55 protein-coding genes are annotated in these 56,920 nt (G+C 36.1%); 2 read left to right on the forward strand and 53 right to left on the reverse strand.

Features of this window, described 5'->3' with window-relative positions; all coding sequences use genetic code 11:
* Nucleotides 1-288: 288 nt before the first annotated feature.
* The 8 genes from FEFB_RS02745 to FEFB_RS02780 form a co-directional block, all read right to left on the reverse strand.
* Nucleotides 289-3,090: an LPXTG cell wall anchor domain-containing protein gene (locus FEFB_RS02745; RefSeq protein ID WP_047974726.1), complete on the reverse strand. Its 2,802-nt coding sequence runs from the start codon at nt 3,088-3,090 to the stop codon at nt 289-291.
* Nucleotides 3,091-3,123: 33 nt separating this feature from the next.
* Nucleotides 3,124-4,005 (reverse strand): hypothetical protein, encoded by an 882-nt coding sequence (locus FEFB_RS02750; RefSeq protein ID WP_047974727.1) that lies wholly within the window; start codon nt 4,003-4,005, stop codon nt 3,124-3,126.
* A gap of 13 nt (nt 4,006-4,018) precedes the next feature.
* Nucleotides 4,019-6,397 carry a hypothetical protein gene (locus tag FEFB_RS02755; RefSeq protein WP_047974728.1) on the reverse strand — a complete coding sequence of 793 codons (2,379 nt, stop codon included), beginning with the start codon at nt 6,395-6,397 and terminating at the stop codon, nt 4,019-4,021.
* Between the two features lie 33 nt (nt 6,398-6,430).
* Nucleotides 6,431-6,655, reverse strand: coding sequence for a hypothetical protein (locus FEFB_RS02760; RefSeq protein ID WP_047974729.1), 225 nt, complete (start codon nt 6,653-6,655; stop codon nt 6,431-6,433).
* A gap of 274 nt (nt 6,656-6,929) precedes the next feature.
* A complete protein-coding gene (locus tag FEFB_RS02765; protein ID WP_047974730.1) occupies nt 6,930-7,409 on the reverse strand; it encodes a hypothetical protein in 480 nt (159 codons plus the stop codon).
* Between the two features lie 356 nt (nt 7,410-7,765).
* Entirely contained in the window at nt 7,766-8,197 is a 432-nt protein-coding gene (locus FEFB_RS02770; protein ID WP_047974731.1) for a hypothetical protein, read from the reverse strand.
* A 462-nt stretch (nt 8,198-8,659) separates the two neighbouring features.
* Nucleotides 8,660-9,229: a hypothetical protein gene (locus tag FEFB_RS02775; protein WP_047974732.1), complete on the reverse strand. Its 570-nt coding sequence runs from the start codon at nt 9,227-9,229 to the stop codon at nt 8,660-8,662.
* Between the two features lie 45 nt (nt 9,230-9,274).
* Nucleotides 9,275-9,781: a helix-turn-helix domain-containing protein gene (locus tag FEFB_RS02780; protein WP_053068932.1), complete on the reverse strand. Its 507-nt coding sequence runs from the start codon at nt 9,779-9,781 to the stop codon at nt 9,275-9,277.
* A 203-nt stretch (nt 9,782-9,984) separates the two neighbouring features.
* Here FEFB_RS02780 and FEFB_RS02785 point away from each other — a divergent pair, with 203 nt between their 5' ends.
* Complete coding sequence (locus tag FEFB_RS02785) at nt 9,985-10,866, forward strand: DUF6710 family protein (RefSeq protein ID WP_152666228.1); 882 nt, start codon at nt 9,985-9,987, stop codon at nt 10,864-10,866.
* Here the strand turns inward: FEFB_RS02785 and FEFB_RS02790 are convergent.
* From FEFB_RS02790 to FEFB_RS02905, 24 genes are all read right to left on the reverse strand, one after another.
* On the reverse strand, nt 10,834-11,211 hold the full coding sequence (locus FEFB_RS02790; RefSeq protein WP_047974734.1) for a hypothetical protein: 378 nt from the start codon (nt 11,209-11,211) through the stop codon (nt 10,834-10,836). The genes FEFB_RS02785 and FEFB_RS02790 overlap by 33 nt on opposite strands.
* A gap of 161 nt (nt 11,212-11,372) precedes the next feature.
* The gene (locus FEFB_RS02795; RefSeq protein ID WP_047974729.1) at nt 11,373-11,597 is read right to left on the reverse strand and encodes a hypothetical protein; all 225 of its coding nucleotides are present in this window, start codon (nt 11,595-11,597) and stop codon (nt 11,373-11,375) included.
* A 274-nt stretch (nt 11,598-11,871) separates the two neighbouring features.
* Complete coding sequence (locus FEFB_RS02800) at nt 11,872-12,351, reverse strand: hypothetical protein (protein WP_047974730.1); 480 nt, start codon at nt 12,349-12,351, stop codon at nt 11,872-11,874.
* A gap of 356 nt (nt 12,352-12,707) precedes the next feature.
* On the reverse strand, nt 12,708-13,139 hold the full coding sequence (locus FEFB_RS02805) for a hypothetical protein (protein WP_047974731.1): 432 nt from the start codon (nt 13,137-13,139) through the stop codon (nt 12,708-12,710).
* A gap of 462 nt (nt 13,140-13,601) precedes the next feature.
* Nucleotides 13,602-14,426: a hypothetical protein gene (locus tag FEFB_RS02810; RefSeq protein ID WP_047974735.1), complete on the reverse strand. Its 825-nt coding sequence runs from the start codon at nt 14,424-14,426 to the stop codon at nt 13,602-13,604.
* Nucleotides 14,427-14,585: 159 nt separating this feature from the next.
* Nucleotides 14,586-14,873 carry a hypothetical protein gene (locus FEFB_RS02815; protein ID WP_047974736.1) on the reverse strand — a complete coding sequence of 96 codons (288 nt, stop codon included), beginning with the start codon at nt 14,871-14,873 and terminating at the stop codon, nt 14,586-14,588.
* A 12-nt stretch (nt 14,874-14,885) separates the two neighbouring features.
* Nucleotides 14,886-15,692, reverse strand: a complete 807-nt coding sequence (locus FEFB_RS02820; protein ID WP_047974737.1) for a ParA family protein — start codon at nt 15,690-15,692, stop codon at nt 14,886-14,888.
* Between the two features lie 677 nt (nt 15,693-16,369).
* Entirely contained in the window at nt 16,370-17,593 is a 1,224-nt protein-coding gene (locus FEFB_RS02830) for a hypothetical protein (protein ID WP_047974739.1), read from the reverse strand.
* Nucleotides 17,594-17,607: 14 nt separating this feature from the next.
* Nucleotides 17,608-18,291, reverse strand: coding sequence for a hypothetical protein (locus FEFB_RS02835; RefSeq protein ID WP_047974740.1), 684 nt, complete (start codon nt 18,289-18,291; stop codon nt 17,608-17,610).
* Nucleotides 18,292-18,478: 187 nt separating this feature from the next.
* The gene (locus FEFB_RS02840; RefSeq protein WP_047974741.1) at nt 18,479-19,084 is read right to left on the reverse strand and encodes a hypothetical protein; all 606 of its coding nucleotides are present in this window, start codon (nt 19,082-19,084) and stop codon (nt 18,479-18,481) included.
* Nucleotides 19,081-19,656: a hypothetical protein gene (locus FEFB_RS02845; RefSeq protein WP_047974742.1), complete on the reverse strand. Its 576-nt coding sequence runs from the start codon at nt 19,654-19,656 to the stop codon at nt 19,081-19,083. The genes FEFB_RS02840 and FEFB_RS02845 overlap by 4 nt, the downstream gene beginning before the upstream one ends.
* An 18-nt stretch (nt 19,657-19,674) precedes the next feature.
* Nucleotides 19,675-20,115, reverse strand: a complete 441-nt coding sequence (locus FEFB_RS02850) for a thioredoxin family protein (protein ID WP_047974743.1) — start codon at nt 20,113-20,115, stop codon at nt 19,675-19,677.
* A gap of 11 nt (nt 20,116-20,126) precedes the next feature.
* Complete coding sequence (locus FEFB_RS08235) at nt 20,127-21,500, reverse strand: phage tail tip lysozyme (protein ID WP_053068933.1); 1,374 nt, start codon at nt 21,498-21,500, stop codon at nt 20,127-20,129.
* The gene (locus tag FEFB_RS02860) at nt 21,501-23,420 is read right to left on the reverse strand and encodes a helicase HerA domain-containing protein (RefSeq protein ID WP_047974744.1); all 1,920 of its coding nucleotides are present in this window, start codon (nt 23,418-23,420) and stop codon (nt 21,501-21,503) included.
* 25 nt (nt 23,421-23,445) lie between these two features.
* Entirely contained in the window at nt 23,446-24,108 is a 663-nt protein-coding gene (locus FEFB_RS02865) for a hypothetical protein (RefSeq protein WP_047974745.1), read from the reverse strand.
* A gap of 2 nt (nt 24,109-24,110) precedes the next feature.
* The gene (locus FEFB_RS02870; protein WP_047974746.1) at nt 24,111-24,440 is read right to left on the reverse strand and encodes a hypothetical protein; all 330 of its coding nucleotides are present in this window, start codon (nt 24,438-24,440) and stop codon (nt 24,111-24,113) included.
* 138 nt (nt 24,441-24,578) lie between these two features.
* Nucleotides 24,579-25,232, reverse strand: coding sequence for a hypothetical protein (locus tag FEFB_RS02875; RefSeq protein WP_047974747.1), 654 nt, complete (start codon nt 25,230-25,232; stop codon nt 24,579-24,581).
* Between the two features lie 120 nt (nt 25,233-25,352).
* Nucleotides 25,353-27,404 (reverse strand): hypothetical protein, encoded by a 2,052-nt coding sequence (locus FEFB_RS02880; RefSeq protein WP_047974748.1) that lies wholly within the window; start codon nt 27,402-27,404, stop codon nt 25,353-25,355.
* Between the two features lie 16 nt (nt 27,405-27,420).
* Entirely contained in the window at nt 27,421-30,159 is a 2,739-nt protein-coding gene (locus FEFB_RS02885) for a type IV secretory system conjugative DNA transfer family protein (RefSeq protein WP_047974749.1), read from the reverse strand.
* Nucleotides 30,156-30,323 (reverse strand): hypothetical protein, encoded by a 168-nt coding sequence (locus tag FEFB_RS08690; RefSeq protein WP_161795086.1) that lies wholly within the window; start codon nt 30,321-30,323, stop codon nt 30,156-30,158. Before FEFB_RS08690 ends, FEFB_RS02885 begins: the two co-directional genes overlap by 4 nt.
* 110 nt (nt 30,324-30,433) lie before the next feature.
* Nucleotides 30,434-31,309 (reverse strand): Fic family protein, encoded by an 876-nt coding sequence (locus FEFB_RS02890; protein ID WP_047974750.1) that lies wholly within the window; start codon nt 31,307-31,309, stop codon nt 30,434-30,436.
* A 220-nt stretch (nt 31,310-31,529) separates the two neighbouring features.
* Nucleotides 31,530-34,151 (reverse strand): DEAD/DEAH box helicase family protein, encoded by a 2,622-nt coding sequence (locus FEFB_RS02895; protein WP_047974751.1) that lies wholly within the window; start codon nt 34,149-34,151, stop codon nt 31,530-31,532.
* The gene (locus FEFB_RS02900) at nt 34,151-36,055 is read right to left on the reverse strand and encodes a site-specific DNA-methyltransferase (RefSeq protein WP_047974752.1); all 1,905 of its coding nucleotides are present in this window, start codon (nt 36,053-36,055) and stop codon (nt 34,151-34,153) included. The genes FEFB_RS02895 and FEFB_RS02900 overlap by 1 nt, the downstream gene beginning before the upstream one ends.
* Before the next feature lie 905 nt (nt 36,056-36,960).
* Complete coding sequence (locus FEFB_RS02905) at nt 36,961-39,012, reverse strand: reverse transcriptase domain-containing protein (protein WP_047974753.1); 2,052 nt, start codon at nt 39,010-39,012, stop codon at nt 36,961-36,963.
* 244 nt (nt 39,013-39,256) lie between these two features.
* Between FEFB_RS02905 and FEFB_RS02910 the strand changes: the two genes are divergently transcribed.
* Nucleotides 39,257-40,426, forward strand: coding sequence for an RNA-directed DNA polymerase (locus FEFB_RS02910; protein ID WP_047974754.1), 1,170 nt, complete (start codon nt 39,257-39,259; stop codon nt 40,424-40,426).
* 726 nt (nt 40,427-41,152) lie between these two features.
* Here FEFB_RS02910 and FEFB_RS09150 read toward each other — a convergent pair.
* The 21 genes from FEFB_RS09150 to FEFB_RS03020 form a co-directional block, all read right to left on the reverse strand.
* The gene (locus FEFB_RS09150) at nt 41,153-41,257 is read right to left on the reverse strand and encodes a putative holin-like toxin (RefSeq protein ID WP_047974756.1); all 105 of its coding nucleotides are present in this window, start codon (nt 41,255-41,257) and stop codon (nt 41,153-41,155) included.
* Between the two features lie 149 nt (nt 41,258-41,406).
* Nucleotides 41,407-41,673, reverse strand: coding sequence for a hypothetical protein (locus FEFB_RS02925; RefSeq protein ID WP_047974757.1), 267 nt, complete (start codon nt 41,671-41,673; stop codon nt 41,407-41,409).
* 4 nt (nt 41,674-41,677) lie between these two features.
* Complete coding sequence (locus FEFB_RS02930; RefSeq protein WP_047974758.1) at nt 41,678-41,911, reverse strand: hypothetical protein; 234 nt, start codon at nt 41,909-41,911, stop codon at nt 41,678-41,680.
* A 33-nt stretch (nt 41,912-41,944) separates the two neighbouring features.
* Entirely contained in the window at nt 41,945-44,014 is a 2,070-nt protein-coding gene (locus FEFB_RS02935; protein WP_047974759.1) for a DNA topoisomerase, read from the reverse strand.
* A 60-nt stretch (nt 44,015-44,074) separates the two neighbouring features.
* Complete coding sequence (locus FEFB_RS02940) at nt 44,075-44,332, reverse strand: hypothetical protein (protein WP_047974760.1); 258 nt, start codon at nt 44,330-44,332, stop codon at nt 44,075-44,077.
* Nucleotides 44,333-44,471: 139 nt separating this feature from the next.
* Nucleotides 44,472-46,262: an AAA family ATPase gene (locus FEFB_RS02945; protein ID WP_047974761.1), complete on the reverse strand. Its 1,791-nt coding sequence runs from the start codon at nt 46,260-46,262 to the stop codon at nt 44,472-44,474.
* Nucleotides 46,263-46,289: 27 nt separating this feature from the next.
* Nucleotides 46,290-46,931, reverse strand: a complete 642-nt coding sequence (locus FEFB_RS02950) for a hypothetical protein (RefSeq protein ID WP_047974762.1) — start codon at nt 46,929-46,931, stop codon at nt 46,290-46,292.
* Nucleotides 46,932-46,940: 9 nt separating this feature from the next.
* Nucleotides 46,941-48,233 carry a toprim domain-containing protein gene (locus FEFB_RS02955; RefSeq protein ID WP_047974763.1) on the reverse strand — a complete coding sequence of 431 codons (1,293 nt, stop codon included), beginning with the start codon at nt 48,231-48,233 and terminating at the stop codon, nt 46,941-46,943.
* A 307-nt stretch (nt 48,234-48,540) separates the two neighbouring features.
* A complete protein-coding gene (locus FEFB_RS02960; protein ID WP_047974764.1) occupies nt 48,541-49,284 on the reverse strand; it encodes a sigma-70 family RNA polymerase sigma factor in 744 nt (247 codons plus the stop codon).
* On the reverse strand, nt 49,284-51,314 hold the full coding sequence (gene mobL / locus FEFB_RS02965; RefSeq protein WP_152666229.1) for a relaxase MobL: 2,031 nt from the start codon (nt 51,312-51,314) through the stop codon (nt 49,284-49,286). The genes FEFB_RS02960 and mobL overlap by 1 nt, the downstream gene beginning before the upstream one ends.
* A gap of 43 nt (nt 51,315-51,357) precedes the next feature.
* The gene (locus tag FEFB_RS02970; protein WP_047974766.1) at nt 51,358-51,783 is read right to left on the reverse strand and encodes a hypothetical protein; all 426 of its coding nucleotides are present in this window, start codon (nt 51,781-51,783) and stop codon (nt 51,358-51,360) included.
* A 10-nt stretch (nt 51,784-51,793) separates the two neighbouring features.
* Entirely contained in the window at nt 51,794-52,234 is a 441-nt protein-coding gene (locus FEFB_RS02975) for a hypothetical protein (protein ID WP_047974767.1), read from the reverse strand.
* Nucleotides 52,227-52,508 (reverse strand): hypothetical protein, encoded by a 282-nt coding sequence (locus FEFB_RS02980; protein WP_047974768.1) that lies wholly within the window; start codon nt 52,506-52,508, stop codon nt 52,227-52,229. Before FEFB_RS02980 ends, FEFB_RS02975 begins: the two co-directional genes overlap by 8 nt.
* Before the next feature lie 249 nt (nt 52,509-52,757).
* Nucleotides 52,758-53,708: a hypothetical protein gene (locus FEFB_RS02985; protein WP_047974769.1), complete on the reverse strand. Its 951-nt coding sequence runs from the start codon at nt 53,706-53,708 to the stop codon at nt 52,758-52,760.
* A 3-nt stretch (nt 53,709-53,711) separates the two neighbouring features.
* On the reverse strand, nt 53,712-54,209 hold the full coding sequence (locus FEFB_RS02990; RefSeq protein ID WP_047974770.1) for a hypothetical protein: 498 nt from the start codon (nt 54,207-54,209) through the stop codon (nt 53,712-53,714).
* Complete coding sequence (locus FEFB_RS02995) at nt 54,206-54,559, reverse strand: hypothetical protein (RefSeq protein WP_047974771.1); 354 nt, start codon at nt 54,557-54,559, stop codon at nt 54,206-54,208. The genes FEFB_RS02990 and FEFB_RS02995 overlap by 4 nt, the downstream gene beginning before the upstream one ends.
* Nucleotides 54,549-54,833 carry a hypothetical protein gene (locus FEFB_RS03000; protein ID WP_047974772.1) on the reverse strand — a complete coding sequence of 95 codons (285 nt, stop codon included), beginning with the start codon at nt 54,831-54,833 and terminating at the stop codon, nt 54,549-54,551. The genes FEFB_RS02995 and FEFB_RS03000 overlap by 11 nt, the downstream gene beginning before the upstream one ends.
* 38 nt (nt 54,834-54,871) lie before the next feature.
* The gene (locus FEFB_RS03005; RefSeq protein WP_047974773.1) at nt 54,872-55,093 is read right to left on the reverse strand and encodes a hypothetical protein; all 222 of its coding nucleotides are present in this window, start codon (nt 55,091-55,093) and stop codon (nt 54,872-54,874) included.
* A 21-nt stretch (nt 55,094-55,114) separates the two neighbouring features.
* Nucleotides 55,115-55,531: a single-stranded DNA-binding protein gene (ssb, locus tag FEFB_RS03010; RefSeq protein WP_053068934.1), complete on the reverse strand. Its 417-nt coding sequence runs from the start codon at nt 55,529-55,531 to the stop codon at nt 55,115-55,117.
* A 21-nt stretch (nt 55,532-55,552) separates the two neighbouring features.
* Nucleotides 55,553-56,416 carry a replication initiator protein A gene (locus FEFB_RS08240; RefSeq protein ID WP_053068935.1) on the reverse strand — a complete coding sequence of 288 codons (864 nt, stop codon included), beginning with the start codon at nt 56,414-56,416 and terminating at the stop codon, nt 55,553-55,555.
* Nucleotides 56,403-56,660 (reverse strand): helix-turn-helix transcriptional regulator, encoded by a 258-nt coding sequence (locus FEFB_RS03020; RefSeq protein WP_047974774.1) that lies wholly within the window; start codon nt 56,658-56,660, stop codon nt 56,403-56,405. Before FEFB_RS03020 ends, FEFB_RS08240 begins: the two co-directional genes overlap by 14 nt.
* Between the last annotated feature and the right edge of the window lie 260 nt (nt 56,661-56,920).

A 56,920-nucleotide genomic window follows, 5' to 3' on the forward strand; every position in this document is an offset into this window, starting at 1 on the left:
GTTTGTTGCCATGTATTTTGTCTTCTGGTTTGGGACGATTTATCTAGCTTGGCGTCTCATTAACTTCACGTGCAAAATGACCGTGAAGTTTTACAAATATTTGGATCAAGATCCTAAGTGGTTGGCTGAAACCAAGGCCCAGTATTATGGTTATTATGGCCATAGTTAAAACCATGTGAAATATATATCGAGGGAACACGAGCAACGTGTTCCCTTTTTTATGAGTAAAGAAAAAAGGCCTACCAGATCATTAATCTGGTAGGCCCCGCGGCTTTTATTGTTCAAATATTAAATGATTTTCTTTCGCTTTAATGCGGCAAAGTACGCAGAAGTTCCAATTGCTAAGATTGCTGCAATTTCACCCTCCATGTTTGTGTGATTATGCGCTTCTTGCCCTGTTTTTGGCAGGACAGAAGAAGACACGGGCGTCACTGGTGTTTCAGGTGTAGCACTAACCTTTTGCGGTTGAACCACTTCTTTTTGAGGATAGTTATTAGTAGTTGGAGTCTTAATTTCTGGTTGAGGCGTATGGGTCAGAACCTCATTTGATTTCTTTGATTGATGATTAAATGATTCTGTGAAGACATTTTTGGCATCACCGTAAGCAATTCTCTTGGTCTGAACATAGGCCGTCCATTGAACCGGTACTTTTTTGTTATCAGGAAGATCAATTAACTTAAGGTACTTATCAGTCGCCTGAAGTGAGATTTTGCCATGACCATCCATCACTGCTGTGAAGTAACTTGGGTCCAAAATTTGGTTTTTGACAATTTTTTGACCATCTTCCGTTGTTAAGTCGCCACCGCTGTTTAACACGGAGTATTGTCCTGTTAGCAAATCATGAGCTGTGTCGGTTTGATCATCAATAGACCATTCGTTCGTCTTACCACCATAATTAGCAGGACGTGTGCTGGATTCTAAAGCATAGTCAAACAACTGACCATAGTCGATTGTTTGATTATTTAAACTTGAACGGTTTCCTACACCGGCCACAACATCCTTTTTAGGATTAATTTTGGGCAATGGATTTTGGACAGTTTCAGTTTGGAATGAACGGCCAGTTTTGCTTTGAAAATCAAGTTGGTAGGCCGTATTCTGAATTTGGCCATCAACGTCATCATTCACAGTTGTATCAAACGTCGTTACCAACGTTCGGCCTTCTTGAATATACTTTGTTAAAAAGTCTTGAGCATCTTTAGCGGTTACTGTAAATTTATGACCTTGATTGTCATATTGATAAACGAATTCATTATTGTCGAGCAACTGCCCCTTCTTCAGGTCTTGAGCTACTGTATCAGGGTTAAACTTATACCCCTCCGGCATCAAATATGTTTTTTCCGTTCCTGGGTTTGCGGTAGTCTTATCATCATAATTATCGTAAGCACCAGGGGTTGTAGCAATAGTTGACCCCGTTAGATCAGCATCTTTATAACCGGTGTAATCTTGATTGACGTAATACTTAACAATGTCCCCACGCATGACAGGCTTGGTGTTGTTATTTTCATCTTCTTCATTTGTTTCTGACTTGTGCGGTTGAACCACTGGTTGATACTGTAAATCAGTTTTGTGAACCGTCACTGCTTGCGTTTGGTCGTATAAGTGATAATTGCCGGTAATGACCTTAGGACTAACCGTCTTTAAACGATCATCAGTACCAAATAAATCATAACGGAAAGTATCATATCCATCAGTACTTACACCCCACTTGCCTGTATCTGGGTCAACTTGATTGGTATAAGGGTTATAGAACTTATGAGAGAAATCATTTCCCTGGCCAATGGCAATATATTGACCCTCGTCGGTTTCATTTCCATTCAAATCATGAGATGAAGTGGAGTAAACAGTTCCATCATCTGCGACCTTAGTATCGTCAGAATAAGTCAAATTAACAATATTTCCAGAATTTTCGCGAATACCCTGTTCAATATCAATATCGTTATAAGTAATCGCCGTTTTGATGTTTAGCGGTTGGCCGTTTTCTGCATAGAGCTTAGCATCAATATCAGCATAGGAGGCATTGGTAATGAAGATGCTTAGAGAATGAGCACCTCGATCTTGACCGTTTCCGGTGTTTTGACTTTCATGGAAAGCCACGTAACTGCCCTTATTAGGCTTGATACTTTGAACACTGTTCACTTTATAAATCAGATAAGCATTTTGACTTGGCCCGCCATCTGTCGGTGTGACAGACAAACCATTGACTCGATATGTGTCACCCGAATTCGTAGTAAAGAAAGGGACATTTGGATCAATAGCGTTTGTTTTACCTAAAAACGGGTGTAGCGAGGCATTTGTGCCGGCTTGCGATCCTTGTTGGACATCAACGCTAACAGAATTAGGTATTTGTATTTGAGAGAATGGTGTGTTTTTATCGCCATAGTCAGAAGAAACGATAGCCGTTGGTTTTTGGCCAGTATTTACAAACTTCAATCCCCCTTTGGTCTCTGATGGTTGATTGTTGTAATTAGTAGTTCCCTTGAGCGCTTGAGCAACAGAGTCATTGTCAGCTTTTTTCTCATCAGCCAACTTCTTCAAATTATCAGCTTGTGATTGAGCATCTTGCGCAGCATCTTGGGGATCCTTTTTAACCGTATTATCTTGGGTTAAAATAACGCCACTATTTTGGGCATCAGTCGCCGCATCATTAACCTTTTTGTTGGAATCCTTTAATGAATTAATATTGGCCGTGGCCTGATTGACTTGAGCTGTTTGGGCCGTTTCATCATTCTTAACCGCTTGACGTTCATTGGACACTTGGTCTTGCGTAACGGTTTTAGTCGTTGTGCCTTGATCTGTAACAGTAACTCCAGCGGCTTGAGCCGTCGTAACCGCTTGATTGAGGGCATTATGAGTATCTTTCAAGCCATTAACTTGATTCATCTCTCCTTGATGTTCAGCAGATGGAGCTGTACTGTCAGTTCCTTGAGCAGTTGTAGTTGGCGACACCTCATCCGCATTAGCTGACTGTGAAAGACCAACTCCTCCAGAAATAAGAGTAACGGCCGCCAGTGAAGCATAGAGCCAGTGTTTACCAGCCTTATACATTTTGAAGTGATTTTTCACATTGATTGATTGTGTTTGAATAGGCATAAGTTTTCTCCTTTGATTTAAATACCTAAATAATTAAAGCGATTCGTTAGTGGCTTTCACTGAAGGTGTTAACCCACTGTTAGTTTTTTTGTTACCATCAGCTTTCAAACTCATTTTTGATTGTTGACTTTGATAGATGCTAGCGATCAGTTCATCACGGTATGGCAATGATGAACTAACAAACTCGACTGATTGAAATGGGTATTTGTCGGTGTCCGTAATAATACCGGAATCGGACATGATGACATGTTTTTCAAAAAGACTAAGTTTTTTCCACATCTTTTTAAGCGTTTGCGGATCAATTTCACCAGTAATGGTCAATTGATTTGGATTGAGACTTGAATCCAGCCATTCTGGTAACAAAAGAAGAACGACTGGTTGCAGACCTTTGTCAGAGCCGCTAGCAGAGTGCTTGAACCAAAGGATTTTCAAAATCGACTGGTTGCCTGGGTTTTGTCTCTTGTTGTTGAGCAGGAATTGCTGCCAGATGAAACGGAATATTGTAAATCCTAAAGTGTATACCAAAAAAAAGCTGATAGATTGCCATGCTGGCAATGCAGTTTTAGCAATCACGGTCAGAAAGGCGAAGAACATGAGAAGGTACAAAAGAAAATAAGCGACTACTTTTCCTATCCATAAGATTGAAAGACCAATAATAAAAACAGTCAAACGTAGCCAATCAAGGGGTTTAAAAAATGAAAGGTAGTGCTTAAACCTGCCCCACGAGCGGACCTCTTCTAGTTGGGTTGGTTCATATAATGAGTCCTCCCACTGGTGATTGGTCGTTGAGAAATAACGCATCAGTTCAATCTTTTGGTGAATGGATTGAGCAACAAAATCGTTATGACTTACCAAATCAATCGAGTTGTGACTAGTAATTTGAACATCAGTTGGTGATGCCTGTTTAGTTGTCATAAAATCTCCTTTCTTAATGAATACCTAGATATTGATTTAAAGTTTGATTATAACCAGGGTTGGCTTGTGATACGGCTACCGCTGCATCACGACCAACTTGTTGATTCAACAGCTGTCCGACCCGAAAGACACGATAGCTATCTTGCCCCAATTGATTATCTGAGAAGCTTTGACGATAAACATCTAAGCTATTTCGCTTGAGTGAATCGTCGAGAGCTTGGTAGGGGCGATTGTTTACGCTATTATCATTCGTTGTACTGGATTGATTACTTGTCGTTGAATTGGTTTGGGCGGTTTTCGTGTTATTTGAAGAAGGAGCCTCTTTGGTTAATTTGGTGACTTCTTTTTGTAACCGTTGATTAGTTTCTTGCGTATTTTGCAATGTTGAGTACGCCTTCATACCTCCTGCCCCGGCGCCCAGTAAAAGAAGCGAGACCCCCACACTTGTAGACCACCAGAACTTTTTGGAATGGTGAGTTGGTTTGGGTTGTGGATTGTTCTTTTGTTGGTTTTCTTGCCAAGCCATGAAATCCTTAAAAGTAAAATCGTTATCCTTATCATTGACCAAATGATCAATTTTTTCTGAAGTGACATGATTTTCTTTTAATGTGCGATTTTCAGCCATCAATTCGGCTTCGCGGTTTTTCAAATTCGTCACGGCAGCCAATGTTTCGGCAAGTTGTTCATCTTTTTCTTCAAGGGATAACTTGTAGTTTTCAGCTTTACTACGTTGGATTGAAGCTTCATCGAGAGCAATGGCTCTTTTTTCCGCTTCAGCATGAATTTGGCGTTGCTGTTCCTCAAACTTGGCAAGAGAATCGTTTTGTTCTTTTACAAACATTCTCATATAATCATTAGAAGTCGATTGAAGTGTGGTAGCCAGAGTTTGTAGTTCAGACAAAAATTGTGAAGCAAGTGTTTGCAGGTCATCTGACTTTTGTTGATCAAACTTTGCTTGATAATCTTTCGTTTGCAACTCAAGTTCTTGCTTCTTCTTAGTTTCGTATTGTGCTGCTAATTCTTCTGAGGCTCGTTTCTTTTCAGTTCTTAAAGTTTCGTCAATTTCCCTTAGCGCTTGATCATGACGGTTATTTTCTTCTGCTCGTTGATTATTCGCGCGATCCTCCAGTGACTTAAATTCCTGGTTTTGAGCATTATTCAGTTCAGCAGCCAAAATTGGATCGACCACTTCATGCGCCCGATCTAATGCTCTGTGGGTTAAGTCAAAAGAACTGGCTGAGTTGCTTAACGCTCTCTTGAATTGATCAATCTTAACACCTAATTTTTGAGATGCGGAGGTATTAAGGGTTTCTGCCACTTGTCCTCGTTCAACATTCAATTCATCCTTTTTATGATCAACTTGAGCTGAGACAAAGTTGGTATCTTGCTCACCAACTGATGCCAAATCATGTGTGACGTAAAATTCTGGATCGACATTGGCAATATTCCTCATTTCTTCGAGTTCATCAAAAAATGAACTTAATGTAAATGAATTCGTTAATGAAGATTCTGAAGATTCCAATGTATCATTGTTGATTAAAACCGTATTCATATCATCGTCAGGTCTTTTTGTAATGGCCATTGATGTTGGGACTTCTACGGTTGATACTGAATCGAAAGCATTATTCGATTCATCTTCCGATACTTGATCAGTTTTGTTTTCTTCTTGGTTTGATGAATTCGATTGTTCACTCGAAAGATTTGAATCTGACTGCTCAAGTACTGGCTTTTCAATATGAATGTTGGCAGAGGCTTCGTTTTCACGCGTTTCAGCGTTTACAAATACTTCTTTTTCCTCGTTATATTTTGTGCGCCACTCCTCTTCGCTTGGTAAAGTGACTGATGCACTAGGCAGGAGGCCAAATAAATCTTTAAACGCGTCACCGGATTGATGATCATAAAAATCTAAAATTAACTCAATATAATCTTTACGACCAGTATAATCAACGCTGTCATTTCTTATATTCAAAAAATAATTGGCAATTGCTTGAGGTAAATGAACATAATGGCGATCAATAACAAAAGACAAGGTAAACTGATCTAATACAGCATGTTCTGGTTGAGCATCAACCTGCTTTTTCTTCTTTTTTCGGCCTTTTTCTGGCTTTGGAGTTTTGTACCCTGTTTCAAGAAAAGACAGTGAAACGGTACCAACATTACCATTAGCTATGAGATTCAATAATAGATTTTCGACGAACCATATGTTTGCCATTGGTTTAGTCGCTTCATAACTAAGCCACCCCTTAGATTGAAAATCCGCTGAGGTATTTTCAATTGCTTCATGGTCAGGAAATTCTGATTCTTCTAAGTTAAATTGGAACTTATCGTCTAACAGTTGAACACTTGAATCTTCTTTTTCACTTGTTTTTTTCTTTTTTAAATGAAAGTCCATAATATCTTATTATCCTTTTCATATTATTTTTAACTACACATCTATACTTTGGATGTTTTTTGTTTTTTTACTGATGTCCCCTATTTTGTTGTTTTTTAATGGCGTAGAAAAATCTGGCTCAAAATTAAAAAGGCCTTCCGAAAAAGCCTTTTTAAAATGATGTTGTTCTATTATTTGAATAAACAAAAGGGCGCCCATATAGGCGCCCTCCAGTAGTCTATTATTAAATTTCAGCCCAGCAAGATGAGTGTATTGCATTAATCGTTCACTTTATTTTCAATATACATATATTTATACGTGTATGTATATGTATAAAATATAACCCTGAATCAAGTTATTACTTTTTAATCTTAAGATGACTACTTATAAATTTTCCGAAATGGTGTTGCCCTTCTAGAGAAGTTGACCAGCCAATCAAAGATGGTGTCTGCCAGTTTTCTGTTAAGTAATGACCATTCACTTGTCGATTCCCATTCATAATTTGCTTCATTCCCAACTGGGGAATTAAAAAATACCCCGAAAAAAAGAATTACTAAAATTCCTTAATATGGCGACGAAACTCATCGTACTCCTCTAAAAAAAGATTAGTAATTTCTTGCTGTAAATCTGCGCCATCAGAGAACAACTGTGTTAAAACGTCTTGATTCTTGATTGGTAGTTCTAATATTTGGTTCAGTTTCATGGCTTTATCAGGTGCAACAAAATACTTTGGTTTATCATAAAAGCGTAGGCAATGTTGAACGCAACGATATAATTCATCATGGTTTTGAATAGTTACAATCGTAATCGGCTCTCTGAACAAAAACTCCCCAGCAACATTACGCAAAACAATGTTCGTGTTGACCTGACCTTCAATTGGTAATGTCTGCTCAATGGATAGCCTGTGTAGAGTTGCGATATTATACGCAATCTCTAAGGAATGGTAGTATTTTAGTCTGTTTTCCCAATCATCTGGAAGCCCCACTTCGGGTTTTGCACCAATGACGATGCTGCTTTTTAATTCATCTTGCATATTTTTCTCCCTTTATCATCGTTGCTCTTTTTACTGAGTCTAAATTGATAGGAAATATTTTTATTTTTTATGGAAGCTTTTATGCTACCCAGGAAAACAATCAGGACTTTTTAATTTTTTTTACTGAAAAAAGTCCGAAAGTTAAAATTTACGTTTCGCCAAAAAGACTACACCATATTGTCGGGATTAACCGGTTACGAGAAGCAATTGGACAATACCAATGCTTTTTTTAAATCAAAAGTCCACTCTGGTTGTTCATTTGAAGAAAGTCGAATATTGAACAGTATCTTCTTAGAAAGATATTGTCCTTTTGAATTTGTAAGGACACGTTGCCTAATTTTTTTTGTCATGGTCAGTCACTTCCTTTCAGAATCCAAATAATGAATGCTGTAAGCACAACTTTGCAAAGAACTATCTGAGTCGATGCTTAATCCATACTTAGTAATAAGAGCATCAAATTCTTTTTTACTCGTCATTTTTTGGTCAACCCACCTACTTTCTTTACTAGCAACAATTCCTTTTTGATAGCCAGATATTTCAAAATCGCCATCAAAGTCAGGTTGCTTATCGAAAGTGAAACTTTTGGATTTTTGGTCATACCCTACTTTAACAACGGAAGGGGGCAGCTTAAACTGTGCTTCATGTTCATCAATTTCCTTCATATCAAAAATGGGTGAAAGTCGCATATTAAGGCTTAAATCCGATAGCCATTCTCCGTTATCCAGCTTGATTGCTGGGTTAACAATAAGAACTTTGTCATACTCCAACTGGTATTTTTGATCAGTCATTTTATATCCTCCTAGAACGTTCTTCTACAGTTGTGGAATAAATTCTTCTTTGTCAAGAACACCATATGTGTCAGATTCCATAACTATTCTGGATGAGTCATTTTTTTATATAGACATTACCTGTCAACATCTATACTTTGGGTGTTTTTTGTTTTTTTTACCGATGTCCCCTATGTCCCCTAGTTTTTTATCTGTAGTGTCGTGTAAAAAAGCAAAATAAAAAGGGCATCTTAGAAAGCCCTTTTTAAAATTATGTTATTTTATTATTTGAATAAACAAAAGGACGCCCATATAGGCGTCCTCAGTAGTCTATTATTAAATTTCAGCCTAGCAAACTGAGTGTATTGCATTAATCGTTCACTTTATTTTCTGTATACATATACATACACGTATGGATATATGTATATGTATAAAATATAACCCTGAATCAAGTTACTACTTTTTAATCTTAATGAGAACTAATTATAAATTTTCCGCAATGGTGTGCCCCTCTAGAGAAGTTGCCCAGCCAATCAAAGATGGTGTCTGCCAGTTTTCTGTTAAGTAATGGCCATTTATTTGTCGAGTCCCATTCATAATTTGCTTCATTTCATCAAGTGTGAAGTAATTAGGGGTTGAGGAATGATTTCCCTCCCAGTAGAAACCACCTTGTCCGTCCCAAATGGCAATATGACCATAATTGACACCATCGTCTTTACTGATTAAGTTCCAGTAAACCGGTACCTTTATTCCAACCGGGAATTGATCATTGTAGTGCATCGTGCCATTAGCGCTCGCTTTTCCTGATGAAGCAGTCGCAGAATAAAATCGATTTGAATTAATGTTAAAAGCATCATCTACATACTGCAAGCAGAGACCGGGCGCTCCATATACATTGACATTAGGCATTACAGTTTGTCGAGGGTTGCTATTATTAATCGATTGCGATGCCGTTGAAGCGGGTACTGCATTCTTCGTTTGTGCTGCCGATTGTTTGTTAGATGTATCGTTTTGTTGTTGAGCTTGGACAGTTGATGAAGAGGCAGCCGACACAGAGTCATCTTTTACTTGATCGGTATTATCCGTGGCGTGGGTTGATTACTTGTTTTCTGATTTTAATTGATGAAGGCTCTGATAAGCTTTTTTACTTAAAGCACGCTTATATTGTTTCCCCTTTAATCTCAGGTTTTTATTTGAGAGTCCCTCGATTTGGTTTCGATTAATCCAATTGTAAATACTATGAACGGATACGCCAAAGTTTCGACTACTATGGACAATTTGCTCTGGCGACCACTTGTCTTCTAAAATTCTTTTTTTAATGATGGCCTTACGATGGTTTGTTAATTTACGAGGACACAGCGTTAATTTGGCGTGTTTTTTATACTTGGCTAATTGATGAGCTTCTAAGGCTCGATACATTCGCTTGGCATGGCAGGCGCCAATCGACATCCCAAAACGGCGATTCTTGGTTGCTCGTTGAATCTCTCTTGTAATGGTTGAACGAGCAAAGCCAAGTCGAGTGGCAATTTGGGAACAAGTATACCCTTCCCCAATCCACGTTTCAAGTTTGACACGATCCGCTAATGTTAAATGATGACTACTCATTGTAAAATCCTCTTGGTTTAGTAGGCTACCTTGACTATTTACATTCGATAAGACACCTTTTCATTATAAATAAAATGATTATCAGAACAAACAAAAAGACCCCCGTAAAGGCGTCTTTCGGCAGTTTATTAAACATTGTGATAAAATAAACCTATAAACAATAAATCCACAAGCCCTGAATACTTTGAGCGGTTTTCAGCTTGATGGACGAAATAGAGCTATTGCTAGCTGTATTTCCATTGTATAAAAGCTTAGACCTTTTATCAATAGATACATCGAATAGCAACTCTGTTTCGTCCTGGTTAGTGGTAGGAATGGAGTTTTTTGTGTTTCTTTTTTATAAAAAGATTGGTTCTCACACAGCAGAAGATATAGTCGAACTGCATAAAAAAAATTTGGAGCATATATTAGATGATCATGCCTATTACAAGAAACGGACATTAAAAGAGAAACAAAAAGCTGTACAACTTTATTTAACTGAAGTGACGGCATTATTAACAAGTCGGCAGTTTGCTATAACTGTTGCGGATGCAAACCATACTTTTAAAAAAGAATCCCTCAGTGTAATCAATTACGATGATTTTTTTAAAATATTCAATAAAGCTTCTCGCCGATTAACGGTTTCTGACAAATTGGTCATATCAGACTGGCCTCTTTTACAATGTATTTGGAACAACAATCGCCTTATCGATAACTTAATTTCATTTTCTAGAAATGAAAGCTCTTTTGATATTCATAATGAAAACATTAGTAATCAGTTCGTGTATCCGCTTGGAATCACCCTTGTTAATAGTGGCAACCATTCGCAATTTGTGAACTTTCTTCAGGGAAACCGTGAATATTTAGTTTCTGAAATTGTTGACTTAACAGATGTTCTTAATCATTGGCACTTCAATGGTAAACATTTAGTTAACTCTTCAGGGAAGGTTGATCGGTCTCTAGAAAAACGACTTGGAAAAGGGCAAACAGTGGATGATTTATTTTATGCAGGTGTGTTATTTGAATTGGGAAAAATCTTAATGAAACATAATGAATTGTTCCCGCAACAGATTTTAGATTTGATAAAGAATAGAAACGGAATATAATTCAAATTCCTCTAGGGAATTAGTATACTTTGAAAGCAAGTAAATCATAGATTGATAGTCTTTAATCAAGGCCGTAACATCAGTTCTATTATCATGTCCAATCGTCGACCAACTTACGATTTTCAACTGCATGGTTGTGATCTTTTTAATGAGATTTTCTTTTATCTTTGTATCGAGCTCATCACCCGTAAAACCTTCAATGTAATATAAATTTGAAAAATCAGCTTCTGTTTCGCCTCTAAAATAATAATGCAGTTCTTGATAAAATTGTCTTTGTTTTTTAGTCAGTCTTTTTGATGACTTGAATTCTAATTTCTTGTGCAACTTTGCAACTAAACGATTCATAGCTTATACTCCATGTTTTTTCCAGTTCTCGTTCGGCAGCACGAATGACTTCTTTTACTACCCGTCTCAGTTGAACACTTGAATCTTCTTTTTTACTAAATCCTTTTATTTTTTGAATGAAAGTCCATAATATCTTATTATCCTTTTCATATTATTTTTAACTACACATCTATACTTTGGATGTTTTTTGTTTTTTTACTGATGTCCCCTATTTTGTTGTTTTTTAATGGCGTAGAAAAATCTGGCTCAAAATTAAAAAGGCCTTCCGAAAAAGCCTTTTTAAAATGATGTTGTTCTATTATTTGAATAAACAAAAGGGCGCCCATATAGGCGCCCTCCAGTAGTCTATTATTAAATTTCAGCCCAGCAAGATGAGTGTATTGCATTAATCGTTCACTTTATTTTCAATATACATATATTTATACGTGTATGTATATGTATAAAATATAACCCTGAATCAAGTTATTACTTTTTAATCTTAAGATGACTACTTATAAATTTTCCGAAATGGTGTTGCCCTTCTAGAGAAGTTGACCAGCCAATCAAAGATGGTGTCTGCCAGTTTTCTGTTAAGTAATGACCATTCACTTGTCGATTCCCATTCATAATTTGCTTCATTCCCAACTGGGGAATTAAAAAATACCCCGAAAAAAAGAATTACTAAAATTCCTTAATATGGCGACGAAACTCATCGTACTCCTCTAAAAAAAGATTAGTAATTTCTTGCTGTAAATCTGCGCCATCAGAGAACAACTGTGTTAAAACGTCTTGATTCTTGATTGGTAGTTCTAATATTTGGTTCAGTTTCATGGCTTTATCAGGTGCAACAAAATACTTTGGTTTATCATAAAAGCGTAGGCAATGTTGAACGCAACGATATAATTCATCATGGTTTTGAATAGTTACAATCGTAATCGGCTCTCTGAACAAAAACTCCCCAGCAACATTACGCAAAACAATGTTCGTGTTGACCTGACCTTCAATTGGTAATGTCTGCTCAATGGATAGCCTGTGTAGAGTTGCGATATTATACGCAATCTCTAAGGAATGGTAGTATTTTAGTCTGTTTTCCCAATCATCTGGAAGCCCCACTTCGGGTTTTGCACCAATGACGATGCTGCTTTTTAATTCATCTTGCATATTTTTCTCCCTTTATCATCGTTGCTCTTTTTACTGAGTCTAAATTGATAGGAAATATTTTTATTTTTTATGGAAGCTTTTATGCTACCCAGGAAAACAATCAGGACTTTTTAATTTTTTTTACTGAAAAAAGTCCGAAAGTTAAAATTTACGTTTCGCCAAAAAGACTACACCATATTGTCGGGATTAACCGGTTACGAGAAGCAATTGGACAATACCAATGCTTTTTTTAAATCAAAAGTCCACTCTGGTTGTTCATTTGAAGAAAGTCGAATATTGAACAGTATCTTCTTAGAAAGATATTGTCCTTTTGAATTTGTAAGGACACGTTGCCTAATTTTTTTTGTCATGGTCAGTCACTTCCTTTCAGAATCCAAATAATGAATGCTGTAAGCACAACTTTGCAAAGAACTATCTGAGTCGATGCTTAATCCATACTTAGTAATAAGAGCATCAAATTCTTTTTTACTCGTCATTTTTTGGTCAACCCACCTACTTTCTTTACTAGCAACAATTCCTTTTTGATAGCCAGATATTTCAAAATCGCCATCAAAGTCAGGTTGCTTATCGAAAGTGAAACTTTTGGATTTTTGGTCATACCCTACTTTAACAACGGAAGGGGGCAGCTTAAACTGTGCTTCATGTTCATCAATTTCCTTCATATCAAAAATGGGTGAAAGTCGCATATTAAGGCTTAAATCCGATAGCCATTCTCCGTTATCCAGCTTGATTGCTGGGTTAACAATAAGAACTTTGTCATACTCCAACTGGTATTTTTGATCAGTCATTTTATATCCTCCTAGAACGTTCTTCTACAGTTGTGGAATAAATTCTTCTTTGTCAAGAACACCATATGTGTCAGATTCCATAACTATTCTGGATGAGTCATTTTTTTATATAGACATTACCTGTCAACATCTATACTTTGGGTGTTTTTTGTTTTTTTTACCGATGTCCCCTATGTCCCCTAGTTTTTTATCTGTAGTGTCGTGTAAAAAAGCAAAATAAAAAGGGCATCTTAGAAAGCCCTTTTTAAAATTATGTTATTTTATTATTTGAATAAACAAAAGGACGCCCATATAGGCGTCCTCAGTAGTCTATTATTAAATTTCAGCCTAGCAAACTGAGTGTATTGCATTAATCGTTCACTTTATTTTCTGTATACATATACATACACGTATGGATATATGTATATGTATAAAATATAACCCTGAATCAAGTTACTACTTTTTAATCTTAATGAGAACTAATTATAAATTTTCCGCAATGGTGTGCCCCTCTAGAGAAGTTGACCAGCCAATCAAAGATGGTGTCTGCCAGTTTTCCGTTAAGTAATGGCCATTCACTTGTCGAGTCCCATTCATAATTTGCTTCATTTCGTCAAGTGTGAAGTAATTAGGGGTTGAGGAATGATTTCCTTCCCAGTAGAAACCACCTTGTCCGTCCCAAATGGCAATATGACCATAATTGACACCATCATCTTTACTGATTAAGTTCCAGTAAACCGGTACCTTTACTCCAATCGGGAATTGATCATTGTAGTGCATCGTGCCATTAGCGCTCGCTTTTCCTGCTGAAGCAGTCGCAGAATAAGATCGATTTGAACTAATGTTAAAAGCATCGTCTACATACTGCAAGCAGAGGCCGGGCGCTCCATATACATTGACATTAGGCATTACAGTTTGTCGAGGATTGCCTTTATTAATCTCTTGCGCTGGCTGAGAGGCAGGAGCAGCAACTGATGAAGAACTTCCTTGGCCCGTTGCTTTCTTATTAGTTGTATCGCTTTGTTGAGCTTGGACAGTTGATGAAGAGGCAGCCGAAACAGAGTCATCTTTTACTTGATCGGTATTATCCGTGGCAGGTTGATTACTTGTTTTCTGATTTTGATCATTGCTCTTTGTGGCTTTGGAAGATACAGATTTCGCACTCTGTTTATTAGACTGATGTGATGATGAATGAGTTGCATGTGCATGATGTAGTCCTAGCATAATCATTGCAAGAACAGCTACAACTCCTATCAATGCGTACCATTTCTTTTTTCCTTTACTTGCTAACATGTTTTTAAAAGTCATAATACCTTCTCCTTATTGATTGTATACTTCAGTAGCCAGCTGGCTTCCAAAAGCATACATATATTATACACATATGTTTATTTATACGTATATTTACAATATATGTATATGTATATGTATGTTTATAATGCTACTGAATAACCTTCTATATAACGCGTATTAATTATTACCTTCTTTTTCAATAAGCTGTTCTAACCATGAAGAAAAGCTAAGCCCTTCTTCCTCGGCTAGGTTAACCCCAATATCGTGTATCGAAGGTCGCAACGTTAATGTATATGGTTTTTTAGTTTCTCTTTTTTTCTTATTTCTAGATATCTCATTTTTCTTCTCTTGAATTACATTGTTGATGTGATTTTCATCTTCTTCACGATGCTTAATCATTTGCGTAAATTCTGCTTGAGAAAGATCTTTATTTTTTCGTTCTGGAAGTTGTCCTTTTACAGCCATAATCAATTCTCCTTAAATTTTATCTACTACATTTTCAATATCAGCATAGGCCATGTTGATAGTATCAAAGAATTTACGGTTTGCGTTGAAAATTTTCACATCTGATTGCATATCAGCAATAGGCATATTTTTCCGAATCGTTGCTTTAAATAATTGCTTATTTGGGATTGTAGCAATCACTTGTGGGTCATTCTCTGTTTTTTCTAATAATGTTCGGGACTCATTAGTATTATGTTCAACCTTATTGTTGATAAAGAACAGAGGTGTTTCAATGAAAGGTTTTCTTGTACTTGGATTGATTAGATGTTCCAACAAATTATCAATGCGTGATTGAATTCTTACCTTTGCGGCCCAACCAAATAAGTTTGGTTCTAGTGGACTAATAATGGCATCCGAAGCTACTACAACATTTTTGTTTACAATTCCGAAGTCGGGGTGCGTATCAAAAATAATGTAATCATATTGTTTCAAATCAATCTCTTCAGCATGGTCCTGAAACCAATAACTAAGAATCAAACTGGGCATCTCGATGTCTGTTAAAGCTAGTTCTTTTTCTAGGAGCTCAAGAGATAGACTGGCAGGTAACAAATCAATATTATTTTTAACGTTATAAATCTTGGCACTCTGATCTCGAAATAGATTAACACTTGAGCCCTTTTCCTCTAAAACGCCAAAAACTTCTCTCGTTAACGATAGTTGGTGGTCTAAATCAATCAATAATACTTTTTTATTTTTGGCTGCTAAATAACCTGCAAAATTGTAGGACTGAGTTGTCTTTCCAGCCCCACCTTTTTCTGCGATGAAACCAATTTTTTTCATACCAAGCCTCACTTTATATTTACAATTAAATTTGTTCTTCGATAAACTCGAATACAATTATAATTATACCATAAATATATGTATATGTATATGTATGAATACATTTATACGTACAATTATATTTATGTAAATTTGAACATGTCCTTATACGGATATAAAAAGCTCCCATGATGCAATTTTACATCATAGGAGTATACCTTCTCTATTGAGTCGTGAGCATTTAAAGTAAGTTAATTCCGTGTGAGTAGTATAAATTTAGAAAATCACTCTCAGTTGAACCGCAAAATTTATGTTGCAGCTCATCATAAATTTATACTTATTTTTTAGTAACCTTCATTTTAATGGATTTGGCGATGATGCTTCCAAATATCATAGTAAATCCACTAACAAAGTAGAATGGCAACATAATAGAACTAACAAGTGAGTTAAAACCGTACCCTAATATCCAATAACAACTTTCAACTAATAAATCCGAAAGTTCGATTGCGTAAAAAAAACATGACAACGTATGGTGAATAATAGAAAATTTTTTTCGTTATGCGATAACCTTTATTACTAATAGGAATTTTCTGTATCTTTTTCTGATAACCTTTCGTAATAAGACCAAGGTAAAAAGCTATAAGCAAAGAACTAAATGCTAAAAAAACCATTAAAAATTTCATTATTTTTCCTTTTAATTACAGATTGATATTATTTTCTAATTGACTAGCAGCAAAGTCGAGATCTTCTTGTTGCGACAGTTCCGCTTTGGCGAAGTTCATAAACTTAGGGGCTACTGATTTAAAGTCTTGGTAATTTAATTCTTTCGTCATTTCAGTGACCAGTATGTTATCGAATTGGTTAGCTAATCCTTGATTAGCCTTGTTTGCTTCTGACGAGAGTGCTTGAGCTGTATCTTCATTTGACAATACTTTTTCCAAAATATTTGGATCCAGATATAACATATCTGATTTAACTTCTTGTAAATAGCCAACGTTCAACGCAGTGTCATCAACAATTTCTTTTTTTAGTTGCTTGTAAGTGCTTTGATCTAAATTAACAGGAGATGGGTTAAGGGACTTATAACCCTTTTCGTTGTAGTCTTTTTGGTTATTACCAAAAAAATCAGAAACATCTTCAAAATCCTCTAATTCCATGTTCCGAACCATTTCAGTCACAAGAACATTATCAAATTCGTTTTGATGATTTTGAGACCCCTTTTGGGCTTCAGCAGTTAAAATACTGACAACACCTTCGTCAGCAAAAGTTTTAGCTAACAAATCGGGATCCAGATCAAGCATTTCTGATTTCACATTATTAGAGTAACTAGCTTCTAGTGCACCGCTTTCAAGTATTTCATCACGTTGCTTTTTCAGCAATGGTGTCATCATATTAAGCCCCTTTGTATCATTATTTGATGAATCAGCTTTGACTTCTTTTAGAATTTGATTTTTTTCTGGTGAATCAATATTTACATCTTCCAATAACCAATCAGCACCGGTATTATGAATAATCTCTATTTCCTCATTCGTTAATTTGGGGTCATCCTCCTGTGAACTTATGGAACCACCAAGATAATCCGTCATAAGTGCCATATCTTCTTCCATGTCGTCAATTATTTCTGGTTTTATTTCATCACGTAAATAAACACCAAAGTAACTTTCTGGTTCATCAACACCTGAATTTTCTGGATAAACAAAGTCCATGTCTTTTAAAATGACACGCAAACTTTCCGGCGAAGGTTTTTGAGAATTAAATCCATTTCTTTTTAAGTCGTCAACAATATTCATAGCTCCGGTTTTTTCTAGTTCTCGTTCGGCAGCACGAATGACCTCTTTTACTACCAGAGTGTTATAAGTTTGTTCAGATCGTTGCCAAAGAGTTAAATATTCTTCTTTTAATGATTGCCATTCTTTCTTCATTGCTGATTCCCTCCTTATTGGTGCAATTCAATTTCTGATAGAGTACTCAGATACTCGGCATCATCAGCTGTTAGCTCTGGTTGAATGGTTTGTTCTTGCACAGGTTGTGGCTCATGCACTGATTCTTTTTCAATAATTGAAAGATTATTAGGATCAAAAACTACTAAAGCTGGATGCCCCTCAGAATCGACCTGAGTCCAGTCGGGAGCGGATCCAATCATTGCTTGGCTCAATCCTCTTCCAACGGCTTCACTTTCATCAGAAGAATTTCGTAATTCGTTGATCACATCAAGATCGTTAGCTTCATCTTCAAGTAAATTAAAAGCAATTTCTTGCGCAATCTCTTCATTTTCTTCGTTCCAACCAACTTCAAGATCAGGATTTCCGGAATAATCAACAAGTGTGTATGGATATTCATCTTGTACTTCGGTGATTGACTTTAAGATTTGAACGACATCTTCCTGAGTCATTGTTATTTGTTCTGGATCAAGTTGACGCATATCGTTAATCTTGGAAGTATCAACATGATAAACGAATCCTTGGCTTTCGTGACCTTTTCCGGTGCCAGCGTATGACCTTGCAACTTCTTTACTCTGAGTCAAATAAATACCAAAGCCTTGTGAGTGGCCATTGGTGTCATACTGTTGGTGTTGAAATGAATCAAAATCGGTTGATGAACCGTGATACCAATTTGTCATTAGTATTCCTCCATGTCGGGAAGTTTCCCTACCCTGACTATGGTTGATTTTTCAAATACAACAGATATTCCCTACTTTTTTGGTCAAAAAAAAAAGACCCGCTCATTGGCAGGTCTCTATTGTAGCTGGTTTACTTCATTAATATAACTATAAATATAATTGCAATTATATTTATATATGATTATGTTTAATTCCCGGCCATTGTGGCACTATTAGCTTCAAACTTTTCAGTACCAACAAAACGAACATCGGTTATCTTTTTCTGCGTCGTATCAAAAGTGACGTGATAATCTAAAATCGATTGACCACTATTGAAGCCATTATATTTTGCATTCACCTTCACTTGGACAATCCCTTCTTGAAGGTCGGTATTGCTTGGGTTTTTGTCTGGGAAAAATAATACATTAGTAACATCTGATTGAAGGCCTGAAGTATCAATATAATGGTTCCCATCTACATAATCATTTGGAAATAGTTGTTGATTAGAGGTTATCTGACTAGTAGCATACTTTTCACTTGCAGTAGCCCGTTGATTAAACGTATGAGAGTCATTAAAAGTATGATAAATGGTAAAAAAACTTGTGGCGACATTTTGAGCATCATTAAATTGCCATTGGTTATTAACAACCTTCAAAATTTGAGTCGTTTTTTGTTGTTTTTTCGTAATCCGTTGTTTCAAAGCTGTCTGTTGTTGAGCTAAGAACATATTAAGCAGGGCAAACATCACAATAATTAGGATTGCTATTACAAACAGAAAATGTTTTTTACTAAATCCTTTTATTTTTTGAATCATGACTGCCCTCCACTATTGTCACTATCCGTTCGATTAATTGCAGCCGAGACAATGGAATCTGACTGAGGATTATAAACGGCCTGGACAGTTTTTTGCTCATTATTAGGGCCATTTTGATACTGAACGGTTAGCATCATTGAAACAAGGCCATCATGATAATTGGAACTGGAGTTAATCGATTGAATATCACTTCGATAACTTTTGCCTGAATCATTATCGGTATTTGGGAACATAAATGGTAACACCGATTTCACAAGTGGTTCTAGATGGTTTTGAAGTGCTGTTTTGTTATCAATTTTTGAACCACCATAACTAGCCGCTAAGTAGATCATTTGATTGGCTAGTTGATTACCCCGACTAATTTGTTGATTGATTGTATCAACATATTTTTCTTTGGAAATTTGTTGATGAACTACCGGTGTGGCACTTGCTTGCTTGCTCAAAGCAATTGTTTGCGACATGTTTTGACTTGTTTGAAAAATCAGAACACCGATAATTACTAAAAATGAAATAAAGGTGAGCCAGCCAACTTTTGACAAGTTTTTAAAGAAAAAACCAATGCGTTTTTTCATTTCCCTCCTCCTTTGCTCTTAAGAATTCAAAATAGCCTTCAATTGTTGAACGTTGGTCCCTGTATAACGTCCTACCACAGTACCAGTCTTCAAATGCAAAATGGTTGGATAGCGCGAAATACCATAGTCGGTTAAAATATCTGGATAACTATTTCCTTCACTGACCTTTTGATGCTCATTTGTAGATTCAATGACTAATACTGGCCTTTTTTGATTCTTAGAACTATCTAAAGCTGGAACAATCGTCTTAGAAGCTTGTTGACAATGCTGACAACCGGCTTTGTGAACAATAATTAAGGCATCTGGAGCAGATTTAACCGTTGCATATTCATTAGGTACTTGACCGTTGGGTGTATCAGGATAAGTTTTAGGGGTGAAATACATAAAAGATAATGCAAGAATAAAAAGCCCAATGAGTCCAGTGAAAAATAAAAATGTTCTTTTTCGATTAGAAAGCATAAGTCGCTCCTTTAATTTGTATTAGAATCTTGACCAGCGGCCATGAAGAATTTTGTAAATCCTGAGCCAATGACTCGATCATCATTATCATGACTCGATTTATTGATATCAGGAAGAACAGAAGATGGTAATGGTAAATAATCAGCTGGTGACAAAATTGGTTGATTCCAGCTAGGTGTTTGAGTATCGCCACCGAAACCGGAGTCTTTTTTTGATAAACCAAAATGGACGTGGGCTGCTTTTATATTTTTGGGTTCAACATCACCACCATATCCCTGATACGTAATATGATCGCCACGTTTTACTTGGTCACCAACATGAACAGGCGGTTCTTTCATGGCATGGCCATAATAGGCGAAATTATTATCAGTTTGTTTGATGATGACTACAAATTCATCTTTATTATGATTAACTGCTACCACTTTTCCATCATGAACAGCATATACCCACGAATTCTTATTACCATTTTTAACATCATCTTCGGTTAGGTTTTGATTTTGAAAATCTACCCCGTTATGATCATGTTTTGTTGAAAGTTCGCTATAAGATGGATAGGTACCAGTTCCAAGACTATATGAGCCCTTTACTGGAAGACTATATCCTTTGGAGTTAGCTGGATTTGTGCCACTATCACCACAGTTATCAGCCAGTTCAACATGCTGACCATTTGTCTCAGCCTTTTGTCCGGCAGTCGCTGCATCACGAGCACCCAAAATAGCCGTATTAGCTTGAATAGAAGATCCGCCAAACTTTTGATAATACATTTTGGCAGAACTAGTAATGTCTTCAGTTTTCTCAGCTGCAGATCCTGGGGCACCTGGCATTTCATAATTTCTTGACCAATCGATAGCGGCTTGAGCAGGATCAGTCGCCTTCCCTACTTTTTGAGCAACGTCTGAATAGGTATTATGAAGTTCCCATGAAACCAATTTCAATTCATTATCCAAAGTTAATGTACTTTTATCATTAGCCCTAATCGAGCCTTCGCGAGTGATTCGACCGCCATTACGATTGTTTGAGAAACCGGACCATTGAAAGATGCCGGCAACACCAGAACCAGCAGGGCCAGTTACAGCAGGATCTAACGTTTTATCTTCTCGACCAGCTGCGTTGCCCAAAGCGCCGGCGGCACCAGCACCGGAGAACCCCTCGGCATGAACTAAGTGATTAAAAATGATTTGAGCGTTTTGCTCTGTATCACCGCTTGTATCGGTTTGAACAACGTGTTGAGTGCCGGTATCACAACTATCATCTTCAGTTATCGAAACAAAAAGAAAAATGATTAGGCCCACACCTAAAAGTAAGAATTCGGCAATTAAAAAATAAGGACGTAGAATTTTTTTTAAAGAAAAAATTCGACCGTGAGATGATTTTTGAGTAAACATTTAATCACCTCCTTGAAACCTTTTTAATTGCGAATCGGTTGGTGAAACGTATACCTGGATATTAAGATCACCATCAATATTTAAAAGTGTACGTCGTGCTTTTAAGCGCGTAATTGATTTCAGCTCTGATGAAGTAATTGAATTTCCTAATATTTGATCTAAAGTATCAAGGTTACTATCGGGTAAGTGGAAGAAAAAACGATATTGCAGTAAATCCATCATTTTCTTGATGTTTTTGTAGTATTCTTTGGCTTTGGCATCTGTTGTATTAGTATTAGTGACACCTAGGTCTTCAATCGTTGGCATAGCAAGCATGAGGCCTGCATAGTTTTTGCGCATCTGTTCCATCAAAGACACGATGTAATTCAAGTTATAGGCATTATCCATTTGGACATAATTTTGAGCCTCATCCAAAACAATCACAGAATGAGGAACTTGATCATAAGGTATATTTTCGTTTTGACGGCGAAGTCGCCAACGTTTTCCATTATTAATGATATTTTGTTGTTCAATCGTCAAGGCCACATAGGTCATTGCATTAAAAATATCTTTAGTGGTTAATAGACTAGAGACATCGTATCGAACAAATTGTTCCTGACTTAAGTCGGGAAACGTTGTTGTGCCATTAAAGACAGCTCCATGTTTAGATGCCATGACTTCGAAAGTGGCGATAATACGGTGCAAGCTGGCAGCCGAAAAGAGATTGTCAGCGGCATCACGGCCGTTTAAAGCTCGGTTTTTTGCTCGAAGGAACGGAATAAATTGGTTCAGCGTTGGGTACTCACTGTCGGGAATAAAGATATTGATCTGTGAGGTATCTCTCATTGGATTAGCTGTCCACATACCACGATCAATATAAAATTCAGTAATTAGAGAATTTAAAGCAATACGATCTTCAGCCAGCATTTCCTGGGTTAGGTTTTGGGACATAAAACCGTAGATTGCCAATAACTTTTCAATGTGTTGGTTAAAAGAACCAACCACGTCTACATTCTCACCCGTGGAATCCGTGACTGTCTTATAAATTTGAAAAGGATTGATTAAACCATCTTCTCCATTTAATTTCACCGAAATGCCATCAGTGTATTTAGTAATTCCTGCATATTCACCAGATGGATCCATTATAGCCATCCGATGCCCGCGCTTAAAACCATCTTCAACCAACATTTTTTGCAATGTTGACTTCCCATAGCCTGCTGAACCAAAAAAGCCCATAAACGGACGAGTACGATTTTGTCCATCTCGCAAATAAGGATTAAAAATAACGGTACCACCGGTTGATGTGGTACCAATAACCGTTCCATAAGCGTCATCTTGTTTAGATGAATCTTGCCAATAAGCACCGCCTAAATCAGCAGAAGACATGGATAGGCCTTCTTGGCGTTCCGTTAAGAGTTCTAACTGCTTACTAGCTGGGGTCCACATTGAGCGCCATTCATCAAATTGAAATTCGCGTAGTGTAGCAAACTTAAAGTCTGTAAATTTTGCTTTAATATCTTTGACATTTTGACGCAACGCGCGTTTGTTGGCGGCATAAACTAATAAACGAATATAGACTCGCATTGGTTTTTGATCCGCCTTATTGACATTAAATGCTAATCGAGCAAACTCATCACCGCTGTCTGTGAAGGCATCGGTCAGTCCACCTTTAGAAGTGTCCTCAAGGTTGGAATCTGCACGATTTAAGCGTTCATTAAAACTCTTCTTATCTTCGACACTGGTTGACAACATAAAAATTGTATTTGGCAATGTGGCGAGTTGAGAAAGCCAGTGGTTAGGTAATTCTAGAGCTTTGACTTCATGGACATACATAAATTGCGCATAGCCATTGGACAGCTTGATATAATCACTAAAAATATCAATGCCACCATGAGGTTGTGTATTCAATAGCGTTTGAAAATCATATTCGTTGGCCACCATTGGCCCTTCGTAAAGTTTTCTCATTTTAATCAATATAGGAAGCTGGATTATTTAAAGCGTATAACCGTTCCTCTTTCTCCTTTCGTGTCATTTCTCGGAACCGAAACGGAGCATTATCCCCCGAAGATAAATTCCGTAGCAATATCATTTTGTTCTCCAATTGCCCTTTATTTTTCGCGAAAACCGCCATTAAAAATTCACGCGACCAAAAATTATTTTCAACAAAAATTAATCGATTAATTTCACCATTAACCATTTTTAAACGCTGATTTAATTGGTGTTTCCGACGAGGATTCGTTTCATTTTTAATTTCTTCTTCAAGTAACTCTTTATTGGTTTGCCAAGCCCGTTGTTGCTTGTGCGTATTTACTTTAAAGCTGTACCCAAAAAAACTAATATTCGTTCCGGCGTTTTGAGCTCGAAAGAATTCTCCTGCTTCATTAACCAGAACACGACTTTGTTCCCCTGTTAAATCAGCAATTGACATGCCTCGCACTAAAACTAGTTCTGCATATGTACCGTCTTTCAAAGCAATATAATTATGAACGTCATGCGTTAAGCCCTTATACCCTAAGAAAACAACCATATTATCCATTTTGTTTTGTAATTTTGGATCATAAAAATCAAATTTCTCTGGTTCATATACTGCATTATTAATTTTTTGTACATGTTCATTTACTAGTGGCATAATTACTTCTCCAAATCTTCAAGTTTAAATGCACGATAATGCTTTTTTCTTTTATGACGATTGGCATCAAATTGCCAAATCATAAATAGCTCATAGTTTCGTCTTTCTGGATTATCTGCTGGCCGTAAAAGTAAATAAAAAGTAAAAACAGCTAAAATCAAGATTGCTAACACAGCCAATGGCATTTGATCAGCTGGGAAGAATCTGAAAAGAAAGAAACCTATAATGAGCGATCCTCCAGCAACTGAAACGTCTTTAAAAGTGATTTTGCTTTTTCCAAAGGTAATCTGCTTTCGGACTTTTGAAGCGACACTCCAATTATTATTTGCCATATCCAACACCTCACTTTGTTTTCTATTATGACTATGGTTGTTTTTTTGCCCTGTACTGATGTACCTTAATTACAAATTTTTGGTCACAAAAAAAGGAACAGGTCTTCTCCTGTTCCCCTTTTTAATATATAAATTTAATCAACTATTATTGTCTTGTTTAAAAATGAATGTGTTTCGATCTTTATAGCCATTAACGTAGTAATCGGCAGTTAAATCAAATAAAAAGCTATCTTTGTCATGACCATTCCCGCTATCTTGGCTTAAATCACCAATTCCAAAGCCACTGTCGACATTGTCAGTATCAGATGATTCCCCGGTCCACCCTTTATTCACACCAATCATAACATCTTTAGGGGCCTTCATTGTAGAAATATAACCAGAATATGTGTCACTAGTCACGTTACTTAAATCCGGGTAAAGTGTTTTATCTCGAATCGTACTCTTCAAACCAAAAGTAGTTGGTCGAACATTGCCGGCCGTCACTACAGTTGGTGAAGAATTTGGATTCTCCTTTTCTAGTTCTAAAATTACTTTTTTAGTATTTTCACTGATGGTTTTTCGACTAGGGTCATTTGTAAACAAAACAAGAACATTATTAGTTTTAGCTGCTTTTTTAACATCTTCGATGGTCCCAATTTTAAATTGGTTCTTTTTCCATGAATTGATATTTGATGAAGAATAGTCAGTTTTTTGCATGTTCTTCGAATTGTGGTATTGCATATATGAAGCGCCGCCAATCACAATAATGACAGCGACGAGCACAATCCATAATATACTTTTCGTTTTCAACATAACTCATTTCCGCCTTCTACTTAGTTAATCAAAATATAGCATGACTGCGGTTTAAAAGCAAAAAAGTCAAGCCTTTTTAAGGGCTTGACCTCTACTAATTCGAATATAAAAATGAGCCATTTATTTTTGATGAGCTGACTGATGTGGATCTTTTGAATCTTGTGCCAATTGTTGCATTGCACGTTGTCGTTTTTGTTTTAATTGAGCTTGGCGTTGCGCCGCTTTTTGACGAATTCGTTGAACTCGTTCTTCACTTTGCCGCTGCCGTTGTTGGCGCTCCATTTGCTCTAGACGTTGCTGAGTTGAAGGAGTGGAACTGGCACTTACCTTATTCTGATTGCCACTAGCAACATCTTCAGATCTCTCATTGGTCTCATTGGTATCACTGAAACTAGATAACTTATCTGCAGCTTCTTGGCCTTGGTTATTAGTATTTGATTTTGCGGAACTACCTTTTTCATCGGTGGCTTTTTTACCTGCTGGAGAACCTTCTGTTGGATTATTCTTGTTCGATTGATTTTCCTCAGAAGGAGAATTAGTTTCAGAGGAATCACTAAGTTTTCTAGAAGAGTCCTGTCCAAGCTTATCATTCTTTTTTTGATTTGAATTTTCGCTACCATCAAACTGCTTCTTATCTTCAGAGCTCATTGGCTGACTACCGTCAGCGCGATTTTCTTCTGGTGTATCGGCATTAGATAATTGCTCAGCCTTTTCCTGATCTTGGTTCCCATGATCAACGACTGGCTTATTGGGATTATCCTTTGGCTTATCATTTTGCCGAGCACGTTCTTGGCGAATCTTGCGCTGCTCATTCAATTTAGTGGCACCTGCTCCTGCTAATGCTCCCAATGCAACTCCCGGTGCTGCCATACGGCCCATAAACGATCCTTGACCTTTAGCGCCACCAGCCATACCAAATTGCTTTTCGATAGCAGAGGATCCATCATAACATGCCCAAGCCAGAACACCCATTGTTAGTAAATAGATAATTCCTTTGATAAACCCACCAGCATTTGCAAACTGGTTCGCGACACTTTGTGGTAGTGGGCCAATTAAACTTGCAAAGATTTGAAGCATAAACAAATCCAGGAAGATACCCAAATAGCCATTGACAATATCTTGTGCTGTCCCTTTAATGCCTTCAACTGAATTAGCGCCATCACGACCAGCCGCTACTGGAGCCACAATTATCTTTCCAAACATTCCAATTGAAGCACGCATAATCTTAATGGTCATCAAAAAGCCAACTACAATAATGATAATAAAAGCACCTGTTGCTGGAATATTTTGGACACGATAGCGCTTATAACTTACACCAAGACCTTTTAAGAAACCACCATCAAGGTCAATTTTTGTTAATCCATATTGAACACCACCGGTTGTAGAAGGGACTGTTTGTAATTGATAGTTAAAAACGCTACCAATATGATCATCTTTGTTATTATTTAATTTTTTTGTTCCGTAATCGTCCAGCGGACCAACGTCACTTTTTCCAATAGAATCTGTGAAATCAGGCACTTCATTATTTTGACCTAACTTATTATAGATTGGCGCACCATCTGAAAAAGGAGCTTGGCTAAAATTATTAATTGCCCACTGTTCCAAATCCAATGTATTGGTTTGCAGGGGTGTATCGGCGAAATTTAACGAACCATTCGAATTTCCAACAATCGAATTCATCAAACTTCCTGCCATGTAAAAAATGAATGGTAACAATAAAATCATGGCTAAATTTCCAAATATGTTTTTGGTTTTAGATTTTAAAACATCTGTTTTAGCACTCGTCATATAGCCGATCATGGACATAATGAAGTAGATACCCATTAATCCAGCCCCTAACGCAACTGAGGCAAGATATAGTACATGTAGTTGAGAGCCGGTGTCCTCCATGAGCATTTTTGGTAACGTATACAACGGAAATAACGCTGCCTGAATCAAATAGTCTACTCCCGTAGCTAATGCGTGCAGTAAACCGTACCAAATGTTTTGGATCCAGCCAAGTAAATTATTGATGACGTTTGTATTTGGCTGTAGCCAATCTTTACGATCCAGATAGAACTTAATTAAAGGATTGTCGCCATTTGTTGTCGTATGATCCCCAGTAGCCCACTGAATAATGTTTTGATCAAAATCAGAAAAGCCCTTCCCGGGAAATGGTGATAGTTGTGTCATATTCTTTTTCCTTTCATCAATTTATTAAACTGGCTTGATATTTTTCCCAAAATTCAGCATAGGCTGGATGCGTTTCTAAATACAGTTCATCGAAGAGCTTTAGATAATCAATTCGATAATCATCTAGGTTGATATACCGCTGTGGACTATCTACTTTAATTTTGGCCAACTCTGGCGAAGGATTTAAGTACCCTTGCAACAAATTATAGGAAGCTGGCATAGCAGTCCAGCCATAATCATAAATCGGATTAGTAGCGACTAAACGGCCTTTTTTATCCTCGTTTTTGGCTGCCCGGAAGAAAAGCATTTGGCCCGGCTTGAATTTCATAAGTTGTTCAGGATTTAAGAGAGGTTGTTCCTTCATTTGACGATTTCGATTATCGCCTTCTGCATTATTTTGGCCTTGATTTGAGTAAACAATCGTTCGATTACCCAGCATCTTACTGATACCATCTGCTGTATCTTGCGAAGAAGTCTTAATATAAGCAAAGTTAGACGAGTTAGCACGAATAGTCGCTGCCGTTTGCTGACCATATACATCTGTCAATTGTTCCAAGTTTTGCAAGACCAGCGTAAATTCAATGTTATAGCCTAGTGCCGAGGACAGTTTGGTTTCCAATCGAGGCCATTTAGGGAAGTTTCCAAATTCATCCATCAAGAAGTGCATTCGATTAATAACTTTATTCTTATTTCGTTGAGCCCAATCATAATTTTCTTGGTAGAGCTGTTCAATAAAGAACATCGCAATCGTGTTATATTGCTGATTTAAAGGCGGTAAAATCACGAAAAGAGCCGTTCGTTTTTCTGAGTAATCAAAGTTAATTTCAAGATTGCCATAAACAGGATTTGATTCAATATTTGTATCAATTGAACGCACTGCATATCCATCAATAACATCTAGTCCTGAATATTCATCCTTAACCCTTTTCGCCTTAGAGCCAAAACCAGCTGTCTCATATTTTTTATAGGCCTTAACCGTAATATATTTATCGACCAGGGACATATTAGGTGGCAAAGATTCAAGATCTTGCCTATTTTCAGCATTAGTGAAAGTGACATTAAAGGTGGTCTCGTCGTCCAGTTTTGGTTCAATGGCATATTGAACCAGACCCATCTCGTCGGCAATCACCAAGTCCTCATATTCCTTGTCGCCAACTTTAAAATTGATTTGAACCTTACGATTGCCAAAATAATGTGGTAATTGAAGTTCCATGACACGAGGGAATCCAATTGATGAATAGCGAAAATCGTTAATTGTCGTCAACTTGCGCACATTAATATCAGATGTGAAAATTTCAATATCGGAAAACATCGAGGCATAAATGTTACCCTTTGTTTCGGAGCCACCCATACCTGATTGATTAAAGGCAGCAATGGCCATATCTAAGAGCGGATCGGACTGGTGATTTTCAATATTTTGCTTTTGCAAAATACGGAAACAGTCCACAAGCATATCCAATTTATTCTTGTTTTTAGGACGGTCTTGAAAAGTAATGGCCTCAACAGGTTTTAAGAAACGTTCACCCGTGGCTGAACTAACAGACTCTTCCATTGTCCCCAATACCTGTAACATCTCCGCCACATTCGCGATTGTCACACGATCCCAGTCATTTTCTCTACGCATCAGCCATAGCGTTGCCAAAGCTAAACCTGAAAAAGTTGCGGCTGCTCCATTTGTAAAGAACTTACTTTTGGCATCTGAACCTTCATCAGGGAAAATAGTGTTAGCCAACTGACTAACCTTCAATCGTGCTCTAGGATAGTTGCCTTTTTTAGCATAATAGATAGCCTGAGTGAGCAAGTTAATCGGCATAGAATAATTAAGATTATCAAAATTAGCAATTTTAACGTCATAATTATGTCGCCGTAACAAGTCTGCTGTCATCGTTGACAGCTCACCTTTTAAATCGCCAATAATTAATGATTGTTCACCTGACCCTCTTGCAATTAAATCAATCGTTGGTTCAACGATTGATTTTCCTTTTCCCGCACGTGTATCAGCTACTAATAATGTATTAGTAGTCTTTGGATCAATAAAATATTGTCCAGGAATATTCTTTTTGGCAGGATTCGATTCTCCTTGAGCTGAAGAAGTATACTTGAGTAATTTCTTAGGAATTAAATGTGGCTTCACTGTCGCCAAAAACAAACGCAACCCTTCATGGGACAGATTGAATTGATGTCCAACAGGCACTGAGCCAAAACCTTCATACTCTAAACCACGGTCTGGGACTGTTAAATACTGTTGCCTCATTTCATACGGTTCTGTCCATTCAGCACCACCAAACTCATCTTGTTGATCGTTTTTAATATTTCGCCACTGCCGCCTGAGATGATATAAGCCTAAAATGAAAATGCCGGTAAAGAACATCGTCCAAGCTAAAGAGTTGATTGGTGTTGTGTGTGGGAAAGGTGACAACACCTGAGCCCAATTAAACGGATTAATATAGTCAAATAATTTCGATCCTACTCGATTAAACTGATCAGCATAACTACCTCGGTTAATCCCAACTAATTCATCATAAAATGCAAAAGCAATCATCATGAAAAAATTAGTCATAATCACGCAAACCCACGCGGTAGCAATCATGTTTTTTGTCACCCATGCCGGTGTACCTTTTTGAAAAACACGGCGACCGAAATAAGGATCTCGCTTGCTTCTCAATTTAGTTAATTTTGAATATCCAGTAATAAATAATAATGACCCCAACACTTCCAGAATAAACAGAAAGAATTGATGAAAAAGAGAAATCATTTGGCTACCCCCTCTACCCAAAGTGGTTCTGGTAATTGGGGCCGATTGTTACTTTGCCAAGGATAATCTTGGTTAATTTGTCGGATAATTGCTGCCTCACTATCTTTTGTGTAATAAATTTGACCAGTGTTGTGACCACGTGCGTGGTAATAAACATTTTCCATCTTTTACCTCACATTTTTTGTTTCTACAATTACTTTGGTCGTTTTGTCATTATTTACTGATGTACCCTCCTACTGAGTAATAAAAAAACCTCCCATTGGGAGGCCAAAACTCATTGATTTAAATTGTTTTCTTGCTGATTAGCAAGCTCAGACAGATATTCTTGCTCTTGATTATTCGTTAATTCTGGTGAGGTTAATCTTTTCACTGTTTCTTTTCCAAGAACGCCCTTACTACCTAAACCTTTAAAAGCATTTAAATGACGTTTATAATCACGGGCATATTCTTCATTTTGATGGCTAGGATCATAAAAAGTCTTGCCATCATAATCTGAAACAGCAATTTCTTTTAAAGTGGCTACTAAAAGTCGATCATCATTTGAATAATAAAAATTACCCATCATATGCAAAATATTATCCATAGCTGGTTCTGGAATGTAGAAAACGCCAGCTCCTTCCTGCAGTAGCGGAACATTTGCAGTTAGTAATGCCGTTCGTTTGTTTGTATCATTAAAAATTTGGCTTCGAGAAAGATAAGTAAAAATTTTGGCTGCTCGATTTTCTGGAGCCAAATCACGATTATTTACAATGGTGTTAAACTGTTTTTCTACAATTTCTGGGACAACTTTATCAGGGATAAATAAGCCTTTATTAGTGTTCACGCCACCCATGCCAGTTCTAAGCATACCTGGATTAAGGGCGTCGCCGTTACCAACTATTTTGTGCAAAGCTAGTAAGCTTTGGAAGTCAAAATTTTGATAATTCTGAGCAACAAATTGAGCCCCTTCGTGCATACGGTGCAGCGTAACAATTTCCAAGGGTCTGACACCAGTAATATAGTCATTGTTAGCAATTGCTTCAGTTTGCAAGAGCGTTACTGGCATGCCTTCAAATTGGGCCCCATCATGTAGGATAGTTGGCGTTGATTTATGAAAAAGAAGTAATTCTGTTTCTAAATCAAAATGAAATTGTTTTGTTTGGTATGCCATTTAGTCCTCCGCACCTCTTATAAAGAGTATAGCAAAAAAATTATAAATCACTGACTACTGCCTGAACTTTAGGTAATTGGTGCTACTAAATATCTTTAATTATATTTGTTCTTTTGGTAATAGATGTTATAACTATGTCCTTAAAAAGGAACAATTGTTGGACACAACTACTCTTCCTATCGAATCCGTTAAACGGTGGCTAGCTATAATTAAAAATACTTTATGAGTCAGTTCGTATAAAATTATAAATCGTTTTTCTTACTTCTCTCTCATCACCGCTCACATAAAAACGGACACCATACAATTTGGTGTTATTATTTTCGCCAATAATCTCAATATTTTCTGGGGAGATACTCGTTAACAAATCTTCTTTCCACTGATCTTGAGCTAATAATTGATTACCCTTAGGCTCAAGATAAAGCTGATAGATATAGGATTCATTGGCAAGATACAAAACAAAGTCGGGTAAGAAGCCAGCATATTGTGAGACTTTACCGGAAAAGGCATGCAGTTTCAGATTGGAATTCCGTTCATCACTACGAATCAGGTAGACATCTTGATAACGTTTTTGCAACTCGGCAATGTAACCACGAACTAATTCAATCAGGCTTTTTTCTAGGCCATCCACAATCGCTTCATCATAGACAAACCAGGATTCTTTTTTCAAATCATAAGCGGATATAAGTTCACTTATTCCAGCACCTTTATGGTTGATAGGAACACGTTTTTGATAATCCTGTATGACTTCTTTAATGGGAATACCCAAGAACCGATTCGTTCCCCTTTGACGCTTATAATTCATCACCAACATGCGTTGAATATAAGCGAGATATTTTTCCACGACCAGTAACTGCATAGCTCGGGGCAGCTCTTTCACAGCGCCTGCGGAAACAGTTGCTTGGATTTCTAGAATGTTACCTAACCATTCTGGCGCCTTTCGAAACTCCTCCAAAGAACTAAGGGTAGGCATGTACTTTTTCATATTTTGAAAACGGAAAAATGGATTTCGGGCCATCGCCTTTTTAACGAGTTGATCATCCATTTTAACGAGACGTGTCTCCGTCTTTTGAGAAGAATTTTCTGTACGAAAGGCGCTCTCTTCTAGGGTGGCGGTTTCAATATTGACAGTTGGTAATTCGGCTATTGAAACACCATATTTTTCGAGACCATTATAGTCATTTTCAGGGATATCCTCGACTTCGTTATAGTAGAGCTTTCCTTGTTGATAGACATGGGAACGTTTAAAAGAATCTTTGACGTGGGTTGTTAATAGTTCAAAATCTTGGTCATCTTCTACCTGTAATTGCATGGCCTCAAATGATTTGGTTAGATTCTCAATATACTTTTTATCGTTGATGGTGTGATAATGCAGTGATTCCAAAATCTGTCGTTCAGGTGTCGCGTGGTCAAACCTTCTGGTAAATGATGTTGCCCCTTCAAAGACAAAAGGATTATATCGCGCCCCACGTCCAATTAATTGTGCCTCACTGTTCGTTTGATTCTGGGTAATTGTTTGCTCCCCAATGCGAACAATATCATAAAGGTTTAAAACATCCCAACCTTCCGACAGCTTAGCGACCGCGAAGATAGCACGAAACGGGTTGTTCGGCTCTTCTAAAGTGTTTAGATTATGAAAGTTATTAGTGTCTTCTAAGAGGCTTTTTTGGCTGGTATCGTTGACGTTAATTGTGTTTAAAGCCTGAAAATCGCGTTGTAATTCGCGCACCAGAACGCCTAAGTCAACCGTCTGATAATAGCGATAAGCTTGTCTTAAAGTAGAGGACTGAGTAGTCTGATTTTGATCGTTAATGAAATTAGAAAGGGAGTCGACTGTTAGTTGCTCAATAATCGTTAAAAATTGATTGCGTGCTTCTTTGGAGACGTCAATTTTATTGGATTTAAACAAAATGACCGGTTTGAAGTCTGGCACTCCGGCTTGATAAGCCATTCTTTTCCGATACTGCGAGAGTAAAATCGCATTTAGCATCTTAGCTTGGTCATCATCATTGGCTTGTAGACGAGCAATCTTTTTCGAATAACCAGCTTCCTGAAACTGTTTTAAATCATACTGAAAAATGATCTTATCCCGGTATTTTTCATAGATGGTTTCATTATTTAAATCAATGGTGGCCGTAAACTCTAATTGCCGATTTGCTGGGTTCGATTGACGTACGCGATCTAGTGTATATTCCCAGGCCCGATTTTCCTGATCTTTTTTACTCTTTGTACCGGCGGAAAAATGGTGGGCTTCATCAGCTAAAATAATGAGTTTTTGTTTGGCTAAGTCCTCATAAGTTAATCCATTTTCACGCGGGGTGTTGAGTTCATTTGCTAGCGTTTGAATGGTTGTCATTCGTAGATAAATGACACCGGGTTCTGGATTCTTGGGGAACTGCTGGACTTCTTTTACTTGCAAGTTAAGGCCATCAATACTTAGAGGTTGCGAAAACAGATATTTGGGCGACTGCGTATTCACCATGTTTTCGCGAGTCTTGGTAATCACGGCATTCGTGTTGACCACAAAGAGAAAATTCTGGTAGCCAAATTCTTGGTAGAAATAAAGGATATCAGCGGCCATAACGTCTGTTTTACCGGACCCTGTCGCCATATGAAACAGAAGCTGATTAAAACGACTAGTCACGTTATCGTCTTTTTGTGTGTAGTTGAGATGATAAAGAGACTCTTTTTGATAGTCACGTAACTGATGCTTGAGGTTGTTTTTGATGTAGTCGGGGTAGGTAAAATTATGGCGAGGCTCATCATTCTTTAAAAAGTCATGGCTATAGTTTTGAATTTCTTGAATAATGGGTAGAACTAATTGACGAGTGATTTTCTTGGCCATTAGTCGTCCTCCGCATAAAAACTTTTGTTAAAGGCAATATCATTAGCGGACATTAATTCTTGGACATTAGCGTCATCAATATTGCTGTAAGAGTAATAAAGTTGATTTTTGTCTAATACCTTGATGAGGAGCTTTTTCTTGTCATCGAGTGACATTTCTTGATATTCAGCATCTTGTAGAACTTTGTCCAGGTCGACCCGGAAATCAAGGTCTGCCCCACCTTCCAGCATGCGGTTGACGACGTTATTAAGGGCTGAGGCATTTTGGGCATTTTGAATATCGCGTAGGTAGCCTTGATTCTTTTCCATCAATTCTGCATAGACAAAGGAATCACCTCCCTGCCAATTAACATCTTTGGATATTCCACCTTGTTCACCGGCAATGACTTTTTTGAGGCGTTCGACAGAGACTGTTTTAATGTAGTCCATCTGTTCAATTCCAATAAAGCGACGGTTCATTTTCATGGCGACTGCTTGAGTTGTCGCAGATCCCATGAAGAAGTCGAGCACTAAATCATTTTTGTTAGAACCTATGGTTAAAATACGTTGTAATAGACGTTCAGGTTTTGGTGTTCCGAATGCACTGACACCATCAAATAAACTTTTAACCTCTTTTTTGGCTTCTTGATTATGACCAACTTCGTTATAAGTCCATAGTGTTTGTGCAACAACTCCATCACTAACTTCTGATAAAAATCTTTTTGTACTTGGTACACTATTCCCGTCTTTTCCAAACCAAATTCTATTATCTGAAAGAAATTCCTCAAAACGTTCTTTGGAGAGCAGCCAGCTTCGACCAGAAGGTGGCAATACTTTTCGACCCGAAGGAGTCGTAATTTCGTAAATATTTTTTTGTATTGCTGGTCCAACAGAAAAATCAGATGTCTTCCAGGGACCTCTTGAATCGTTATCAGGGTTTCGATATCTATTTGTAGCTGCTTCGTCTCTTGGAAGCCTATTCAACTCTTTATTTGAATCGTTGTTTTTTGCATAAACTTCAATATAATCATGTGATCGGGAAAAAGTCTTTTTCAAATTCACCGGAGCGTATGCTCTTTGCCACACGACTTCATCAATAAAGTTTTGTCGACCAAAAATGCTATCTGATAAAACTTTAATATAATGGCTTTCATTGTCATCAATTGAGATCCAAATGGTACCATCTTCGGCAAGTAAATCCCAGGCAATTTCAAAACGATTTTTTATAAAAGTTAGCCATGCTGAATGATTAAAATGGTCATTATAACCAAAATCTTTTCCTGTATTATAGGGAGGATCTAAGTAAATTAACTTTACTTTACCAGCATAGCGTTTTTTCAAACTATACAACGCAACTAAATTATTTCCTTTGATAATTAGATTATCGCCATCAAAAGTATCAACAGATTCGCCATCTAAATGCTCTTTGTCATATTTAGTAGCATTTTTAAAGATTTTAGGTTCTAATAATTCATCAATCTCAGACTTAGCTATGGTTTCATTTAGAAACACTTCGTCTGTATCTTTTTGATCTTCTTTGGCCATACCTGCCTTTAACACAGTATCTTTAAAAGGAAAATCTAAGACTACGTCAGCGGTTTCATCAATAAATTTATTTCCGGCGTTTAGTCCAATTTTATTTTCGAACCTAGTGTAGCTGTCTTGCCAGTATTCCTTATAGGTGAACATTTCAATAAACTGATTAAGCTTAAACACTTCAATATTTTTTTCATCAACTAAAACGTTCTCTGTATAGGTATCGTGAATCAGTTGATTAGACAGCAATGCTTTCATCAACATTGGGGTATATGCGTCCAAATCTTCAATGACTTTGTTTCGCTTTAAATTACCATTACTAGTAAAATATGTTGAACCGAAATCTTTTAAAATTGATTTGGTTGTTGCCATAATTTTGGAATCTATCATTGACCTAATTACTCCATTTTTAAGGTGTATTATTTATTGTTGTTTGTTTACTAAAATAGTATAGCATGTTCATTATCTGAGGAATGCTCCCAAAAAAGGTGGTAAAAAGGATTACTAAATCATCTTTTACCACAATGTTAGGTTGTCAACGATTGATTGATACGGTGATTCCTTTTTCAATCTTGATTAACTGCACTGCTTCTAAAACGGCATCTACTTCTTCACTTGAATAAGTATAAATTGCTCGTGAAGTTGTCGCTCTTCCCAACTTATGCCATTCAAAAAATAAATTAACCGAATTATCGAACTGAGGTAGTACTACCTTAGTTCGTATAGCGTGTTTGCTTCTTTTCTCCCAAGCGGTTCGATAGCGCGTACGACTTCCTGGTTAATCTTTTCAATGGTCATATCTTAACCTCAAAGTGACGAATTGATTCAAATGGATAATAATTTTTATCAATCCATAAGCCCTCTTCATTAAACAAACGAATCAAGGCATGTATTGGTTCGAGCACTTTCATGCCAAAAGTAGTGCTGTTGAGTTGCAGAATGATGGAACGATAATTGACAAAAGCTTCCTGACAAACTCGCTGCATTTCATGCACTGGTGTTTCATTAAGCCATTCATGAAGAGCAGTTTGATCTTCTTTATTTTGGTTGAATTTTAGGGTATGGTCGGACAGAAAAAAGCCGTTCAAGATGAGGAATAAATATTATAGAGGCTGTCATGATATTGTATGCCGTACACGATATACCAGATGAATATAGGCTCATCAGTTATCAGTTGGTTTATTTATCAACAAGCTCATCATAAAATGCAAAAGCAATCATCATGAAAAAATTATCCAAAACCTTGCAACCTGCTCAAACCATACAGTGAAGTAATTGAACATCGAATTGGACTATTAAACACTGGCTAACCCATCAAAGTGTGAGGCGGAACTAATTATTTTTTTGCGGAGAACTTGTTCCAAAAAGTAGTCAAATGATTTCCCCCACTGATAATAAGAATGGCGAGAAAGAATCGATGGCTTACGTTTCCCTTGAAGTGATGTTATTTCATTACTAAAATTCTGTTGCAATAATGGACGGAAGATGTCATTTTTTCCTGGAAAATAATAAAAGTCATTTAACAAATAAAAAAAATTACCATTTTCTTGGGCAGCAATACCCTCTTGCTTATATTGAAACAATTTATTAACTAATACTGAACAAATTGATTTATGAACAGCAGTGTATTCTTTTAAAATATTATGATTTTTGGAATCATAAACATAATTTGTAATTGATGTTAAAACAAAATAGTCATTTAAAATGTCATCCTGTTTTAAAAATTTCTGTAAAATATGTGACGGGATGTACAAATCATACTTTTTAAAAAAATCCAAAAGAGTAATAACTTCGTATCCTTCACTGACATCAAACCAATCTGTACTGAGAACTGAACAAATATGCTGAAAAATGAACTTAAGAATACCCTTCAATTCCTCATTTGGCTTTAAATTTTCCTCAAACAATAGCACATTGTTTGATAATTCTTTTTTAATTATTTGATCAGCTTTTTTCAAAATACTTGATACAACGATAATGTAATATCGGGCAGATTTGAAGCAAAAATTTGTTTTTAAAAGAGAAGTTACACCAGTCAAAATGGTTAATGCTTGTTTAGGGTTAATTTTAGAAAATTGTATTAAACGACTTAAACTCGAAAGACTATAATTAACTAAAATATCTTTTCTATCACTCTCACTATCAATTAAATTATTGATGTTATCGAACAATAGCTCCCAAAGATATGTCGAGCCTAAATATTCTTTAATACTCATCTCAAAATTACTGGGACTTTCCTTTTCCTTTTCCTTTTCCTTTTCTTTAGACTCAAGAAACTCAAGAACTCTAGAATTTTTAAAATCAAGAATTATTTTTTTAATTTCTGTAACTCGAGAGTACAAAATACTTGTTGTATCTGAGAAGTCTTTGATCTTAGAATCATTAATAGATAAATTGAACGTTCTCAAACAAGACTCAAACTCATTTTCAATAACATTATTTAGCTGTGAGTCATTAGAAAAAATAAAGATGTCATCAACATATCGTATTATGCTGTAATCAATGTTGTTAACTTTATTATGTTTTTCTAATAAATTTTTTTCAACAATTGTATCAACTTTTGATAGTAGTAATTCGACAATAACTCTTGAAAATTCAGGTCCTACAACAATTCCATTTGTTTCTTTAAAATTAATGGATTGCATCAATCTATCTATTGCGCCTTCAAAAGATTTATCAAGCATAGATTTTTTAGCCATTTTTGCAACAGATTTTGATCCCAACAATGCCCAAGTTAATGAGTGCGTATATACGCTTGGGAAAAAATTTTGTATATCAATTTTTTTTGAAACCTTGTATTTTAATTGAATTTCTTTGAATTTTGAATTAGAAGCCAAAGAAGAAAATTTAGGTGCCCATGCATAAGAAAAATAATGTCTAAATTTAACGATACTTTCTTCTGAACTCACACCACATTCCAAATCAAAAGAAGATAGTAACTCAGACAATTCATTTTGCCTTTTTTGTGTTTTTTTGATAGTGTTTTCATTTCGTTTTAGAGGCATTCTAAAACTAAAACTAGAATTCATATTGTCTAATATATCATCTTCATACTTAAGAATAAAAAAAAGGGCACGGAGTTGAGCGCCTGGATGTAACAAACTCATTTTTCTGATTTTATGGTCAGAAACCTTTGTTGTATAATATAACGGTTTACTTGTGTTATATCCATATTGACACATTGTATCAAGAAAATCAGTTCCACCCTTACTATTAGTGTTTTCCCGTATATGTGCTTTTACTTCTTTTTCGCTTAGTAAATTGTTTGTATATAGTGATCGATTGGAGAATAAAGCTGGAATTTCTTCAGGTAAAACATCAGTACGTAAAAAATAATTATTAGCCATGGTATTATTATCCACCTTATGTATAATGATAGTATACTAAAGCTCAAGAATTAAAGGTATACTTTTTCTTAAATCGAAAACATTTATTACGATAAAAAGTTAATGAAGTATATCTACACAATCAGAAAACGTCTCTTAACATTTTCAGCAAGAAATTCTTTCACAAGAATTTCCGGTAAATAATCAATTTTTTAAGTTAATTATTTTTTCAGAGTTTTAGTGTACATAATATAGGATCCAAAAAATGAATTCAAATAATTACGAAATTGCAAAATTGAATCATAAAAGGCACATATACAGGCTAAATACCCAATCACTAGATGAAAAATATAGAGATTTAGCTAAATCTTTAAAACGCACGTTCACACAGACACCCAACAGAAATAGGTCTTTAAATCAAGTTGTACGTGCTCTTACACCGAATTTATATAATAGAAACAAACACGGTCATTACTTCGTAACTGATTTAAATCAAACAATCATTAGAGGAGATATACATAGCTTTTTTCCTTCAATAAACAAACATTTACTGTATAAAAAAATTGTGCATTCTACTAAATTGGTATTAAACAAAAATCAAAGAAAATTACTTTCTGACATGCTACTTGATCCTAATTTTGTTGGAATACCGCAAGGATTATCTATCTCCTCAGTATTTGCAGAAATATATTTAGAAGAATTTGATAAATTGATGAAATTAACATTTTCAGAATGTATTTACATAAGGTATGTGGACGACTTTTTACTAATCTGTCCAACGCAATTAGCGAATAAATATGACTTTTCACATATTATTAGCAAGTTATTGTGCAAGTATCAATTGACATTGTCTGATAATAAATTTTCTGTGGTTCCATTCGAGCACTCCAACCAATTCACTTTCTTAGGATATCACTTTCGTCGTGAAGGCGATTCTATGATAATCGAAATTGATGATTCAAAAATAACTAAACTTCAGAAAAGAATTAATTCATACTTTTATGACTATCTTAAATTTGATTCACCTTTTGAAAAACTTTATTTAAGATTAAAAAATATTTTTTTTGGTGTAATAACTTTAAGTCCAACCACTCTGAAAAGACAAAATCAAGGCATACCATATGCTTATTCACACATTACTTCATTTGAAAATATTCAATTTTTAATCAATAATATCGAATACCAATTAAAAAAATGCAAAAAATTGAACGCCAGCAAAATAAAAAGTATCAGAAAACTTTATTTTCCATATTCCCATTTTGATTCTCAAAAAAGTGATGCTGTAGAGATTCTCCTGAAACAAAGGTATAACTATTTAAACCTCAGCATCAAGCAAATCGTTAACTTGTTAAGAACATTAGATTCTAATTTTGTATATAAAAATCAATCAAAAAGTAGTTTGATTCATCTTCTTTTTTATCTACTTTACCATTAAAATTAAACAGCCTATTACTCATAAAATGTTATTTAATCCATTTCCGATTTATAGATTTTTATTAAGTCTATATTAATTTGATATATCTTGCCCGGCATACAATATCATGACAGCCTTTATAATATTTATTCTTCATCTTAAACGGCTTTTTTCTTGTACTCATTACCACTGGTAATCGTGGCATGAATGCCATAATGTTATTCTCAATTATGGACCGCCTTTTCATATTATTCATATAATAAATTACGGCTGATCGTTCAAAAATTAAAAAAATTTTTTGAAGGTTTTTCCATAATTTTGTATTTTTTTCTTTCATTTTTGGGAAGATATAATGCAGTTTATTATCAAAGGTATTATCAACTTCCATCATTACTTAATGGTTGTTCGAATTAGTTAAATAATGTGTAAAATGGAATAATTTTTCAAACTTTTATCTAAAGCAATGCAAATCAACAAAACCAACTTTGCCGAGGGAATATATTCGTAAGTTTTAATATTACTAATTGTTCGTCGCAAAATTCCTACCAATTTTGCTAAATTATTTTGTCAGTGTATCTGTTAAATATCTTTAATTATAGTTGTTCTTTTAGTGATAAATGCTATAATGAAGACATTAAAAAGGAACAGTTGCTGGACACAACTGTTCCTCCTAGTGAACCCGTTAAACGGTGGCTAGCCTTTATAAGTTATTTAATAACCATCATCAGCTCGCTAAAGTAGAGATGGTTATTTTTTTTGGCTTAATTTAATTAAGTCAATGACAATACCTATCAATGCTAGAATAAACATTCCAAACATTAATAGTAAGGTCAAGACGTCCTTGGCGGACATCTGGCATCTCCTTTCCTAGAATGTGGGGGTTGGCTGATTACACCATAAGCACCACCTCCAATCCAGGATAGCCACCATCTTCACTTGTTCACTATGAGAATTATTATACCATGTACAGATCTAGACTAGTTAGAACTGCTAATCCAGTTTTATGCTTTGTTTTTATGGAAATAATTCCATGAACATAAGCCGCCAACAGCCATGGCCACTATAACAATCAGCATGAACGGTAGATGAGAAACAATTTCGGCCCCAATTCGAAAGAAAATACCATGTAAAATCCAAGTGCCAAATACCCCCATATGCTCCATCAGATTGCTCAAAAGGCTTCCTCCAGCATGAGTAGTGCCATAACTGTGCATTGTCACGTGTTTCAATCCCAAAATAGGGTTGAAAAGAGCTGTACTACTAAGCATTTCCCTATACCTCCTTATCTCCAGAAGCGGATTGTGGTGATAAGTTCTGAATGGCATCATGGGCAACTTGAACATCAGTTGTATTTAACTTTTCCATCAATTCTTCAGCCAAACCAACTAATAATTCTTGCTTAAGCTTTTTTGAATCAGCTTTAGCTTGTTGTAATTGTTCTTTGGCCTTGGCCTCCTTTTCTTCTTGATTACGCAACTTCTTTAATGTTGTTTGATTAAATGACATTTTCTTTTCCTCACAATAAATTTATTCTACTTTTTAGCCTTTAGAAAAATCTGGCACAAAATTAACATAAGTCCGGCCATTTATGACTTTCTCTTCTAACTGACCCGAAGCAGTGTACACTTTACCTTTTTTACTTGTAGCTTGAATTGATATTTTCTCGTTATTAAGCAGTTTTTCTACTTCCGTATCAGTAAAACGATGACCACTAAATGAACGATTAAACTGGATTTTTTGATTTGTCTTTGACCAGATACCGCTCACCATATCAGGTACTACTAACTTTTGACTTGGTGCACCTAATTCTTTTTGCAATTTTTTAGCATTTTCAATAATAATCGGCATATCATGAGCCACGGTTAAACTAGATGATTTCATTGCATAGGCCATATCGACTTTGAACTGACCAACCTGTTCAAAAATATCAAAAATCTGTTTTGTAGTAGTTGGCTGAGCGATGAAAGTCCCTTTCACAACGAAGGCAGCAGTCCTGCCAACATCAGTAAGTTGAATTTTCCCTTTTTTGTCTTGAATATAAGCATCTTGCTTTTTTGTGGGAGAAGTCAAATCTGCATAGGTGCTTGTTCGAGTCGCTCCGGTGCCAATCTCATTCTTCTCCAAGAAGGCCTTGAGCCATGACCATGTAGGTGCTGATGGTTTACTATTTTGTCCCTCATGAATAAAGAGTTCTGCATTTTTCCCAATATTTTTATAATTGGTTTCCTCTTCTTCATGTTCTTGGTATATATCGTGCCAGCCATTCACCAAGGGACGATTAATGATTGCCGTAAAACTTGGATTCTCTTTTATTTCAGCCTTAATTTGCTCATATTGGTAATTCTCGGCAAACATAGCTAAAAAGTTTTTTGAGAGAATTTCATAAATTTTGGGACCAGACATGCCATACTTTTTCAGGTCGGCTAAGCTAATTGGAACACGGGGCCCTGGGCGATTGGCGCCGTGGGCCCCTTCTGCTTTAACGTGTGTCTTACGAGGTACTTTGTTCGTAAGTTTACTTACATCAACGCCGACTAAATCTGCGATTTTATCAATGTTTGGCAATGAATCATTAAACTGCTCAGGGGTAATCGTTTTATCCTCAGTTCGAGGATAAGAAACAATCTGATCTTCATAAAGCTTTTGATAAGTTTCCAAAACCTCCTTAGCTTTATAACCATCTTTAGCTAGGAGAGCTGATAGTGAAGATAAATCTAATAACTTAGGAGGCTTTGTCTCTTTTTTCTCAGTAGAAATAATCACTGGCGTTCCGGAAGAAATCAAATCCTCCTTCTCTTTTTCAGCTTCTATTTTGGAAGAAAAACGAAACGGAACTTGCTCATCTTCTTTTTTTACTGACCGAGAGTAAATATTACCAGCATCATCCTTATATCGGTTTTCAAAATAAGGAATCTTTACATAGTTTTTAATCGCTTCTTCTTGTTCATAGACTTTATATAGCATTGCGGACTTAAGCCGTCCTTGCCTGGAAAGTATATTATAGCCACCATACTGACGGGAAGCAGTCGTTGCAATTCGAGTCAACTGCATCGAAATAAAATCCCAGCGATTACGTGCATTACCACGAATTAAATCACCATCTTTGGTAGGATCTGAAATATCACGTAAGTTAGTCATGGCCTTTTGAATAGACTTCGCAGATTCATCCAAAAAGTTTGCACGTAAAACCTTACCCTTCCAGTTGATGGCCAACAACACCTCCCAAGCTAATAGTTCCCCTTCGCCTGAAGGGTCAGTGTCGGTTGCAATCACAATGGCATCAGCGCTTTTTGCTTTTTCCTTGATTGCATCAACTTCACGTTTGGTGGAGCTTTCTTTTTTTGTTTTTGGGTTGTAGGAAGAAGTGTACTGATTACGCCACTGAAAATGACTAATATCCCAGGGGAGATTGTCAAGGGACCATGATTGGTATTTTTTACTTAGTTCTTTTGGCACTTGATTTTCAGGAGCAGCTAGTCCTAACATGTGTCCGTGCAAACTAACAAGCTCATAATCAAATTGATCAAAATGACCAGTCTTCCCACCCAGAGCCTTTTCAAAATTTTTACGGGCACTAGGTTTTTCAGTAATAATTAAGTATTTTGACATTTTAGCTCCTTAAATTTTTAAAATTATGTACACAGAGGACTTCCCTCTGCTTTTGAGCACTTACGATGAAAGTCCTTGAAAATATTGAGCCAACATTTGCATGACAACCCAACCAATAGACGAGACCAAAAGTCCAATTGAAATTGCCTTTAGCTTGCTCTTTCCTTTTTCAGTCCCCTCGCGATCGCTACCAAAAAAATGTACACCAGCAACGACAGCTAACAATCCAGCTAAGCCGACAATTAAAATAAGCACCCATCCTGAGGCGGTGTGCATAGCATTTGCAATTTGCTTTGCTTTTTCTGCTAAATCAACCATTATCGTTCCTCCAACGATTTTATTTCAAAAAAGACGTAAAATTCTTTCTTGCTACATACACTATGGTTGAAGTTAAATATTCTACTGATGTCCCCAACTCAATAAAAAAGAGAATTGTTAATCAATTCTCCTTTTAGCTTTAAGAAATTTCCATGAGTGGTTTAATCCAAAATTTCAATTTTCGATCGTCATAAAGACTACTTTCTTCTAATTGAAGATTGGGATTTTTAGCAACCCTTAAGCGCATAGCATACTTGCCCATGGGATTGATTAGCTGATATTTCAGAATCTGTTTAGAAACAACGGTATCAACTAAATCATTAATTGTCCGTTGGACTGGTCGTGCCCCTTCTTCTGGATTGAAGGCATTTTGAGCTAAATATTTAATCACCTCATCATCATAAAGAATTTTCCAACCGTTTTCATGCTTCACCATTTGAGCATATTCTTTGAATTTTTTAGCCGTAATGGCCTGAACGCTTTTCATGCTCAACTGATTAAACATAATAATATCGTCAATTCGATTAATTAATTCTGGCCGGAACCGATTTTGTAATTCTTTTTTAATTCCACGTTCAATACCCTTATCTTGAACATCAAATTTACCCTCTGGCAAACCACCATACTTCATTTGATCGTTGATAAATTTAAAGCCTTCGTTAGAGGTCATGACAATATAAGCATTACGGAAAACAGCTTGTTTGCCTCGTTTGTTAGTCAAGATACCGTCCTGAAAGATTTGTAAGAGTAAATCAAAAACAGCTGGAGAAGCTTTTTCAATTTCATCTAAGAGGACAATGGTATACGGATTTTTCATGATACCGGCCGTTGCGCGCTCAATAAATTTATCAACTGCTTGGGCATCAACGAATTCTGACATATCAAATCGTAATAAGTTATCTTCTGAGTCAAATAAAACCTCGGCCATGGTCTTTACTAATTCAGTCTTACCAGTACCTGTTGGACCCAGTAGCAATTCAACAGCTAAAGGACGATTTGGATCGTTGTGGTTGACAGCCACCTTTTGAACTTCTTGGCTGATAGTATCAGTGGCACGCACTTGTCCTAATACCCGCTTTGATAAAATTTCCGAAAGTTCTAAGGCGCGTTGCACATTGGATTTACTTAACGATTCAGTTGGGATTCCCGTCACCTCCTGCACTTGATCTAAGATGTCAGCAAGGACAAGGTTGTTTTTCTTTTCCAAAGTCACACGGGCTGCGGCACCTTCTAACAAATCAATAGCCTTGTCCGGTAGAAAGTGGTCATTGATATATCGTTTTGATAAATGAATGGAAGCGTGAATGGCTTCATCATCAATTTTTAAATCATAAAAAGCTTCAAGAGAAGGTTTCAACCCCCTCATAATGATGGTAGCTTCATCATCACTTGGCTCATTGACCATGATTTTTTGAAAACGTCGTTCCAAAGCCGCATCCGGTTCAATGTATTCATGGTATTCATCGGTGGTTGTTGCTGAGATTACTCGAAAGTCGCCTCGAGACAAGCTAGGTTTCAACAGATTACTCATATCAAGTAAACCTCGACTTGCACCAGCACCCATAATCGTGTGCACCTCATCAATAAACAGAACATAAGCATCGCGCTTTTCTTTTAGTTCTTGAATAAGAGCTTCAAAATTTTGGGTAAAGCTGTCACCTTGAAGTGAGGCCACTTCCAGTATAAGGACTTGCACTCCCATTAATCGCTCCGGTACGTCACCATTTAAAATCCGTTTGGTTAGCCCCTCGACAACAGCGGTCTTTCCAACACCGGGTTCACCAATTAAGACCGGCGAATTTTTAGTTCGCCTTTGTAAGGATTCAATCACCTTTCGCGTTTCTTCATCACGCCCAATCACAACATATTGTTCAGGGTGATCTGAAACTTGTTGAGATAAGTTTGTTGTAAATTGTTCAATTGCAGACATGATTTTTACCCCTAAACTCCACAAATCCTACTCATTGCCTTCAGCAGCAGCCATTGCGTCAAAAAGTGTATCAGCATTTGTGATATTCTTTTGATTCACTTCTTCATTGGTCACCTCAACGGCTTTGGCCTCTTCATCTGTTACATCTGGTAACAGATCACTTTCCGTTGTTGGTTCAATTGTGGAAACTTCATTAATAGCAGCCGTTTCTTCGTTATTTTGTGCAGATGAAGTAGCATTATCGTTTAAATCAGCTGTTATAACAGCATTATCCGGTTGAGAGTCAGATTCTTCCACATTCTTTAAGGCAAAATCATGAACATGAGATGGATCCGGCAACGAATCAGATTCTTGTAAAGATGACTCTATATTATTCGATTCTACTGCCTTATGCGATTTTAAATCGGTTTGAATTTGAGTCGTTTCCTTAGGATCAAATAATGATTGATTTGACTCTTCTGTTTGATTAACTTGGCCTTGGGTGCCTTTCAAAATAGCAAATTTAGATTGATAAATTGCGTAATTCAACCCTTCCGTCAAATCTGATAAAGGCATAAATTGGTTGTGTACTCCCTGTCCTTCTTGATTAAGCAATGAATAGTGAATCCATAGTTGCCCAGTCTGTACAAATGTTTGATGAATGATAAGTTCATAATCTTTTGATTGCATGGTAGCTCCTTAAATTTTAATTTCGGCATCTTGAGTGGCGAGTTCTTCTTCAGCAGTAGACTCAAGGACTTCTTGAGGGTTTTCGTTAACTTCTTGATAGCCTGTTAAATCTTCATCATTTGTGGTGATGTTGGTTGATTGGGTCTGATTTTGGTCTATTGTTTCCTTGAGTGGCGAGTTTTCAAATTCTTTAGGTAAAGCCGGCTCATCTTGTAAGAACGCTTCTTCTTGCTTAGGGCTTGCATAGGGTACTTGATCAATAGCATCTATGTTGTAACTAAGTGTTTCGTTCGTTGAGGAATAACGCAACTGATCGTTCCAATCCTTACAATTTAAATCAGCAGGTATATCAATTTTCAATTCCACTTGGTCAAAGGAATTCAAGCGACTTAACATCAAAGCATACTTCTTAGCAAAATTTCTTCCAACTTTATCGTTGTCGGTTGCGAAATGGATACTTTTAGGCAAGTTAATTTCACCTTTATCCGCGTTTAAATAGTGGTCTGAAATATATCGATTTAAGACTGAGTCTTTTACTCCTGACAACGAGAGAAAAGCGACTTGTTCATGTTTATCATGAATTTCTTTAAAGTGCATTTGCCAATAACTGATAGCATCAATTGGAGCTTCTGTAATCACTAATCGATCCGGTTGCTTTTTTTCAGAAGCACCAAAGCGAAAATTAAAACCATAATAAGAAGCCGGGCTACCTTGAATGATGCCCTTCCAATAGCCCTGGTGCTTATCATTTCGATTTTTAGTTGGAATCGTTGCTTGTGTATCAGACCCAACAATTTTTCCAGAAGAATCTCGCCAATTGTACATGAGGTTATGAATAGTCTTCGTGTGGCCATTTCTGGTAAATTCCTTCAAATGATCTGTTAAAAATCCGCCATCGGCAAGTAAATTAACTAAGATGGGATGGATCCCACGTTTTTTTTCAAGGTATTTTTTGGATTGTTCTGAAATTGGACTCGTTTTTAACGATTGAAAGTCGTATTGCACATGTTCAATATCTTCATCGACGGAAGGATGAAAGTCTCCCGTCCGCTCATCTCGAATTTTCTTTAATTTTTGAATATGCTCTGCCTTATTAGTGTTGTTTTCTAAAGCATCCATCAAGCGTAGTAGCCCGCCTTTTTGATCACGGGCAAACCAAACAAAGTTATTGCGAGAAAAATTAACAAATAAGCTGTCATGACCGTCTAACAAACGATAGCCACCTTTATTTGGTTTGCCCCACTTATACCCTTCATAAGTCAGGTATTCTTCAACAGAGACGTAATTTGGATTATCTGTCATTATCTTTGCGCTCCTTGTCTTTTTCTATTAAGACTATGGTCGCGTTTGAATAATTTACAGATGTCCCCTAGTTTTCGCAAACACAATTATACTTACATTTATAATTATAAGTATAATTATAAATAAAAAAGGCAAAAAAAAAGAACACTGACGTGTCCTTAATCCGCCTGAGGAACTGCAACATATGAAGGCGAATTCAGCAGTTGTGTTCCTACAAGCTTATGCACTTATTCTAACAGCAAACAAGCTAATATACAATATAATTTAGAATTTGTTTGAGTAGTGTAAAAAAGTACATGAATAAGACTTATTTAAGGTTATCTTGTATCATACTGGCCATTTTTTGACGAGCATCCTGACTGACCTTGGAAATATGCTGTTGACTGACATTTAATAATTTACTGGCTTCCTGTGTTGATCTAGCACGTCCTGTTTTATCAAATCCGTATACTAAAAATAAAACCATTCGTTCTTTTGCATTTAACTTATTCATCGCTGAATGGATACTGTCATGAATATCTTGCTCATTTCCATTTGAGTCTGGATCAGTAGTTAAATCATCATCAAGAATAGTTGGTTTGTAAGTGAGTTCTTGTAAGCCATTTTTTACACGCTGAGGGCTCCAACCAAGCTTATTGGCTAATTCATCAATCGACGGCTCTCGATTTAAATCATTTTGTAAAAGACTGATTTCCTTTTTTAATTGGTGCTTAGCGCGCAACTGATAGCCTGAGTAGGATAAAGCGTGCTTTGAGTTATTAAATGCCATATAAATTTCTTGATTAATTCGTATATATAGATAATGAGTATGCGAATCACTATTACTTTTTTCGGGATTAAAATCTCTGATGGCTTTCAGCAAACCAAATTGGCCTGCTGATAATAATTCTTGATATAAATCTGCATTACGACTACTAGCATGTTCAGGTATATATTTATGCACACAACTGACTATCAGTCCTTGATAACTGTTCATTAAACGCTCAAGTTTTGAATCATCTCCCGAGACCACTTGATGAAAAAGTAAATTCTGTTCCTGTGTGTTCATCATTACTCCTCCAACTCTTTCTTACGTTCTGCTGATTTAATACGTGCTTGTTCCGCTTCATAAGCGTATTCTGCCTCGTCCATTCCCCGTTGGCTGTCACCCCTAGCAAGTTGCTTTAAAATGGCCTCTACGCCGAGTGAGTTCAATTTAATGAATGAATGCTTTTTTGTTTTGGCAATATGCTTTACTGGTTGCTGGATTTTAGTAGCACGAACTTTTTTGCCATCATCTTGTTGACCATTATTAAGTGAATTAATATGTTCAAATTGATTACGATTTTCATTTAGTAATTTCCGCCGTTCAGTGGCACTTAACTCAGATGACTGCATCAATTCATTATTGAGAAATATCTTGTGTTTAGCGAATAAGATTTTTTCCCGTCTTTCCAGTAAGGTCAATTCGTCTTGACGTTCTTTAGCTGATAAGCTTTCCTTGGATGATTCATTATCCGTTAGCAAGACACGTTCATCTTGAATTTTTTTCAAGTGGTACTTGTAATATGAATCGCTGACCAGCTTAACGTCGGCCTTCTCCGGTAATGTTGTTTGCCAAGCGAGTTCTTTTTTTGTTTCTTTTTGTGAATCGGAAAGTCTGAAATTTGGGGTTTGATCAATTTCTAAATACTGAATTCTTTGTTGGATCTGTTCGTTTTGGAAGAGAGAGAAAGCATCGTGCTTGTCTTTTAAGTTGGCTTGCTTGGTCTTTAAATCATCAAGTTCCTGTTCACGATGGAAAACATGAATGGCCCTTTTTTGTCGTCCCAATTCTTTGGATAATTTTTTGGGTACGGGTTGCTTTTTCATTCTTAATTCTTTGACTTGTTCTTCTAATCGATTTTTGATTTCAACATGTTTTTCAAGCGAACGTTCTTCTTGTTCATAATCAATTTCAAAATATTGAGGTTCAAGATTTTTAATGGTGCGATAAAGTTCATTGACTAATCGATTTTGAATTTTTTCCTGTTGATTACGAGCATATTGATCAGTTTTGGTCGAATGACCATAACCCTTTTGATAGACTTTTTGCAATTTTTCATTATCTTCCAGAAGGTCTAGGTTAGCAGGGCTATTTTTTAAAAAGTCTTGAATAAAGTCATTTGCTAATTGATTTGCAGCCTTCATTTCAATTGCATTCGATTTCGCACGCCATTTTTTTGAATCCTCAGGCAACAAATGAATAATGGCATTTAACATTTCCTTTTGTTGGTAGCTATGATAAAAAGTATCTTGTTTTTGAAAACTTTGAATTAGTTTTTTACTATCAATTTGTCTTTTAATTAATAAATTTCTTTCAATTTCTTGATTTTTATCTAATCGTGCAGCGTTCCAAAAATCTCGTTTTAAATGATTAATCGTCTTTTGTTTAAAGACACCCTTTGGTTCTAATTGACCGTTTTGAATGTTTTTTTTAATTGGTCGCTTTGTATTGACTTCATAAGTTGCTAAATGAATATGAATGTGATGATCATTGAGATCCCCCTTCAAATGAATGTTGCCAAACCAATTAGCTGACTGGTCAATACCCTCCGCCTTTAATAAATTAGGCATCACTTGTTGCACAACTTTTTTTAAACGACGTTGGTCAAGATTACGATCAACCACGTTATCCATAATTTGTTGTTTTACTAGAAAATTATCAGATAACGAAATTACGGTTTTCCACATCAAATTATTGTTCTTTGCAGCTTGATTAATTTCTTTCTTGATATCTTGTAGCTCAGGTTGACTTAAATTAAATTTGTTTTTGGAAAAAGTTGGGGTTAAATCATCTTGGACATTTTCTTCCAATGCTGTCGCGTATTCCTTTTTTCCATATTCAACATAATCAGTGTATCGGCCATTTTTCTTAGCTAAATTTTGTCCTAAAATGTCTTGGTCGTTTTGAACGCTGGTAACCTCTTCATCTCTACCACGATGGTCCAATAAATAGTCCACATAGCCAGACCGACATTTTGAAAATTGATGCTTAATGATAATGTCTGGGTTTGAACCTGAAGTCGCACTTGTTATTATATTTTGACCCATTACTGTCATTTTCCTTTCTTTTTTTTATTATGTATAACTGGAAAAACCAGTTTTATTTCTTTTTTAAAATTGATTTAATTGCTTCTGTTTTTTCGCCCAAGACTTCTGCACATTGCGAATTAGACAAGCCAAATTTCTTAGCCCATCGTACGTTTTCTTTCAATCTTTCTAATTCATCATTTGACAAATAATGTGAAAAATCACTTCCTTCTTTTTCTAGGATTTCATGTATCAATACGCGGATTTCTCCGACGATTGTTCTTTGTACTTTAATTTTTTGTGTATGTGCAATATCCAGTCCCAATAATTCAGCTGGCAACAACCAATTGCCGTGAGAATCTGAATCGCCAATCGTCTTATACCATCTTTCTTCTTCAGGTATATCAGTAGTTGGATTTTTGGCTTTCCAAAAAATTTCATCCAATTGATCAAGTTGCAAAAGCAATGATTGAAGTTGTTCAATTTCTTTGTCTGCCATCTAACTCCTCCTAATTATTGTTTTGCTTTTGAATTCTTTCAATTTCTTGATTGATCAATTCTTTAATTTTTTGGTTACGTTGATATGGAATTGAACCTTCTTCCGTAAAGTTTTGCAGTTCACCATTTAACGGTAAATTCAATAGCACGATTTTCATTTGAGTCAATTCGTTTAAAATTAGTTTTAATCGATTTTCTTCCGTTAAGTTGTTCTGTCTTAAAGCTTTTTCTATTTTTTGTAATTGATTGGCATAAGTATTTTGGTTGTTTTTTTCATAAGGTATGACGAACAATTTTGAAACCATCATCAAACAAAATTTAACTACATCCGTTTTACTCATTTCATATTCAAAATTATCATCATTTTGATTCACCCAATTAAAAATTTCTTGTAAATTTTTTTCGGCATCTTCATCAAAACGGAAGTTATGTCTTTGATATTGGTTAGTCATAGTTATCCTCTAAAATTTGATTTAATAATTCAACTTGTTTGGTTAAAGTGGCTTGGATTAAGGACGTCGATTCAAGAATTTCGTTCTTATTCGTTTTCATTGATTCCAATAATTTTGAAACATTATTTTGAGGTAGATCCATTTCATGTGTTAATAAATTTATTACATAACGCATAAAGGCTGTAACTGTTTCAAATCCTTGTTCTTCGCTTAATAACTTCAAAGCAGCATAATCATTATCATTAATATGTTGTATGCGAATTGCTTTTGACAAAATAAACTCCTTTCATATCGTACATACAGCGTATGTACATTTTGTACGTACAGCGTATGTACAAAATCATCAAAACAGAGCATAAGGGGAAATTGTACTCACGCAAGCGTGCTACCCCACAGTGTGGGGATTTCCCGAGTACTCAGCCATTTTTTCTTGTACATACAGCGTACGTACAGAAAATGGCCTAAATTTTGTCGGTTTCACCTGTTGTACATACGCTGTATGTACAGATTATTCCCAACAAAACTACTTAATTTTCGTGGCTTTTTGAATATCGGGGAATTTAAATTTGCCACTTTCAACATCATTTTTCTTTTGATTTAATGAAGCAGTTTCTTGGTTGGCATCGTTTAATTTTTGATTCAGATCAGTCAAAGATCGGTTCGTTGAATTGATTTCATTTCGAAAATTATCGACGGTCACGTTTCGCTTATTAGCTTCATCCTGAGTAATTGAATCGGTATTTTGTTGAAGCTTTTCAATTTGTTGATTGTCAAAATTAATCAACTGATTAGCACTCGAAATTTGTTGTTGAATGTTCTTAATATTTTGTTGATTTTGCTTTTTCTCAGATTCGATTGAAGACAAAGTGACTTGCTTAGCAGATTGATCTTTCAAATGATAATTCCGCGAAATCTTTTTTTGAATAACTGAAAAAATGGCTTTCGGTGAAGCTTGAGCAGTAGAGTCGGAAGAACTTGAAAAATCAGATGAAACATTACTTGACGGCGTGATTTTTTGTGGCATATTTGAATTGGCTTGAATTTGAATTGCCCCAAATGTTTTATCTAAATCAGTCACAATGACCACCCATTGATTATTCAATGTCGGGATCACCTTAATCTCGCCATCACCTTGACTGGTTTTCCCAGAAAACTTTAATTCATCTCCCGTTAAAACAGAGTCATTGGCAATTCCCGTAGCGGAAAATTTAAATACTGCAATATGTGCATCAGGATTAAATTGTGCAGAAGTCATTTGAACTTGTAGTGAGGAATCACCACCAACTGAAATGGGCGTATTCAGTTTTGTTGGTTGAATATTAATTGGCTCACCCTGTCGATCAACAATGGCAAAAATTAACAAGAATGAAATCAAGGAAAATGTCACAACGGCATATAATCTTTGACGAAAAACAATCTTATTTTCAAGAAAAAATTGCCATTGCCCTGGTGCTAAATGAAATTTCTTAAACATCTATTACTGCCCCCAATTCGTAGTTAAAATACTTTTCAAATTAGAACTATCAACGTCATTATTTGAGACGATAAATTGATTTAACCGATTTAGATTCATACCAGAAATTTGAATACCTACATTGCCTTGATAGACAGGTACAATATAAAAATTTGAATGAACTTTAAGTTCAAAATTCTTTTCAATTTTTTTGGTTTGGTCAGAAAACTGATTCAAATAAACAACCTTAATACTATTTGTGCCAATCTGAGAACCGACTTGGTTGTCCATCACTTTTTTAGCAGATTTTTCAAGTTGGGTTCCTGGTTTATAAAAAACAATCAAAATTCGATTTTTACTTGAAGACTGAATGATATCCGAAGAAGAAACGTTGGGCGTTTCTGAAAAATCACCGGCTGTCACTGCTTGATAAGATTTAAAAGTTAAAACACTAATTAACACAACAGCCACTACTGCAATAATGTGCATGAGTCTGTAAAAAAATGTTTCAATTCGCTTCATGATAATTCACCTGGCATTGGCCGCACTCGACCAGTTGTTAAAGCAATTCGTATGACTGTTTTCATCAAGGCGTCATTTTGATCAGGAACAAAAATGATTTTAAAAGAATCCGTTTTTTCTTGTCCCCTATCACTAATTTCTTTCCGCATTTTGTTACTTGTAGTTACAGCAAACCGTATTGGCTGATTGTCATCTTCAACCACGGCAATCAAACTCATTTTAGGAATTTTGAACGAAGACAGACTCTCAGGTATTAAGCCATCATGCTCAATGGTTTTGCCATCTGACTGATGTTCCAATCCATTTCCTGTTAAAAAAGTAAAACGTAAATATTCTTTTTTAGTCTTCATTTTCTTCCTCCTTCATGATTAATTGATTGAGTTTTTTGGTTTCTTGATTAATCTTAAATTTCAATATTGCATGTTGCTCACTCGTGATTGGGATGAAGCTTAATCTGATATTCAAAAAATCAATATATTTTTGTAATTGACGAATTTTCTTTTGCTTTTTATTTTTAACTGTTTGTGTGTTGCAATTAATAATTGCTTCTTTTATTACCTGCTCAACACGGTCAGTTAGCATTGTTTCTTTAGTTTTAAATAAGCTCAACTGTTTAGTAACCATTACACTTCTCCCTCCCTAATCTCTCTGAAATGTATTAATTAATAATATGGATGGGCTAACCATTTCATATGCTTTGCGTATGGCAATGGGGCATTTTTTAATTCTCTAATCTTAATGTTTTTCTGCAACGCTAAATTTTTTGGAGCTTTACTACTTTGTTTAACTAGCTTCTGATTCACTCCGTTTACTTCGGCTGCATAATACAAACCAGCATTTTTTCTTTTTTCATAATTAGCAATGGAAATATCAATGTTATTCATACTTATGTCTCCTTTCCAAAACTAAAAGGGCAAATCATCATCGGTTACAACAACCTCATCATTGCCGTCAGAAACTAATTCATTTTCTGCTAACTGGTGGCGGAGGATTTCTTTATCTTGACGAGTTTCAATCAAATCAAAATGGTCCACATAAATGTCAGTTACAAAGTGGGTATAGCCATCTTTTTCGTATGAACTACTTTGAAGATGACCATCTAAACCAATACGATCACCTTGATCAACCAATTCAACAAAATTCTGTGCTTGTTTCCCCCAGAGAACAAAGCGGAAGAAGTCGGTTGGCCGTTCTCCATCTTTATTCGTAAAATTTCTTGGTACGGCAATCCGGCCGGTTGTAAAAGTTTTACCAGAATCCGTGCGGGCCAACTCGGTTTTCATAACTAAACGGCCACGTAATGCTGCAATATTCATACTCATAATTTTTGTCCTCCTGTTGTTTTACAAATTGTCAAAACGAAACATTGGCACTTTAGGTGCTATTTCTTTTGATTGAGTAGACTGTTCACTTAATGTTTTCTGCCATTGTTTCTTTTCTTGTTCTAGCGTGTCGATAACTTGTTCAATATAAAAAAGATTTGACGAGTCATTTAGCGCTGCTTTCGTGATGGCTTCACTAACAATTAATGGACCATGATACTTTGCTAATTCTGACAACCGTTGTATCTTCACTTGAGTAATCGATCCACCTGTCTCTTTTCGATATTGATCAATCAGCAATTTTTCCTTTTGCGATTCTGCAGATTGAGTTAATACGTCATCATCATCATCATCTTGTTTTTCTTTTTTCTCAGTATCACTTAATTCAGTATCACTATACTCAGTATCATTACCGTGTCGTTTTGACACTTCCGGACGTGTCGTTTTGACATTACCGGACGTGTCGTTTTGACACTTCCGGACGTGTCGTTTTGACACTTCCAGTTGTACCAAGGGTTCAGAGGTGTTTTTTTGCTCAAAATCAAAAGTTACAGAACCAAGATACATTCGATTTGGTTGATTCATGCCCTGTCTCTCTTCTTCAAGTAAGCCATGATTTGCTAAATCCTTTTTAATGGCACTTACTTTTTTATTGCCACATCCTAATAGTTCTTGAAGAGCAGCAACCGTGAAAATAAAGTAAACATTTTGCTGCTCATCAACCCAGCCATTTTTTAACGACAATTCAAACCGGTCTCTTAAAATGGCATAGGCTGTCTTGGATTCCAATCTCATATCTTTATATTTTTCTGAAGTAAAAAAGATTTTTGGAATTCGATAAAATTGTTCAAATGAATGAATTTGTTGGAGGTTAATTCTTTGCATTTGATGTGTCCTCCTCTTCATTAACAAAAGTCTGTTCAATCAATTCATCAATTGATAGATTTAAACCAGAAGAGATATGCAACAATGACTCAATTGAAGGATTTGATTGAGCGGATTGTTCCCATCTTGAAATCGCACGTTGTGGTACTTGCCAAGAATCGGCCAAATTTTTCTGGGTCATTGAATGACTAACTCGATATCCCTTAATAATTTGCCGTAAATCTAAACCAGTATTGTTATTCATGTTATACTCCTACTATGTGTAAAGGCCCTTGGTGACCACCAACTAAAAAAAGTAAAAAAAAAGAAGCCACATCGGGCTTCTTTGGTTTGCATATATGCAAAAACTATAAAGAGTTATTAGCAATGAAACCATTGCTACCACTCACTAAATTCGCCTTCTGTTGCTTTTAATAATGCGCTTTGGGGTAAATGGACTAAGGGCATTTGTCAAGTCTTAATGCAACAGTTTAAAATTTTTCTTTGAAATAACCTCTTTAAAGC

Source organism: Fructobacillus sp. EFB-N1 (assembly GCF_001038455.1).
In the GTDB taxonomy this organism is placed as follows: domain Bacteria; phylum Bacillota; class Bacilli; order Lactobacillales; family Lactobacillaceae; genus Fructobacillus; species Fructobacillus cardui.

Bases quoted from the DNA above. Each gene is read 5' to 3' on its own strand.
- FEFB_RS09150 (WP_047974756.1), bottom strand. From the start codon at position 41,257: ATGTCCGCCAAGGACGTCTTGACCTTACTATTAATGTTTGGAATGTTT.
- FEFB_RS02875 (WP_047974747.1), bottom strand. From the start codon at position 25,232: ATGTTGAAAACGAAAAGTATATTATGGATTGTGCTCGTCGCTGTCATT.
- FEFB_RS02895 (WP_047974751.1), bottom strand. From the start codon at position 34,151: ATGGCCAAGAAAATCACTCGTCAATTAGTTCTACCCATTATTCAAGAA.
- FEFB_RS02850 (WP_047974743.1), bottom strand. From the start codon at position 20,115: ATGCTTTCTAATCGAAAAAGAACATTTTTATTTTTCACTGGACTCATT.
- FEFB_RS02860 (WP_047974744.1), bottom strand. From the start codon at position 23,420: ATGGTGGCCAACGAATATGATTTTCAAACGCTATTGAATACACAACCT.
- FEFB_RS08690 (WP_161795086.1), bottom strand. From the start codon at position 30,323: ATGGAAAATGTTTATTACCACGCACGTGGTCACAACACTGGTCAAATT.
- ssb (WP_053068934.1), bottom strand. From the start codon at position 55,531: ATGAGTATGAATATTGCAGCATTACGTGGCCGTTTAGTTATGAAAACC.
- FEFB_RS02840 (WP_047974741.1), bottom strand. From the start codon at position 19,084: ATGATTCAAAAAATAAAAGGATTTAGTAAAAAACATTTTCTGTTTGTA.
- FEFB_RS02815 (WP_047974736.1), bottom strand. From the start codon at position 14,873: ATGGCTGTAAAAGGACAACTTCCAGAACGAAAAAATAAAGATCTTTCT.
- FEFB_RS02765 (WP_047974730.1), bottom strand. From the start codon at position 7,409: ATGCAAGATGAATTAAAAAGCAGCATCGTCATTGGTGCAAAACCCGAA.
- FEFB_RS02925 (WP_047974757.1), bottom strand. From the start codon at position 41,673: ATGCTTAGTAGTACAGCTCTTTTCAACCCTATTTTGGGATTGAAACAC.
- FEFB_RS02760 (WP_047974729.1), bottom strand. From the start codon at position 6,655: ATGCAATACACTCATCTTGCTGGGCTGAAATTTAATAATAGACTACTG.
- FEFB_RS02780 (WP_053068932.1), bottom strand. From the start codon at position 9,781: ATGAGTAGTCATCATTTAACATTAGCGGATCGTGTCAAACTTGAAACG.
- FEFB_RS02945 (WP_047974761.1), bottom strand. From the start codon at position 46,262: ATGTCTGCAATTGAACAATTTACAACAAACTTATCTCAACAAGTTTCA.
- FEFB_RS02935 (WP_047974759.1), bottom strand. From the start codon at position 44,014: ATGTCAAAATACTTAATTATTACTGAAAAACCTAGTGCCCGTAAAAAT.
- FEFB_RS02985 (WP_047974769.1), bottom strand. From the start codon at position 53,708: ATGTTTAAGAAATTTCATTTAGCACCAGGGCAATGGCAATTTTTTCTT.
- FEFB_RS02820 (WP_047974737.1), bottom strand. From the start codon at position 15,692: ATGAAAAAAATTGGTTTCATCGCAGAAAAAGGTGGGGCTGGAAAGACA.
- FEFB_RS02905 (WP_047974753.1), bottom strand. From the start codon at position 39,012: ATGGCTAATAATTATTTTTTACGTACTGATGTTTTACCTGAAGAAATT.
- FEFB_RS02870 (WP_047974746.1), bottom strand. From the start codon at position 24,440: ATGGCAAATAATAATTGGAGTGTCGCTTCAAAAGTCCGAAAGCAGATT.
- FEFB_RS02975 (WP_047974767.1), bottom strand. From the start codon at position 52,234: ATGACTAACCAATATCAAAGACATAACTTCCGTTTTGATGAAGATGCC.
- FEFB_RS02745 (WP_047974726.1), bottom strand. From the start codon at position 3,090: ATGCCTATTCAAACACAATCAATCAATGTGAAAAATCACTTCAAAATG.
- FEFB_RS02830 (WP_047974739.1), bottom strand. From the start codon at position 17,593: ATGAAGAAAGAATGGCAATCATTAAAAGAAGAATATTTAACTCTTTGG.
- FEFB_RS02845 (WP_047974742.1), bottom strand. From the start codon at position 19,656: ATGAAAAAACGCATTGGTTTTTTCTTTAAAAACTTGTCAAAAGTTGGC.
- FEFB_RS02885 (WP_047974749.1), bottom strand. From the start codon at position 30,159: ATGATTTCTCTTTTTCATCAATTCTTTCTGTTTATTCTGGAAGTGTTG.
- FEFB_RS02755 (WP_047974728.1), bottom strand. From the start codon at position 6,397: ATGGACTTTCATTTAAAAAAGAAAAAAACAAGTGAAAAAGAAGATTCA.
- FEFB_RS02930 (WP_047974758.1), bottom strand. From the start codon at position 41,911: ATGTCATTTAATCAAACAACATTAAAGAAGTTGCGTAATCAAGAAGAA.
- FEFB_RS08240 (WP_053068935.1), bottom strand. From the start codon at position 56,416: ATGCAAAGAATTAACCTCCAACAAATTCATTCATTTGAACAATTTTAT.
- FEFB_RS02960 (WP_047974764.1), bottom strand. From the start codon at position 49,284: ATGATGAACACACAGGAACAGAATTTACTTTTTCATCAAGTGGTCTCG.
- FEFB_RS02900 (WP_047974752.1), bottom strand. From the start codon at position 36,055: ATGATAGATTCCAAAATTATGGCAACAACCAAATCAATTTTAAAAGAT.
- FEFB_RS08235 (WP_053068933.1), bottom strand. From the start codon at position 21,500: ATGTTTACTCAAAAATCATCTCACGGTCGAATTTTTTCTTTAAAAAAA.
- FEFB_RS03020 (WP_047974774.1), bottom strand. From the start codon at position 56,660: ATGAATAACAATACTGGTTTAGATTTACGGCAAATTATTAAGGGATAT.
- FEFB_RS02750 (WP_047974727.1), bottom strand. From the start codon at position 4,005: ATGACAACTAAACAGGCATCACCAACTGATGTTCAAATTACTAGTCAC.
- FEFB_RS02995 (WP_047974771.1), bottom strand. From the start codon at position 54,559: ATGAAGACTAAAAAAGAATATTTACGTTTTACTTTTTTAACAGGAAAT.
- FEFB_RS02890 (WP_047974750.1), bottom strand. From the start codon at position 31,309: ATGGCATACCAAACAAAACAATTTCATTTTGATTTAGAAACAGAATTA.
- FEFB_RS03005 (WP_047974773.1), bottom strand. From the start codon at position 55,093: ATGAATAACATTGATATTTCCATTGCTAATTATGAAAAAAGAAAAAAT.
- FEFB_RS02880 (WP_047974748.1), bottom strand. From the start codon at position 27,404: ATGACACAACTATCACCATTTCCCGGGAAGGGCTTTTCTGATTTTGAT.
- FEFB_RS02795 (WP_047974729.1), bottom strand. From the start codon at position 11,597: ATGCAATACACTCATCTTGCTGGGCTGAAATTTAATAATAGACTACTG.
- FEFB_RS02770 (WP_047974731.1), bottom strand. From the start codon at position 8,197: ATGACTGATCAAAAATACCAGTTGGAGTATGACAAAGTTCTTATTGTT.
- FEFB_RS02950 (WP_047974762.1), bottom strand. From the start codon at position 46,931: ATGCAATCAAAAGATTATGAACTTATCATTCATCAAACATTTGTACAG.
- FEFB_RS02865 (WP_047974745.1), bottom strand. From the start codon at position 24,108: ATGCCACTAGTAAATGAACATGTACAAAAAATTAATAATGCAGTATAT.
- FEFB_RS03000 (WP_047974772.1), bottom strand. From the start codon at position 54,833: ATGGTTACTAAACAGTTGAGCTTATTTAAAACTAAAGAAACAATGCTA.
- FEFB_RS02910 (WP_047974754.1), top strand. From the start codon at position 39,257: ATGAATTCAAATAATTACGAAATTGCAAAATTGAATCATAAAAGGCAC.
- FEFB_RS02805 (WP_047974731.1), bottom strand. From the start codon at position 13,139: ATGACTGATCAAAAATACCAGTTGGAGTATGACAAAGTTCTTATTGTT.
- FEFB_RS02785 (WP_152666228.1), top strand. From the start codon at position 9,985: ATGGACGAAATAGAGCTATTGCTAGCTGTATTTCCATTGTATAAAAGC.
- mobL (WP_152666229.1), bottom strand. From the start codon at position 51,314: ATGACAGTAATGGGTCAAAATATAATAACAAGTGCGACTTCAGGTTCA.
- FEFB_RS02800 (WP_047974730.1), bottom strand. From the start codon at position 12,351: ATGCAAGATGAATTAAAAAGCAGCATCGTCATTGGTGCAAAACCCGAA.
- FEFB_RS02835 (WP_047974740.1), bottom strand. From the start codon at position 18,291: ATGACAAATTGGTATCACGGTTCATCAACCGATTTTGATTCATTTCAA.
- FEFB_RS02790 (WP_047974734.1), bottom strand. From the start codon at position 11,211: ATGAATCGTTTAGTTGCAAAGTTGCACAAGAAATTAGAATTCAAGTCA.
- FEFB_RS02955 (WP_047974763.1), bottom strand. From the start codon at position 48,233: ATGACAGATAATCCAAATTACGTCTCTGTTGAAGAATACCTGACTTAT.
- FEFB_RS02940 (WP_047974760.1), bottom strand. From the start codon at position 44,332: ATGGTTGATTTAGCAGAAAAAGCAAAGCAAATTGCAAATGCTATGCAC.
- FEFB_RS02990 (WP_047974770.1), bottom strand. From the start codon at position 54,209: ATGAAGCGAATTGAAACATTTTTTTACAGACTCATGCACATTATTGCA.
- FEFB_RS02970 (WP_047974766.1), bottom strand. From the start codon at position 51,783: ATGGCAGACAAAGAAATTGAACAACTTCAATCATTGCTTTTGCAACTT.
- FEFB_RS02810 (WP_047974735.1), bottom strand. From the start codon at position 14,426: ATGACTTTTAAAAACATGTTAGCAAGTAAAGGAAAAAAGAAATGGTAC.